Annotated in this window: 46 protein-coding genes and 2 pseudogenes; 13 read left to right on the forward strand and 35 right to left on the reverse strand. The window is 48.8% G+C overall.

Annotated features, from left to right (window positions below; all coding sequences use genetic code 11):
• The 4 genes from D9734_RS20710 to D9734_RS20725 form a co-directional block, all read right to left on the reverse strand.
• Positions 1-315 (reverse strand): DcrB-related protein (locus D9734_RS20710; RefSeq protein WP_130210177.1); only part of this gene is annotated, 315 nt, incomplete at its 3' end.
• A gap of 51 nt (positions 316-366) precedes the next feature.
• Entirely contained in the window at positions 367-2361 is a 1995-nt protein-coding gene (gene tssI, locus D9734_RS20715) for a type VI secretion system tip protein TssI/VgrG (protein WP_130210179.1), read from the reverse strand.
• A 210-nt stretch (positions 2362-2571) separates the two neighbouring features.
• Positions 2572-2928 (reverse strand): hypothetical protein, encoded by a 357-nt coding sequence (locus D9734_RS20720; protein WP_130210181.1) that lies wholly within the window; start codon positions 2926-2928, stop codon positions 2572-2574.
• Positions 2925-3455, reverse strand: coding sequence for a type IV secretion protein Rhs (locus D9734_RS20725; RefSeq protein WP_130210183.1), 531 nt, complete (start codon positions 3453-3455; stop codon positions 2925-2927). Before D9734_RS20725 ends, D9734_RS20720 begins: the two co-directional genes overlap by 4 nt.
• Before the next feature lie 974 nt (positions 3456-4429).
• On the opposite strand from D9734_RS20725, the gene ansP reads away from it, so the two are divergent.
• Positions 4430-5929 carry an L-asparagine permease gene (gene ansP / locus D9734_RS20735; protein ID WP_130210185.1) on the forward strand — a complete coding sequence of 500 codons (1500 nt, stop codon included), beginning with the start codon at positions 4430-4432 and terminating at the stop codon, positions 5927-5929.
• A gap of 80 nt (positions 5930-6009) precedes the next feature.
• On the opposite strand, the gene D9734_RS20740 is transcribed toward ansP, so the two are convergent.
• Entirely contained in the window at positions 6010-7071 is a 1062-nt protein-coding gene (locus D9734_RS20740; RefSeq protein WP_105268474.1) for a YncE family protein, read from the reverse strand.
• A gap of 240 nt (positions 7072-7311) precedes the next feature.
• Between D9734_RS20740 and pqqU the strand changes: the two genes are divergently transcribed.
• Positions 7312-9405 carry a TonB-dependent receptor PqqU gene (gene pqqU, locus D9734_RS20750; protein WP_130210189.1) on the forward strand — a complete coding sequence of 698 codons (2094 nt, stop codon included), beginning with the start codon at positions 7312-7314 and terminating at the stop codon, positions 9403-9405.
• Between the two features lie 142 nt (positions 9406-9547).
• On the opposite strand, the gene mcbR is transcribed toward pqqU, so the two are convergent.
• Together mcbR and curA are read right to left on the reverse strand one after the other, a co-directional pair.
• A complete protein-coding gene (mcbR, locus tag D9734_RS20755; protein ID WP_130210191.1) occupies positions 9548-10213 on the reverse strand; it encodes a colanic acid/biofilm transcriptional regulator McbR in 666 nt (221 codons plus the stop codon).
• Between the two features lie 198 nt (positions 10214-10411).
• The gene (gene curA, locus D9734_RS20760) at positions 10412-11449 is read right to left on the reverse strand and encodes an NADPH-dependent curcumin/dihydrocurcumin reductase (RefSeq protein ID WP_130210193.1); all 1038 of its coding nucleotides are present in this window, start codon (positions 11447-11449) and stop codon (positions 10412-10414) included.
• 180 nt (positions 11450-11629) lie between these two features.
• On the opposite strand from curA, the gene mddA reads away from it, so the two are divergent.
• Together mddA and D9734_RS20770 are read left to right on the forward strand one after the other, a co-directional pair.
• Complete coding sequence (mddA, locus tag D9734_RS20765; protein ID WP_130210195.1) at positions 11630-12148, forward strand: L-methionine sulfoximine/L-methionine sulfone acetyltransferase; 519 nt, start codon at positions 11630-11632, stop codon at positions 12146-12148.
• The gene (locus D9734_RS20770; protein ID WP_130210197.1) at positions 12145-12594 is read left to right on the forward strand and encodes a DMT family transporter; all 450 of its coding nucleotides are present in this window, start codon (positions 12145-12147) and stop codon (positions 12592-12594) included. The genes mddA and D9734_RS20770 overlap by 4 nt, the downstream gene beginning before the upstream one ends.
• On the opposite strand, the gene ydcY is transcribed toward D9734_RS20770, so the two are convergent.
• Both ydcY and D9734_RS20780 read right to left on the reverse strand, forming a co-directional pair.
• Positions 12595-12828: a DUF2526 family protein YdcY gene (gene ydcY / locus D9734_RS20775; protein WP_113649882.1), complete on the reverse strand. Its 234-nt coding sequence runs from the start codon at positions 12826-12828 to the stop codon at positions 12595-12597. It abuts the gene before it with no gap.
• A gap of 85 nt (positions 12829-12913) precedes the next feature.
• Positions 12914-13087, reverse strand: coding sequence for a GhoT/OrtT family toxin (locus D9734_RS20780; protein WP_130210199.1), 174 nt, complete (start codon positions 13085-13087; stop codon positions 12914-12916).
• 194 nt (positions 13088-13281) lie between these two features.
• On the opposite strand from D9734_RS20780, the gene yncL reads away from it, so the two are divergent.
• Positions 13282-13377, forward strand: a complete 96-nt coding sequence (gene yncL / locus D9734_RS20785; protein WP_074399477.1) for a stress response membrane protein YncL — start codon at positions 13282-13284, stop codon at positions 13375-13377.
• A 98-nt stretch (positions 13378-13475) separates the two neighbouring features.
• Here the strand turns inward: yncL and patD are convergent, their stop codons facing one another.
• From patD to hicA, 8 genes are all read right to left on the reverse strand, one after another.
• Entirely contained in the window at positions 13476-14900 is a 1425-nt protein-coding gene (patD, locus tag D9734_RS20790) for an aminobutyraldehyde dehydrogenase (RefSeq protein WP_130210201.1), read from the reverse strand.
• A gap of 21 nt (positions 14901-14921) precedes the next feature.
• A complete protein-coding gene (locus tag D9734_RS20795) occupies positions 14922-15716 on the reverse strand; it encodes an ABC transporter permease (protein WP_130210203.1) in 795 nt (264 codons plus the stop codon).
• Positions 15706-16647, reverse strand: a complete 942-nt coding sequence (locus tag D9734_RS20800; protein ID WP_001251315.1) for an ABC transporter permease — start codon at positions 16645-16647, stop codon at positions 15706-15708. The genes D9734_RS20795 and D9734_RS20800 overlap by 11 nt, the downstream gene beginning before the upstream one ends.
• Positions 16648-17661 (reverse strand): ABC transporter ATP-binding protein, encoded by a 1014-nt coding sequence (locus tag D9734_RS20805; protein WP_130210205.1) that lies wholly within the window; start codon positions 17659-17661, stop codon positions 16648-16650.
• A 17-nt stretch (positions 17662-17678) separates the two neighbouring features.
• Positions 17679-18824, reverse strand: coding sequence for a putative ABC transporter substrate-binding protein YdcS (ydcS, locus tag D9734_RS20810; protein WP_130210207.1), 1146 nt, complete (start codon positions 18822-18824; stop codon positions 17679-17681).
• 241 nt (positions 18825-19065) lie between these two features.
• Positions 19066-20475 carry a PLP-dependent aminotransferase family protein gene (locus tag D9734_RS20815; protein WP_130210209.1) on the reverse strand — a complete coding sequence of 470 codons (1410 nt, stop codon included), beginning with the start codon at positions 20473-20475 and terminating at the stop codon, positions 19066-19068.
• A gap of 79 nt (positions 20476-20554) precedes the next feature.
• Complete coding sequence (gene hicB / locus D9734_RS20820; RefSeq protein WP_130210249.1) at positions 20555-20971, reverse strand: type II toxin-antitoxin system antitoxin HicB; 417 nt, start codon at positions 20969-20971, stop codon at positions 20555-20557.
• Positions 20972-21014: 43 nt separating this feature from the next.
• Entirely contained in the window at positions 21015-21191 is a 177-nt protein-coding gene (gene hicA / locus D9734_RS20825; RefSeq protein ID WP_000813796.1) for a type II toxin-antitoxin system mRNA interferase toxin HicA, read from the reverse strand.
• 221 nt (positions 21192-21412) lie between these two features.
• On the opposite strand from hicA, the gene D9734_RS20830 reads away from it, so the two are divergent.
• Positions 21413-21643 carry a DUF2554 family protein gene (locus D9734_RS20830; protein ID WP_130210211.1) on the forward strand — a complete coding sequence of 77 codons (231 nt, stop codon included), beginning with the start codon at positions 21413-21415 and terminating at the stop codon, positions 21641-21643.
• A 92-nt stretch (positions 21644-21735) separates the two neighbouring features.
• Here D9734_RS20830 and rlhA read toward each other — a convergent pair whose 3' ends face one another.
• Together rlhA and D9734_RS20840 are read right to left on the reverse strand one after the other, a co-directional pair.
• Entirely contained in the window at positions 21736-23697 is a 1962-nt protein-coding gene (gene rlhA / locus D9734_RS20835; RefSeq protein ID WP_130210251.1) for a 23S rRNA 5-hydroxycytidine C2501 synthase, read from the reverse strand.
• 72 nt (positions 23698-23769) lie between these two features.
• Positions 23770-24306, reverse strand: coding sequence for an XRE family transcriptional regulator (locus D9734_RS20840; RefSeq protein ID WP_130210213.1), 537 nt, complete (start codon positions 24304-24306; stop codon positions 23770-23772).
• Between the two features lie 52 nt (positions 24307-24358).
• Here D9734_RS20840 and ydcO point away from each other — a divergent pair, with 52 nt between their 5' ends.
• A complete protein-coding gene (ydcO, locus tag D9734_RS20845) occupies positions 24359-25570 on the forward strand; it encodes a BenE family transporter YdcO (RefSeq protein ID WP_130210215.1) in 1212 nt (403 codons plus the stop codon).
• A gap of 34 nt (positions 25571-25604) precedes the next feature.
• Here the strand turns inward: ydcO and D9734_RS20850 are convergent, their stop codons facing one another.
• The 3 genes from D9734_RS20850 to tehA form a co-directional block, all read right to left on the reverse strand.
• Complete coding sequence (locus D9734_RS20850) at positions 25605-26273, reverse strand: DUF3313 domain-containing protein (RefSeq protein ID WP_064527441.1); 669 nt, start codon at positions 26271-26273, stop codon at positions 25605-25607.
• Positions 26274-26570: 297 nt separating this feature from the next.
• The gene (gene tehB / locus D9734_RS20855; RefSeq protein ID WP_130210217.1) at positions 26571-27164 is read right to left on the reverse strand and encodes a tellurite resistance methyltransferase TehB; all 594 of its coding nucleotides are present in this window, start codon (positions 27162-27164) and stop codon (positions 26571-26573) included.
• A complete protein-coding gene (gene tehA / locus D9734_RS20860; RefSeq protein WP_130210219.1) occupies positions 27161-28153 on the reverse strand; it encodes a dicarboxylate transporter/tellurite-resistance protein TehA in 993 nt (330 codons plus the stop codon). Before tehA ends, tehB begins: the two co-directional genes overlap by 4 nt.
• A gap of 123 nt (positions 28154-28276) precedes the next feature.
• On the opposite strand from tehA, the gene ydcK reads away from it, so the two are divergent.
• Positions 28277-29257 (forward strand): YdcK family protein, encoded by a 981-nt coding sequence (ydcK, locus tag D9734_RS20865; protein ID WP_130210221.1) that lies wholly within the window; start codon positions 28277-28279, stop codon positions 29255-29257.
• On the opposite strand, the gene rimL is transcribed toward ydcK, so the two are convergent.
• The 4 genes from rimL to D9734_RS20885 all read right to left on the reverse strand — a co-directional run bounded on the left by rimL (position 29249) and on the right by D9734_RS20885 (position 33440).
• The gene (gene rimL, locus D9734_RS20870; protein ID WP_130210223.1) at positions 29249-29788 is read right to left on the reverse strand and encodes a 50S ribosomal protein L7/L12-serine acetyltransferase; all 540 of its coding nucleotides are present in this window, start codon (positions 29786-29788) and stop codon (positions 29249-29251) included. The two genes, ydcK and rimL, sit on opposite strands and share 9 nt — an antisense overlap.
• Before the next feature lie 62 nt (positions 29789-29850).
• Positions 29851-30075 (reverse strand): YdcH family protein, encoded by a 225-nt coding sequence (locus D9734_RS20875; RefSeq protein WP_001296778.1) that lies wholly within the window; start codon positions 30073-30075, stop codon positions 29851-29853.
• 141 nt (positions 30076-30216) lie between these two features.
• A complete protein-coding gene (gene opgD / locus D9734_RS20880; RefSeq protein ID WP_130210225.1) occupies positions 30217-31872 on the reverse strand; it encodes a glucan biosynthesis protein OpgD in 1656 nt (551 codons plus the stop codon).
• Between the two features lie 224 nt (positions 31873-32096).
• Positions 32097-33440, reverse strand: a complete 1344-nt coding sequence (locus D9734_RS20885) for a VOC family protein (RefSeq protein ID WP_130210227.1) — start codon at positions 33438-33440, stop codon at positions 32097-32099.
• A gap of 216 nt (positions 33441-33656) precedes the next feature.
• On the opposite strand from D9734_RS20885, the gene D9734_RS20890 reads away from it, so the two are divergent.
• Positions 33657-34580, forward strand: a complete 924-nt coding sequence (locus tag D9734_RS20890; RefSeq protein ID WP_130210229.1) for a LysR substrate-binding domain-containing protein — start codon at positions 33657-33659, stop codon at positions 34578-34580.
• A 30-nt stretch (positions 34581-34610) separates the two neighbouring features.
• Here the strand turns inward: D9734_RS20890 and D9734_RS20895 are convergent, their stop codons facing one another.
• Positions 34611-36251, reverse strand: a complete 1641-nt coding sequence (locus D9734_RS20895; RefSeq protein WP_130210231.1) for a methyl-accepting chemotaxis protein — start codon at positions 36249-36251, stop codon at positions 34611-34613.
• Between the two features lie 398 nt (positions 36252-36649).
• Here D9734_RS20895 and D9734_RS20900 point away from each other — a divergent pair, with 398 nt between their 5' ends.
• A complete protein-coding gene (locus D9734_RS20900) occupies positions 36650-36799 on the forward strand; it encodes a type I toxin-antitoxin system Hok family toxin (RefSeq protein WP_064527420.1) in 150 nt (49 codons plus the stop codon).
• Positions 36800-36864: 65 nt separating this feature from the next.
• Here D9734_RS20900 and D9734_RS20905 read toward each other — a convergent pair whose 3' ends face one another.
• Positions 36865-37038 carry a hypothetical protein gene (locus tag D9734_RS20905; RefSeq protein WP_130210233.1) on the reverse strand — a complete coding sequence of 58 codons (174 nt, stop codon included), beginning with the start codon at positions 37036-37038 and terminating at the stop codon, positions 36865-36867.
• Between the two features lie 272 nt (positions 37039-37310).
• Positions 37311-37841, reverse strand: a complete 531-nt coding sequence (cybB, locus tag D9734_RS20910) for a cytochrome b561 (protein ID WP_130210235.1) — start codon at positions 37839-37841, stop codon at positions 37311-37313.
• 188 nt (positions 37842-38029) lie between these two features.
• Between cybB and gap the strand changes: the two genes are divergently transcribed.
• Complete coding sequence (gene gap / locus D9734_RS20915) at positions 38030-39031, forward strand: type I glyceraldehyde-3-phosphate dehydrogenase (RefSeq protein ID WP_130210237.1); 1002 nt, start codon at positions 38030-38032, stop codon at positions 39029-39031.
• A 40-nt stretch (positions 39032-39071) separates the two neighbouring features.
• On the opposite strand, the gene aldA is transcribed toward gap, so the two are convergent.
• The 3 genes from aldA to hrpA all read right to left on the reverse strand — a co-directional run bounded on the left by aldA (position 39072) and on the right by hrpA (position 45682).
• On the reverse strand, positions 39072-40511 hold the full coding sequence (gene aldA, locus D9734_RS20920; RefSeq protein WP_130210239.1) for an aldehyde dehydrogenase: 1440 nt from the start codon (positions 40509-40511) through the stop codon (positions 39072-39074).
• A 195-nt stretch (positions 40512-40706) separates the two neighbouring features.
• A complete protein-coding gene (ydcF, locus tag D9734_RS20925; protein ID WP_130210241.1) occupies positions 40707-41507 on the reverse strand; it encodes a DUF218 domain-containing protein YdcF in 801 nt (266 codons plus the stop codon).
• A gap of 272 nt (positions 41508-41779) precedes the next feature.
• The gene (gene hrpA / locus D9734_RS20930) at positions 41780-45682 is read right to left on the reverse strand and encodes an ATP-dependent RNA helicase HrpA (RefSeq protein ID WP_130210243.1); all 3903 of its coding nucleotides are present in this window, start codon (positions 45680-45682) and stop codon (positions 41780-41782) included.
• A gap of 200 nt (positions 45683-45882) precedes the next feature.
• Between hrpA and azoR the strand changes: the two genes are divergently transcribed.
• Positions 45883-46488 carry an FMN-dependent NADH-azoreductase gene (gene azoR / locus D9734_RS20935; protein ID WP_130210245.1) on the forward strand — a complete coding sequence of 202 codons (606 nt, stop codon included), beginning with the start codon at positions 45883-45885 and terminating at the stop codon, positions 46486-46488.
• Positions 46489-46529: 41 nt separating this feature from the next.
• On the opposite strand, the pseudogene D9734_RS23620 reads toward azoR, so the two are convergent.
• The 3 genes and pseudogenes from D9734_RS23620 to D9734_RS20945 all read right to left on the reverse strand — a co-directional run.
• Positions 46530-46610: pseudogene (locus D9734_RS23620) on the reverse strand (hypothetical protein); the annotation flags it as partial.
• Positions 46611-47471: a pyridoxine 4-dehydrogenase gene (gene pdxI / locus D9734_RS20940; RefSeq protein WP_130210247.1), complete on the reverse strand. Its 861-nt coding sequence runs from the start codon at positions 47469-47471 to the stop codon at positions 46611-46613.
• 220 nt (positions 47472-47691) lie between these two features.
• Positions 47692-51931 (reverse strand): annotated as a pseudogene (locus D9734_RS20945) (autotransporter outer membrane beta-barrel domain-containing protein).
• Between the two features lie 3 nt (positions 51932-51934).
• Between D9734_RS20945 and D9734_RS23625 the strand changes: the two are divergent.
• On the forward strand, positions 51935-52383 hold a 449-nt coding region (locus D9734_RS23625; protein WP_240780552.1), incomplete at its 3' end, for a hypothetical protein.

Consider the following 52383-nt stretch of genomic DNA (forward strand, 5'->3'; position numbering starts at 1 on the left):
AAATGCCACCTGACACTGGTACACATGCTCGTTACCCCGGAGAAACTGGCTCTGTATTTCCAGCCCTTCCTCTGCGTCATTAATCCCCACGCGGGTCACCTGCACGGGCGTGTAGCGCAGTTCTTTTACCTGCTTTTCCAGCTTTTTCATTTGCTGTTCAACCTGAGATGCTAATTCATCTCCTTCCTGCATCTGGCCCCGGCTGATAATGAGTGCTGCGTCGGGATCGCTGAGGCGCAGCATATTAATCGTACTGTCCTGAATAATATTTCCAGGAAAAGTTACAACAGTTTCATTGAGATAGTACTCCGTCATAATGGTATGAGTCCTTTTTAATTAATGAATTATTTATTGATGGGTTTTTATTTATTTTTTAGTCATGAAGGTGACATCTATTGCCGACTGAAGGGCTGTTTTCTCTAATGTTCCAGGCGGAGGTATATCTGCCGCTCTGTCATTCATATTTAAATCAAGCTGCCCTGATTGTGTATTTATTTTTCCATTCTCTGTTGCAGTAATATTAAAATTCTTACAGGTTATATTAAATATTCCGTCACTGGTCATTTGCAGGATAGTTTCTCCGCAGCTAAGAATAATGGAATCTCCCGCAGCAAGGCGTAGATTCTGCACTGTCTGAATCGTTTTATCCCCTCCGGCGAGAGAGATATCATCCGTCTGAACTGTAAGAGAACGCTTCTCACCAATAATCGCTGTTTCTGTTTTATCAATAACTTTAAGGCGATTATTGCCCACCCAATGGCTTTCATTATTATTTACTTCAATGCGTTGATCTTTCTCGGCATGCAACCAGACTTCTTCTCCGCCAGTTTTATCCTCAAAACGCAGGGCGTTAGCATTGGTTGGGCCGCCGCCAATGGTGTGGCTGTAAAACCCGCTTTGCGTCGCTGCGCCCGGTAGTCCCCACGGTGGCATGGTGTCCTGGTTGTATGTCCGCCCCACGATAATGGGTAAATCCGGATCACCATTTTTGAAATCCACCAGAACTTCCTGACCAATGCGCGGGATCTGAATGCCACCGAATCCTTTACCCGCCCACGGATAACTGACACGGACCCAGCAGGAACTGTTTTCATCATTCTTACCGTAACGATCCCAGCCAAACTGAACTTTCACCCTTCCATATTTATCTGTCCAGATTTCCTGTCCCGCCGGGCCGGTCACGATGGCGCTCTGTGGGCCTTTGGTGTGGGGTTTGCTCAGGGTTCGCTGCGGACGGTAAACTTCATTGGTGGGATGTAACTCAAAGCTGGTTGAGTAAGAGAAGTGCTGCTCCTGGCCGCTGTGTTGCGCATTGTCCTGTATAAATAGCGTGGTCTGTGCCAGCAGATATTCCCGGTTCACTTCGGCTGTCGGATAGTTTTCCAGGGTGAAGGTAAAACCTGTCATCAGGGTACGAATATTGCCGCTGCCCTGTACCCGACTACCGGGGCTACGCTGTTCTTCCATGCGGATGCGTGTCAGCATTTCACCTTCACTCTTTGTGAAGTAGTCTCCCGGCCATTCATAGTGCTCATATTCAGCAAGGCCGGTTTCACGCGGATTAGCCACGGTGCTCTTCAGCAGTGAACGCGGCTTCATAAAGTCGAAATCATTCAGCACCCACTGTCCGCTGCGCAGGCTTTCATTTGCTGTGATGGTATGGATAAACTCCTTGTCCAGTTTCAGCCCTTTCTGGTAATAACACACCAGCGGCGAATCTGCGCATGCCTTGTGGACATTAATGGCATCAGCCAGCACTAACGTGTGACTGTTCTCGCTGTGCTCAAACCACCAGTAGATACCCCATTCCTGCATCAGGCGCTGAATAAAATCGAAATCTGTTTCACCGTACTGCACCTGCCAGGCACGAGTCGGATAATTTTCCACCAGTCGTTTTTCGACTGGCCAGGGGTACTCATCCAGTACCTCATCCAGAATGTCCACCACGTTTTTATTCTGAAACGCTTTGTAGTCACTAGTGTGGGTCAGTATTTTTAACCACGGTTCGATCCGCAGTTCATACACCACCGAACGTCCTTGATGACCAGCCACGCGTGCCGCCGTCACCAGCCCGCTGATATAACGTTTTCCGCCGTCATCCAATTCGATATGGACGCACAGATCTTTGCCCACCATCGGTTTGAGCTGCAGGTTGGCTGCGGGGGAAACATAGCCCAGGTTCAGGATGTCAGGAGTTTTTAATTTAATAGAATAAGTAAATAGTTCCCCTACTGTTTCTGTACCCCCCAAGCTTGCAAACAGTAACATTCCATCAGAAACTGCACTGCCGCTCAAAGTCACGTTATGTGTACCCGATCCAATTAGTGCACCGGATGGATAATCTGTAGCTGTAAAACTCATAATTAATCCTTTTAACTAGAAATGGCCAAGTGCTAATAAGAAATCTTACAGAGAGTAAAATATGCAATATATTCGTAGTTGGCATAAAACATCTCAATACTTATGAATGCTACTGAAGATACTATCAACTATATATACCATAGTCATGTTAACCTGATGAAAATATTCACCTAAAGCACATTAATAAAATCAATGAAACTATTTAATTTGTTATTTAGTATGATTATCATCAAGTCTTAAAATACGCTCCCCTGACCTAATTATGCTAAAACCATAGTATTCTTTATCACTTCCGGAAGAGAGCATATATTTTCCGATATAAATAACATCTGGAGATAGCTTATTTATGTCAATGCATACGGGATCGAACTGACCAGTCACTCTTTTCAGTTTTATTGCATTGCCATATTTACCTTCATACAAAATATAATTTGAAATCATATTCCCATCGTCTGGTTTTGAACAAACCCGTCCGTCTTGTAAATATATATTACCGGGCAACAATGGGCGAACATAATCACCAACAGTGCATCCCGACAAAAAGAGCAACAAAAAGAATCTCTTCATATGACGCCCGCAGGAAATAAATTAAGTACCTTTTTGTATTTTTTCGATAAAGTGTCCACTGATTCAGTTGTATCACCTACATAGTTAACATTTGCCAAATCAGCTACCAGTCCATAGTTAATCAATAGCCAATAATCAGAAACTATAGATGCTTGTTGTTCCATGGAATAAGAAGAAATTGACTGTAAATTAAGATCGTAATGATAATTTGCCGCCCAGGAAAATAAACCACGTAACTTAACTGAATACCCTTTCTGATATTGCCAAACATGCATCATTTCATGGATAAACAAGTGAGAAGCACCTGCTACTGTTTCACGATCGCCAGGCATTGCTTGCGATGAAAAATCTGAACTATAAACAGCATCAGGATAATACATTTCCCCGTTTGGAGTCATCGCTGTTCTTTCCCCTTGACCTGGCAAATATTTTTCATTGTGGATCCATACCTTGTTATAATCAAGTGTATTCTCAAAAATCGATCTGGCTAATGTTAATTCACCAGATGTCATTCTCCTTAATGACATATCCTTCCTCCTGGAGATAATATTTTTCAGATAAAAAACAAACGCTCTTTTATTATTTATTAAATAGGGTTCTCTTTGATGTTCAACATTTCCACTTTGTGCAGTATTGATGGCATCATCTTCATAGACAATGAAATCAAAGCAAGTTCTCAACGATTTCCATTACGATTCCTTAACATTAGTTCTCAGCATCTTTATTTATCTATCTTCAATATCAATAGTTGATGTAAATGATTGCACGGATAACATAATTTTCATCAATTAATTAATATCTGTAAACGCTACCGCCCCACCCTGATATCTTAATCTGCACATAGCCATCTTAACGTTATGCCCCATACATTAGTAATGTAAATTAAGAATTCGGAATATATCAAATTCACTTCATAAATTAATATCGAGAATGATATACACATTAATTATATTGAAGTAATGTTTTAAGGGTTGTAATGTCCCTGGAACGGGACTAATTCAAGAAGTTTCTATTGGGCAATAGCGCGTTTATCACCCTATATCCCTCTTACATTTTTTGGCATTTTCTGTAACGTCGGTAACTGACATTTCTAATCAGCAATTGTATTGGTCTTTGGCGTATTACCCCTGAAACCAGTCATACGCTAGTCCTTCACTATTCAATGATAATCAGCGACGACCAACCACACCAGTGTCCACTGCAACCACTGGCGTTCAGAGCAACGAACGAGTGGTGAAAAAGTCGGCGACCGTCGAGTATCATCGAACCAAAAGTGGTTTTTCCGTCATAATTTCATCAGGTTGCGACTTTGTCGCTAGCCGCCATTATCCCCACACATTTATAGCGGGATTATTTTGCATCGTTACACGATAACGGGTAGGATTCTGCGCCGACAGTTATACCCATAAAGAATAATGGTGAATCTTGTCATCGCCAGGATGAATAAACATTGTTCATGGCAACTTATATGACTTTTTCATTAAAGCAATCAGGGAGAGCAATGAGTAAACACGACACCGACACTTCAGATCAACACGCCGCGAAACGCCGCTGGCTTAATGCCCACGAAGAGGGGTATCACAAAGCGATGGGCAATCGCCAGGTGCAGATGATCGCCATCGGCGGCGCGATTGGCACCGGTTTGTTTTTAGGTGCAGGAACCCGACTGCAAATGGCAGGTCCTGCGCTGGCACTGGTTTATTTAGTATGTGGCTTGTTTTCGTTTTTTATTCTGCGTGCATTGGGTGAGTTAGTATTACATCGCCCTTCCAGTGGCAGTTTTGTCTCTTATGCCCGAGAGTTTTTAGGAGAGAAAGCTGCTTACGTTGCTGGCTGGATGTACTTCATCAACTGGGCGATGACGGGGATTGTCGATATTACCGCCGTCGCTCTGTATATGCATTACTGGGGTGCGTTTGGCGGCGTGCCGCAGTGGGTCTTTGCGCTCGCTGCGCTGACCATCGTTGGCACCATGAATATGATCGGTGTGAAATGGTTTGCGGAGATGGAGTTCTGGTTTGCGCTTATTAAAGTGCTCGCCATTGTGACCTTTTTGGTCGTGGGTACAGTGTTCCTCGGTAGCGGTCAGCCGCTGGATGGCAACACCACTGGCTTTCATTTAATTACCGATAACGGCGGCTTCTTCCCCCACGGTTTGCTGCCTGCGCTGGTGTTGATTCAGGGCGTAGTGTTTGCTTTTGCCTCCATTGAAATGGTTGGTACAGCTGCCGGAGAATGTAAAGATCCGCAGACCATGGTGCCTAAAGCGATTAACAGTGTGATTTGGCGTATTGGTCTGTTTTACGTCGGCTCCGTGGTGTTGCTGGTTATGTTATTGCCGTGGAGCGCGTATCAGGCGGGGCAAAGTCCGTTCGTGACGTTTTTCTCTAAACTGGGTGTGCCGTACATCGGCAGCATTATGAACATTGTGGTGCTGACCGCTGCCCTCTCCAGCCTGAACTCAGGTCTGTACTGCACTGGACGTATTCTGCGCTCGATGGCGATGGGCGGTTCCGCACCGAGTTTTATGGCGAAAATGAGCCGTCAGCATGTGCCGTATGCCGGGATCCTGGCGACGCTGGTCGTTTATGTTGTTGGCGTATTCCTTAACTATCTGGTGCCGTCTCGCGTATTTGAGATTGTCCTGAACTTCGCGTCGCTGGGAATTATCGCCTCGTGGGCGTTTATCATCGTGTGCCAGATGCGCCTGCGTAAAGCGATTAAAGAAGGCAAAGCAGCGGACGTCAGTTTTAAACTGCCTGGCGCGCCCTTCACATCCTGGCTGACGCTACTGTTTTTGCTGTGCGTGCTGGTGCTGATGGCGTTCGATTACCCGAACGGGACTTACACCATCGCTGCGCTGCCGATTATCGGTATTCTGCTGGTTATAGGCTGGTTTGGTGTGCGCAAACGCGTTGCTGAAATTCACAGCACTGCGCCAGTCATCGAGGAAGATGAAGAAAAACAGGAAATTGTGTTTAAGCCTGAAACGACGAGTTAATTGCATAATTGCTCGGTTTAAAGCCGGATGCGGCGCTAGCGCCGCATCCGGCCTACGAAAGACAAACTCCCCTGTGTCGATTACAGCGCAATACGAATCACATCGTCCGGCTGGGTAGCTTCCTGCTGTTTAGTGGATTTTTGTTTAACACTGACATACAGCGTTTTGCCATCGGCAGACAGCGCCAGGCTATTCGGATGAGTCGGCGTATCGAACGTTTTCACCACCTTATAGCTTTTCGCATCAATCACACTAACTTTACCCGCCTGACGATGCGTCACGTAGGCTTCATTACGCGCTGGGTTAAACAGCACAGCCAGTGATTCCGGTGCCGCAACCTTCGCCAGAATATTGCCATTACGGGTATCGACCACTAACACTTCTGCCGCTTTTGAATCGGTGATAAATGCACGCTGATTGGCGGTATCAAGGCTGATGTTGATAAAGAAGTGCTCTTTGCCGTCATCCAGCAGCTTTTTACGGCTGAGGATTTTATTGTCGGCGGTGTCGATGGTAATCAATTCGCCGTCAGCGTTAGTGGTGTAAAGACGTTTGCCTTTACTATCCAGCGCTAAACCAGTGCTCATTTTACCGGTGTTCTGGATGGCGGTTTTCAGTTTGATATTCTCGCCATCAACGACCCAAATCACGCTCTCTTTGCCAATACCACTGATGTAAACCGTGTTCGTGGCATCGTCAGCTACCAGCTCACGCGGCTGCAACGGGCGCACCTCTTCCGTGCGCTTACGATCATCCAGCACCAGACGCCCTTTCACTTCGCCCGTTTTGGCATCTATCGCCGTGACCGCGCTGTTTACGGTGTTACCAAACCACAACGTCTGAGTCGTGTTATTGATGGTGGCACCAAACGGCTTGAGATCGTTATGGATCGCCTGAGTCACTTCCAGAGTGACCGGATCGAGACGATAAACCACGCCGCCTTTATCCAGTTTGCGGCTTTGCGAAGTAGCAAGCCACAGCGCGTTCTCCTGCTGGCTATAAGCCATTTCGTAGGCACCTTTACCTACCGCTTTACGCAGCATTTCTTCTGCGGCCTGCGTACTGAATGATGAAGCAACGAGCAATGAACCTAACAGTAATGAACCACGCAGGCGCGATGAAAACAGATGACGTAAATGCATGACGACTCCCTTTGATGAACCGATATTTTTGCTGCTTCACAATGCTTCGCTGAGCGTAATCATCGTTACGCTCTTGTTATAAATGGGAATGGTAATCATTATTTTCTCAAATGTGGAGTATTTCTTGTCGTTACGACTACAATTTTCTCAATTACTTAACGTATTGTGCCGTTTCGTTTTCCATAAATTTACAATTTTATTACCATGACGGCGTATTCCCATTCTTAACCTGGCTTTTTCATGAAGATTTTTTCCGTCCGACAGACCATTTTGCCCGCACTGATTGCCCTTTCTCCTTCCGCTTTTGCAACCAATGAACAAACCATGATTGTCAGTGCCGCGCCACAAGTGATTTCCGAGCTGGATACGCCAGCAGCCGTTAGCGCGGTGGATGGCGAGGAGATGCGCCTGGCAACACCGCGCATCAATTTGTCTGAATCACTGACCAGCGTGCCTGGTTTGCAGTTACAAAACCGGCAGAACTATGCGCAAGATTTACAGCTGTCGATTCGCGGATTTGGTTCCCGCTCCACTTACGGAATTCGCGGTATTCGCCTGTATGTGGACGGTATTCCCGCCACCATGCCCGACGGACAAGGGCAAACATCTAACATCGATTTAAGCAGTGTGCAAAATGTGGAAGTGCTGCGTGGCCCCTTCTCTGCCCTGTATGGCAACGCGTCTGGCGGGGTGATGAATGTCACTACTCAAACCGGGCAACAGCCGCCAACCATTGAAGCCAGTAGTTACTATGGCAGTTTTGGCAGCTGGCGCTATGGGCTGAAAGCAACGGGCGACGGCACACAGCCTGGCGATGTCGATTACACCGTCTCAACCACACGCTTTACGACCCACGGCTATCGTGACCATAGTGGTGCACAGAAAAATTTAGCCAATGCCAAACTGGGCGTACGCATTGATGACGCCAGCAAATTAAGCCTGATTTTCAACAGCGTGGATATCAAAGCAGATGATCCAGGTGGATTAACCGAAGCAGAATGGAAGGCGAATCCGCAACAAGCGCCACGCGCTGAACAGTACGACACGCGAAAAACCATCAAGCAAACTCAGGCTGGGCTGCGCTATGAGCGTAGCCTGAGTTCGCGGGATGATATGAGTGTGATGATGTATGCCGGAGAGCGAGAAACGACCCAGTATCAGTCAATCCCAATGACACCGCAACTTAACCCGTCGCATGCGGGCGGCGTGATTACTCTGCAACGCCATTACCAGGGGATAGACAGCCGCTGGACACACCGTGGTGAACTGGGCGTTCCGGTCACGTTCACTACCGGCCTGAACTACGAAAACATGAGTGAAAACCGCAAAGGCTACAATAATTTTCGCCTGAATAGCGGCGTGCCGGAGTACGGGCAAAAAGGTGAGTTGCGCCGCGACGAACGCAATCTGATGTGGAACGTCGATCCCTATTTGCAGACACAGTGGCAACTGAACGAAAAACTTTCGCTGGATGCTGGCGTGCGCTACAGCTCCGTATGGTTTGATTCCAACGATCATTACGTTACTCCGGGTAACGGCGATGATAGCGGTGATGCCAGTTATCACAAATGGCTACCAGCCGGATCGCTAAAATATGCAATGACCAATGCCTGGAATATCTATCTGGCAGCCGGGCGAGGTTTTGAAACGCCGACGATTAATGAACTGTCTTATCGCGCTGATGGGCAAAGCGGTATGAACTTTGGTTTAAAACCTTCCACCAACGATACAATTGAGATCGGCAGTAAAACGCGTATTGGTGATGGGTTGCTTAGTCTCGCATTGTTCCAGACCGACACCGATGATGAAATTGTTGTCGATAGCAGTAGCGGTGGACGCACCACGTATAAAAATGCCGGTAAAACGCGTCGTCAGGGCGCTGAACTGGCATGGGATCAACGTTTCGCGGGAGATTTTCGCGTAAAAGCGTCCTGGACCTGGCTTGATGCCACCTATCGCAGCAATGTTTGCAGTGAACAGGATTGTAACGGTAACCGGATGCCAGGGATCGCCCGTAATATGGGTTTTGCGTCGATAGGTTATGTACCGGAAGATGGCTGGTATGCAGGCACGGAAGCGCGTTACATGGGCGATATAATGGCAGATGATGAAAATACGGCCAAAGCGCCTTCTTATACTCTCGTCGGCTTATTCACCGGGTATAAATACAATTACCACAATCTAACTATGGATTTATTTGGTCGTGTCGATAATTTATTCGATAAAGAATATGTCGGATCGGTGATTGTTAATGAATCAAATGGTCGATATTACGAACCAGCTCCCGGGCGTAATTATGGTGTGGGCGTGAATATCGCATGGCGATTTGAATAACTATACTCTAAATAATTCGAGTTGCAGCGGCCCCGTAAGGGGTGAGGCCCATGGATGGGCCGAATAACCCGCAGACGCAGCACATGCAACTTGAAGTATGACGAGTATACATTGATGCCCGATATTTGCCGGGCGTTTTAATTTAACAACTGTATTGCTGGCACAACATAGCAACGTTTTTTTGCATAATTTCAGCAAGACAATGTCTGCATCCCTCTTTGTCTTTTGCTTTTAACGCGGCGAATAGTACATGATAGCTTTCAATACGCTCACGTAATTCTGCTGGATTAATCGCTTCATAAAGATAATGTAAACCAGGTCCCATCCTGACCCATAATTGCTCAATCATTTCACACAGAATGGGCATTTTTGAACGATGATAAATCGCTAAGCGAAATAGTTTGTTTGCATTAATGAGTTGTTCCATATCGCCGTTTTCTTGCGCCTGCTGTAATTTCTCGAGCAATTCCTGAAGTTCCGCTATGTCTTGCGAGGAAATGTTTTCAACAGCCAGGGCAACTGCCATTAATTCCAGTTCGTAGCGGATCCGATTGATTTCGTCTAATTGACTTTGCCTTACTTCCGGTACTGTAAATGCTTGTGCAGGTGCGACAGAGAGCGCATTAACCGAAACCAGGCGTAATAGTGCTTCACGCACGGGTGTAATACTCATGCCTAATTGCTCCGCCAGATTTTTAGTGATCAAGCGTGCGCCAGGTTTCAGTGCGCCAATACTAAGCTGATGTTTCAGGTCGTTCTCAACCTGCATAGTCAAACTGATATGCGATATTTTTTCCGTTCCAGGCATGTTATTTCCTTCAGGTGTATTCGTTCCAACTCTGCCGGTATAGCAGAAGTCGTTTACCTGGTGTATGAAGCTGAATAATCATTATCCTCTCATCTTTATTGTTATTAGCTATAGAACAGTGATGTGATTAGTTAATTAAAGCTGGAAATAAGATTTTTGCCTGGATTTTTGTGGCGGCTTTACGCCGCCGCCGTATCTTTAGTCATCACCCGCGACACAAATAACAACTTTGCCGAAGTTTTTGCCGCTCAGCAGGCCGATAAACGTCTGCGGTGCGTTCTCCAAACCGTTGGTAATTTGTTCACGATAGTGAATTTTACCCTCTTTCACCCATTGTCCCATCTCCTGCTGGAACTCATGGATTCGGTGGCCATAATCCTGACTGATAATAAAGCCTTGCAGGCGAATACGTTTTTTCAGCACCGTGGCCATCAACAACGGTAAACGGTCTGGCCCCGATGGCAACTCCGTCGCATTATAGCCGCTTACTAAGCCACAGACAGGAATACGCGCGGAGGTATTAAGCAACGGCAGCACGGCATCAAACACCTTCCCGCCAACGTTTTCATAATAGATATCAATCCCTTTCGGACACGCTTTCGCCAGCTGCCCGGCAAAATCATCCGCGTGGTGGTCAAGGCAAACATCGAAGCCCAGCACCTCGGTAGCATGGCGGCATTTTTCCGCGCCACCGGCCACTCCAACTACCCTACAACCTTTAAGTTTTCCGATTTGCCCCACCGTCGCACCCACTGGTCCTGTCGCTGCAGCAACCACCAACGTTTCGCCCTCTTTGGGCTGACCGATATCCAGCAGGCCCATATAAGCGGTAAAGCCGGGCATCCCCAGCACACCCAGTGACCACGAAGGATTTTGCGGATGATCGCCAAGTTTCACCAGTTCATCGCCACTGGATATGTCATAGTCCTGCCATCCACTGTAGCCAAGCACCCAGTCGCCAGGCTGGTAATCAGGATGATTCGACTCCACGACACGGCTCACCGTACCGCCGACCATCACCCCGCCAATATCAACGGGCGGTGAATAAGATGGCTCATCGCTCATTCGTCCACGCATATACGGGTCCAGTGACAAATAAACTGTGCGCAGTAACACCTGTCCTTCACCCGGTGTGGCGACATCATCTTCTTCAAGACGAAAATTCTCCGGAACCGGCGCGCCATGCGGACGCGAGGCCAGAACCCAACGGCGGTTACGCTGCTTTTGTTGCCCCATAATGCTCTCCTGTGCTTTTGGCATGAATCGATCAATGGTAGCAGGCACACGTGGTTATATTTGTCTGTATGCATCACATTCCTCCCACAACACGCAATAATTTCATTGTAGATTGCGTTGCTTCCGGCTGTTTTCGATAGTATTGATAACATCATCATCAATATTTAATCGAGGCCAGATATGTCCATCCGTTTTGCCTGCAAAGCCGATTGTGCTGCTATTGCGGAAATTTATAACCACGCCGTGTTGTATACGGCGGCTATCTGGAATGACCAAACTGTGGATGCAGATAACCGCATTGCCTGGTTTGAAGCGCGGACTTTAGCAGGTTATCCAGTGCTGGTGAGCGAGGAAAACGGCGTAGTGACGGGATATGCCTCGTTTGGCGACTGGCGTAGTTTCGATGGTTTTCGCCATACCGTGGAACATTCGGTTTATGTCCATCCCGATCATCAGGGCAAAGGTCTTGGGCGTAAATTGTTAAGCCGATTGATCGATGAAGCGCGGGATTGCGGGAAGCATGTCATGGTCGCCGGGATCGAATCGCAAAATCTGGCCTCGCTGCATCTCCACCAGTCTCTGGGATTTGTCGTCACCGCACAAATGCCGCAGGTAGGCACTAAATTTGGTCGTTGGCTGGATCTGACATTTATGCAGTTGCAACTCGACGAGCGCACTGAACCGGACGCGATTGGATGAATCAGTCGCTCACCCTTGCCTTTTTGATTGCCGCCGGAATTGGCCTGGTGGTGCAAAACACGCTGATGGTGCGCATCACCCAGACCTCCTCTACCATCCTCATCGCCATGTTGCCGAACTCACTGGTGGGGATTGTGCTATTCGTCTCCATTTTATGGTTTAAACAAGGGATGGCAGGGTTTGGCGAACTGGTTTCCAGCGTGCGTTGGTGGACACTGATTCCTGGCTTGCTGGGATCATTTTTTGTCTTTGCCAGTATCAGCGGATATCAGAATGTGGGGGCAGCTACGACCATTGCAGTACTGGTCGCCAGTCAGTTGATTGGAGGGCTGGTGCTGGATATTTTGCGTAGCCATGGCGTGCCATTACGGGCGTTGATCGGCCCAATTTGTGGCGCAATTTTACTTGTGGTTGGCGCCTGGCTGGTGGCCAGACGCTCGTTTTAATCACAGGATAGTGCCGCCTTTGGTTAACTGTTCGTGGCGAGCTTCCATATCTTCTTTATGCTTACGCCCGTGATGAGCGATTGCTGTACGCAAACGCTGCTGCTGAGTGTAACGTTCTTCCCGGCTTAACTCTGCGTCATCGCTCAGGGCGATTAATAATTCGTTCATATGGGCAATGACGCTCTCATCAATCGCTGCATCCACGCGTGCGATGACCTCTTCCAGATGCGACATACTTTCTCCTTAGCCACTTGTGAAAATTATCGATTCTCCCAAATGATATAAGTCTGCGTTGTGCCGTCAAGCTAGTGCTCAAGATTTAAAACAGCGAAAACAGCAGCGCCACTGGAAAACTCATCGGCCAGGTCACCGCCACCAGGAAGGCGCTCAGAAAACGAATGTGCTTCTTCTCGTGGGAAAGAAACCAGGTAGTAACAAACGCGATAGCTGCCATAACAGCATAAAAAACAAGCAGGTGTTGATAAAGAGACATGTACGGGCATCCAGCCGGAGGAATAAAACGCGCGCAAATATGCGTTATTTTTTGATGCACATCAAGTTTTTCAACCCGTTTGAGATATTTCCATAACCCGGGAGCTGCCCTTGTCCATCTTCAGAATGAGTATTATTGCAGATTTACTTAACCCGTACTATACACATAGGGGCTATGACAAAAGGTGGCAAAATATGAATGTTTCCAGTAGAACTGTAGTGCTTATAAATCTCTTTGCTGCTGTTGGATTGTTTGCTCTTATCTCTATGAGATTTGGTTGGTTTATTTGATGTAGCGATATTGCACGCAGTACACACTGTCAGAGAGATATCAACTCTCTGACAGTGCGTTAGATCTTCTCACACTCTCCCTGGCTACAATATTACCCTTAATGTTTAACCATTACGTGGCGGACAACGGTGTAATCCTCCAGCCCATAAAGTGACATATCCTTGCCATAACCTGAAAGTTTCTGACCACCGTGCGGCATTTCACTTACCAGCATGAAATGGGTATTGACCCATGTGCAGCCATATTGCAGACGTGCACTAACGCGATGCGCCCGCCCCACATCTTTCGTCCATACTGAAGAGGCTAAACCATACTGGCTATCATTTGCCCAGTTCACTACCTGTTCTTCATTATCGAAGACAGTCACGCTCACCACTGGACCAAATACCTCTCTTTGAACGATAGCATCTTCTTGCAACGCGCCTGCCAGCAGCGTCGGCATATAGTAATAACCGTTACCTTTTCGTTTCTCCCCGCCGGTGATCACTTTAATGTGTCCCGTCGCTTTCGCCTCTTCCACTGCTTTGCTGACGCGGTCGAGATGAGCCTGGGAACTCAACGGCCCCAGTTCCGTTGATTCGTCATCCGGCGCGCCCGATTTCAAGGTTGCGACAGCGGCGCCGAGTTTTTCCACCAGCGCATCGTAAATGCCTTTTTGCGCATAGATTCGACAAGCTGCGGTGCAATCCTGTCCAGCGTTGTAATAACCAAACGTGCGGACACCTTCAACCACAGCTCCAATATCAGCATCATCAAAAACAATGACCGGCGCTTTGCCGCCTAACTCCATGTGGGTGCGCTTAATGGATGGCGCGGTATGGCTGATGATGTGCTCACCGGTGGCGATAGACCCCGTCAGCGAAACCATGCGCACTTTTTGATGCCCGGTCAGCGGATCGCCCACGGTCTGGCCCCGGCCAAACAGTACGTTGATCACGCCCGGCGGGAAGATATCTTTCGCCAGCTCTGCCAGTTTTAGTGCGGTCAGCGGCGTGATTTCTGATGGCTTCAGTACCACGCAGTTCCCCGCCGCCAGTGCCGGAGCCAGTTTCCATGCAGCCATCATCAATGGGTAATTCCAGGGGGCAATAGAAGCCACAACGCCCAGCGGATCGCGGCGGATCATCGAAGTATGTCCCTCGAGATATTCTCCTGCCGCCAGACCATTCAGGCAGCGAGCAGCTCCGGCGAAAAAGCGAAAAACATCGACAATCGCAGGAATTTCATCATTGAACGCACTATGCAGAGGCTTGCCACAGTTACGAGACTCCAGTTCGGCAAAAACCTGACCATTTTCTTCAATAACATCAGCCAGTTTCAGCAGGCATTCTGCGCGCACCTTCGGCGTCGTTTGCCCCCATTCGGCAAATGCCGCATCTGCCGCGCGAACAGCAGCATCAACTTGCTCTGCCGATGCCTCGGCAATCTCCAGTAAAACGTCCCCCGTTGCCGGATTATAGACAGGCTGTTTTTCCCCTTCGCCGCTAACCAGTTCTCCGTTAATCAGTAACTTATGTTGCATAGCATATTCCTGTATCAGTGGTTATTGACCATTGTCGCCTTCGCGGGTTAGCCACCAGGCCCCCAGGATCGGCAAGGTTGTTACCAACATAACCAGCAGTGCCACCACGTTGGTTACCGGTACATCACGTGGTCGCCCAAGCTGATTGAGCAACCACAACGGTAACGTCCGTTCATGGCCTGCCGTAAAGGTCGTAACGATGATTTCATCGAACGACAAGGCAAACGCCAGCATCCCTCCTGCCAGTAGCGCCGAACTGAGATTCGGCAACACCACATAACGAAAGGTTTGCCAGCCATTAGCCCCAAGATCCATTGACGCCTCAACCAGACTCCACGAGGTGCGGCGAAAACGGGCAATGACATTGTTAAACACCACCACAACGCAAAAAGTCGCATGCCCGACCACGATGGTGAAAAATCCCGGCTCCAGATTGATGGTTTTAAACGCGGTTAATAACGCCAGACCAGTAACAATGCCTGGCAGCGCAATAGGCAGCAGCAGTAACAGAGAAATGGCGTTTTTGCCGAAAAAGTCTCGTCGCCACAGCGCGGCAGCTGCCAGCGTCCCTAACACCAGCGCAATTAATGTTGCCAGCGCCGCCACTTCAAGTGACAGTGTCACGGCATCAAGAATATCACTACGCTGTGCTGCCACGCTAAACCAGCGCAGTGTCAGACCTTGCGGGGGGAAGCTAAATGCTGCTTCTTCAGTATTAAAAGCATAGGCAGCAATAATAAGGATGGGAAAATGTAGGAAAACCACGCCGCCCCAGGCCGCCAGTTTGAGGAAAAACGGTGCGCGTTCAGAGTGCATCGAACGCTCCCAGACGTTTCACGAACGCCAGATAGAGTGCGATAAGGACTATCGGCACCAGAGTAAAAGCCGCAGCCATCGGCATATTGCCAATCGCTCCCTGCTGGGAGTAGACCATATTGCCGATAAAATACCCTGGCGGGCCAACCAGCTGTGGGACGATAAAATCACCCAGTGTGAGCGAAAAGGTAAAGATAGAGCCAGCCGCGATGCCTGGGATCGCCAGCGGCAGCACCACATAGCGAAAGGTTTGCCGTGGACGCGCGCCAAGATCAGCCGACGCCTGCAACAATGACGGCGGCAAACGCTCAAGCGCCGCCTGCACAGGCAGGATCATGAACGGCAACCAGATATAGAGAAACACCAGAAAGCGCCCTAGCCCAGAAGTTGACAGCGTATTACCGCCCACCGCTGGTAATGTAAGGAACGCTGTCAGCAGTGGTTCCAGCCCCAGATGTTGTAAAAACCACTGCGCCACACCGTCTTTAGCCAGCAATAAGGTCCAGGCATAGGCTTTAACAATGTAGCTTGCCCACATGGGCAACATCACCGCAATGTAAAAGAACGCTTTCATTTTGCCGCTGGTATAGCGCGCCATATACCACGCCATCGGAAAGGCCAGAATGGCACTGGCGATAGTGACTGCCACAGCCATTGTCAGTGTGCGGAGAATGATGTCGTAATTCGCCGGATTAAACAGCGCACGGATATTCGCCAGCGTCAGTTCCGGCGTTACCGACATGGTGAAATCGTCAAAGGTATAAAAGCCCTGCCACAACAACGTCAGCAGCGAGCCGAAATAGACAATACCAAACCACATTAGAGGGCCAAGTAGCAGCAAAAACAGCCCCAGCCCCGGATTACGCCAGAAGAAACCGGACACCTTACCCAGACCTGGACGTGAAGGTGATTGCAATACGTTCATCGCCATTCACCTCTCCTCAACCAGTGGCACCATCACCTCGCGCGACCAGGAAACCATCACCTGTTGACCAGCCGTGAGCGTGTTGGGTAAGTCTTCGCCCGTTACATTTGCCTGGCTAACCAGCAGTTTTTCACCGCTGTTCAGTTTCAGTTCAAAACGTGTGGCTGCCCCCTGATATTGCACCGCCTGAATCGTGCCATTGGCCTGCACTTCACCTGGTGTATTCAGGCGAATATGTTCCGGCCGCAGGGCAAAACTGCCCACCATGCCGCAAAGATTCTCGGCCATTAGCGGATCAAAAACGTTGGATGTCCCGACGAATCCCGCAACAAACGGCGTGCGCGGGCGCATATAGAGATCGCGCGGGGAATCGACCTGTTCAATGCGTCCATTATTGAAAACCGCCACACGATCGGACATCGATAACGCTTCGCCCTGATCGTGGGTAACGAAAATAAAAGTGATACCGAGCGACTGTTGCAGCTTTTTCAGCTCAAGCTGCATTTGTTCGCGCAATTTGAGATCCAGTGCGCCGAGCGGTTCATCCAGCAACAACACGCGCGGTTCGTTCACCAGTGCTCTGGCGATGGCGACTCGCTGGCGCTGACCACCAGAAAGCTGTGACGGTTTACGTTGCTGTACAAACCCCAACGCCACTTTCTCCAGCGCCTCTTGCGCCATTGCGTACCGCTGCTTTTTATCCACGCCTTTAACCATCAGCCCGTAGGCCACATTCTCGAGAATCGACATATGGGGAAACAGCGCGTAGTCCTGGAAGACGGTATTCACGTCCCGCTCCCACGGCGGTAGATTACTGGCCGGTTTGCCAAAGATAGCAATCGCCCCGCCGGAAAGCTGTTCGAAGCCAGCAATCAGGCGCAGGCAGGTGGTTTTGCCGGAACCGGACGGTCCCAGCATAGAGAAGAACTCACCATCTTTTATCGCAATACTGACGCCATCTACCGCGCGCACGTCGCCGTACAACCGCGAGACGTTGTCAAACTCCACTGCGTACGTCATAAAACACCCCAGCGAAGTTAGCGACCGCCCATAATGGCAATGTAATCCTGCGTCCAGCGACTGTAGGGAACAAACTTGCCCCCTTCGGCTATAGGCGTTTTCCAGAAGGCGATTTTATCGAAATAGTTAAAGCCGTTGGTTTCACAGCCTTTATCGCCCAGCAACGGACTGGCTTTGCAGCCTTCCGGTACTACCGGCAGCGAACCAAACCAGGCCGCTACATCGCCCTGCACCTTCGGCGTTAATGACCAGTTCATCCATTTGTAGGCACAAACCGGATGTTTCGCTTCGCTATGTAACATAGTGGTGTCAGCCCAACCGGTAACGCCCTCTTTCGGGAAGACGGTGGCGATCGGTTGGCCTTCGGCTTTCAATGCGTTGGCCTGATAGGGCCAGGCACTGGAAGCGACCACTCCCTCGTTTTTGAAATCGCTCATTTGCACGGTAGTGTCATGCCAGTAGCGATGGATCAAACTATGTTGATCTCGCAGCACTTTCAGTACCGCCTGATACTGTTGTTCAGTGAGTTGGTATGGATCGGAGATACCCAACTGCGGCTGAGTCGCTTTGACGAACAGCGCAGCATCCGCAATGTAGATAGGGCCGTCATAAGCCTGCACGCGGCCTTTATTACTCTGACCGTCCGGTAGATTCTGCTCAACAAAAACCACTTGCCAGCTATCTGGTGGTGTCGGGAAGGTTTTGGTGTTGTACATCAACAGGTTCGGACCCCATTGATATGGCGTGCCATAGACTTTTCCACCCACGTTGAACCAGTCGCCTTTAACCACGCGCGGATCGAGCATTTTCCAGTTGGGAATCAACGCAGTATTAATCGGCTGCACGCGTTTACCCATAATCAAACGCAGCGAGGCATCGCCGGACGCCGTGACCAGATCGTAACCTCCTTTGGTCATCAGGCTGACCATTTCATCGGAAGTCGCCGCAGTTTTCACATTGACCGCACAACCTGTTTCTTTTTCAAATTGCGTCACCCAGTCGTATTGTTTATCGGTTTGTCCGCGTTCGATGTATCCCGGCCAGGCGATAATATCCAGTCGTCCTTCCGGTTTATCCAAATTGGTAGGCTGTTCGGCGGCGTGGGCGGTCATTAATGTCATGGTAAGCGCACACAGGCTGCTGCGGGCAAATATCTTGCTCATAAAGTCTTACTCCTGTCGTAATTAATTGTTCAGCCGCCGTGCCGTAAAAATATCTCCTTGTTTAACCATAGACGGCGGCTTGCAGGCGCACCCTCGCCCCCGAGAAAATTTAATCAGGATGTGAGCTAACGCGCATTATGCCGTTTGAGAAGCTATCTTCTGGAGTATAGACAAGGGGTTAGGAAATATAGCTTCTATTAGAAATTCATATTACCCAACCTGAGAGAAATTAAATGGGGATCTATTTCAGGTATTCTTTAATAAGGTGACCTAATTGTTTAACCGCCTGTTCTTCGCGCTCCCCCCACTGCCATGCAGTATTAAAACGGAAAAAACGGGACCAACTTTCGCCAGTAGAAAACATTTTACCCGGCGCAATGCTGATGTGATGCGCCAATCCCTGAACACTTAATTCGCCCGCATCTAACGGTTCGGGAAGCTCCAGCCAGAGAAAATAACCGCTGTCATTATGATGAATTTTGACTTCCGCAGGCAGATAACGCAGCAGCGCCTGCCAGGCACGTTGTTTACGTTCCGCAAGCTGGCGACGTAGACGACGAAGATGGGCATCGTAACGACGAGTAGAAAGGTAATCCACCAGTGCAAGCTGCATTGGCGAACTTGTGGAAAGCGTGCTCATCAACTGCAATCGCTGGATTTTGCGTGCATGTATTCCGGCGGCGACCCAACCAATGCGAAAACCTGGCACCAGACATTTAGAAAATGATGAGCAAAGCAGTACACCATCGTGACGATCCCACGCTTTCGCGGGTAGCGGTTTTTCCCGACCAAAGTAAAGCTCACTGTAAACGTCATCTTCAATTAACATCACGTTGTACTGATTGAGCAACGCTACCAGCCGCGCTTTTTTCTGTGGCGTTAAGGTAAATCCGAGTGGATTCTGGCTATTAGTCATTAGCCAGCAGGCTTTGACCGGATACTCCTGTAACGCCAGTTCCAGCGCCTGAAGATCGATCCCTTCGTTAACATCCGTCGCCACCGATAACGCCTTCAGCCGTAACCGCTCCAGTGCCTGCAACGCGCCGTAGAAACAAGGATTCTCGACAATCACCCAATCGCCCGGTTCAGTGACCGCTTGCAAACTGAGGTTTAATGCCTCTAACGCCCCGGCGGTAATGACAATTTCATCAGGAGTAATAGTGATGCCCTGTAAGGCATAGCGACGAGCAATAGCCTGACGCAGTTCTGCATTCCCTGGTGGCAAGTTTTCAATCACGCTCATCGCCGTGGCGGTTTTGCTTACCTGCGCCAGCGAGCGGTTTAGTTGTTGGAGGGGGAAAAGTCGCGGGTCGGGAAAGGCCGAGGCAAACGGCACCACTGACGGATCGCGACTGGCCTGCAACATATCAAAAATATAGGTGTTAATATCGACCGTTTCATCACGCGTTACCGGAATAGCAGGTGCCTGCGGTGATTTCACCGTGCGCGGCGCAACGTAATAACCTGACTGCGGCCGCGCAATAATATACCCCTGACTTTCGAGCAACTGATAAGCATGACCGACAGTCATAAAGCTCATGCCAGAAATCGCAACCTGTTCACGTAGAGAAGGCAGGCGATCGCCGGGTTGCCAGATGCCTGACGCAATTTGCTCACGTAATAGTTCTGCGAGCTGCTGGTATTTTTTCATTAATTGGATCGTTATTATGTGCAGGTGATCCGGCAGTCTATATCAGTTGTTAAAAATGACAACTTTACGTTAACTGTAATTAAACCATTACCAGCGATAACTCTTTGCCCAGGGCTTTAGCCGCAAGCTGGACGGCGTCGATTTTTGTCGCATGATGCAAATCAAACAAGCGAGTGATCTCCTGCCTGGGTTTACCAATCCGCCTCGCCAGCTCTTGCTGGGTGATATCTGACTGCAAAAAAGCATTTAACAGCAATACCTTAGAAGCGACACTTAAAGGCACTTCAACAAAGTGATCGTTGTTATTTAATGGCGAAGGCAACGGGATTAGCTCGTTATCTTCAAAATAAAAATCAAATGCGGTGAGTAAGGCATCTTTTGCTGCTTCCATCGCTTCAGCAACAGTTTCTCCCTGCGTTAACGCTTCAGGGATATCTACAAAAGAAACCACATAACCGCCTTCCGGCGCAGGTGTAAGAGTGACGGGATAACGCATAATTTTGACTGTCTCTCGCATGTCATTAACCTTCTTATGGCGATTAATTTAAACCGAGTTGTTTCAGGATTGCTTTACGCAATGGTTCTTTGATCTCGTCACTGGGGTGACGCGGCATGACACTACGTCGCCCCTGAAACCTGAGTTTCAAATGGTTGCTGCCATTCGCCACATCTACGCCCTGAGATTCGAGCCAACGTCTGAACTCGCTTTGTTTCACATCGCCTCCCTGCCGCTGAGTATATCAACAAAGTAAACATTAATGTTTACCTCCTTTTTTAATTTGCTCGAAAATAGCACTAATTCGCCGCAACGGTGAAAAGCAGTGCCAAATCAGGAAGGCAGGTTCCAGAAATTCTTTGCGCTAATTTGCAAAACAGAATAATAACTTAAAGAAACTATCGGCATCATAGCGGCAAAGTGTAATAAACGGGTGGCGGGATGTTTACGAAAGCGTTATCGGTAGTCTTATTAACGTGTGCGCTGTTCTCTGGTCAGCTGATGGCAGGACACAAAGGGCATGAATTTTTGTGGGTAAAGAATGTGGATCATCAACTGCGTCATGAGGCGGACAGCGATGAATTGCGTGCTGCAGCGGAAGAGTCGGCGGAAGGTTTGCGCGAGCATTATTACTGGCAAAAATCACGCAAACCAGAAACGGGACAACCTTGAGTCGTTTGTTGCCGGATGCGGCATGAACGCCTTATCCGGCAACAATATCATGCAGATTCAATGAGTTGTGAATACCCCTGAAAGCTTGCGTTTTATCCTTTCCGCTTCGGCAATGTTTTCAGCAGATCATCCGGGCTTACAGATGCGACAACGCTTCCCGGTAACGGCATTTTCAGAATATGATTTTTGATTTTACCGATGACGTGCATCTCACACGGGCGGCAATCAAACTTCAGCGTTAGTACTTCATCACCGTTAACCAGTTGCATCGGCGTTGCCTTCCAGCTTTTAATATTACCTTTCGCCTGTTTCGGACACAGATTGAAGGCAAAGCGCAGGCAGTGTTTGGTGATCATCACCGGGACTTCGCCCTTCTCTTCATGCGCTTCATACGCCGCATCAATCAGTTGTACGCCATAGCGATGATAGAACTCGCGTGCTTTATGGTTGTAGACGTTAGCAAGGAAGCTCAAATGCGTTTGCGGATAAACCGGCGCAGGTTCAGCAACCGGTTTACGACTGCCGCGCTGGTAGCTGGCAAGACGTGCAGCATCCAGCATTTCGACGGCTTCACGGCGGAACTGATTTAACAGACTGTTTGGCACAAACAGCGCCCCCGGCAAATTAATTTGCACATCGCGGGCGTAATAGATGGTTTGCCCCAGTTTTGCCAGGCCATCTTTCAGGTTATTCAGCGCTTTTTCGGCGTTATTCGCTTCGTCGAACTGCCCATCCAGGGTATGAGTGATGCTAACGCCCTCTTCGCTGGTTAACGTCAGAATGAGTTGTTCTTGCCAGCCACCCAGTTCAATGTCTACCGCGATCCGACGCTCGCTGGAGGTTTTCGTCAGTGCCTGTTGCCAGTTATGGTCAAGGTTACGGTTAAGCGGATGATGTGGGCGAATTTTATGCAAATCTGCTGGCATTTCATTTGGCCAGACGCGGTAGTGATTTTCTCCGGTTTTCTCTACCGTATTGGCACGAAAGCCAACCACTTCACGTTTAATCATTACGTTCAGGCCATCGCCATTTGCCAGTGGCTCGGTGACGGCAACATCGAGATGATCTTTCGCCACTTTCAATACTTCACCCACCGGCAGGCCGATAAATTTCGGCGAATCGAACGCGCCAATGTCACCTTTACGCGCGTTAACAAAGTAGTCTGTGCTACCACGATGGAAGGTTTTTTCTGTCGAAGGCACAAAGAAATGTTCAGTACGACCTGATGAAGCACGAGCCAGATCGCCGCGCTCTTCAATAATGGCATCCAGCATCTGGCGATAATGGGCGGTGATATTCTTCACGTAGCTCATATCTTTGTAACGGCCTTCAATCTTGAAGGAGCGTACGCCCGCATCGATCAACGCGCCGAGGTTGGCAGTCTGATCGTTATCTTTCATCGACAGCAGATGTTTTTCATAGGAAACCACTCGCCCCTGATCGTCTTTCAATGTGTATGGCAAACGGCACGCCTGCGAGCAATCGCCACGGTTGGCGCTACGTCCCGTTTGTGCATGAGAAATGTAGCACTGACCGGAATATGCCACACACAATGCGCCATGAATAAAGAACTCAATAGTCGCGTCCGTGGCCTGATGAATCGCACGAATCTGCTCCAGGTTAAGTTCACGCGCCAGCACAATCTGGGTAAAGCCAACGTCAGAGAGGAACTTCGCTTTCTCTACAGTACGAATATCGCACTGCGTACTTGCGTGCAGTTCAATCGGCGGAATATCAAGTTCCAGAATTCCCATGTCCTGAACAATCAGCGCATCTACGCCTGTCTGGTAAAGATCGGTAATCAGTCGTTGCGCCGGTTCCAGTTCGTCGTCATGCAAAATGGTGTTAAGCGTGACGAAAATTTTTGCGCCATAACGGTGGGCAAATGGCACCAGTTCGGCGATATCTTTCAGACTATTACTGGCGTTATGACGGGCACCAAAACCAGGGCCGCCGATATAAACAGCATCGGCACCGTGCAAAATAGCTTCGCGGGCAATGGCGGCATCGCGTGCCGGGCTTAACAGTTCAAGACGATGAGAAGATACGGTCACTTTCTTATCCAGTAGCTGAAAAAAGGCGGTTATTTTAGCCACAAGCGCGACGTTGCGAAATAGTTTTCCTGTTCAACTACGCGGGTAATGGATAATGGAATGAAAATGCACGGTTTGCTCGCCACGGTTGCAATAGGCATGGGCAACATCTGCGGCAAAGCGTTCACCTTCTCCACTTTTAAGGCTTCGCCACTCACCACCAACGCACAGGTCAAGCTGCCCACCAATGACGACAACATGCTCGATAACACCCTTTTCGTGCGGCGTCGATTCGCTTATTGCACCAGGGGCCATCATGATCGAGAAATGTTCAAAACAGAGTTGCGGATCATAAGGAAATAAAGAAGTGATCACCATTGCCTGCTGTTGTGGATCATAAACGGATGGCGTAGCGGTCTGCGGTGGCGAAATAAACGTCGAAAACGGCACGTTCATTCCGGTAGCTATTTTCCATAATGTTGCGACCGTCGGGCTGGATTCATTACGTTCAATCTGCCCTAACATCGCTTTTGAAACGCCCGTCGCTTCAGCCAGCCGCGAAAGACTCCAGCCTCGCTGCTGACGAAGATGTTTAAGCGTAGTGGATAAAAAGCGAGCGAGATTTTCCATGCGACTCCTCCTGCAAAACGGGAGTTTATCACTTGTGCGTTATAACGGACAAATGCTACGGTGCCTGTACGCTATAACGCACGAGGTAACTATGCGTCTGTTTTCCATTCCTCCTCCCACACTGCTTGCAGGGTTTCTGGCGGTATTGATTGGTTATGCCAGCTCTGCGGCAATAATATGGCAAGCGGCGATTGTCGCTGGAGCCACCACAGAGCAAATTTCCGGCTGGATGACGGCGCTGGGGCTGGCCATGGGAGTCAGTACGCTGGCTCTGACGTTGTGGTATCGCGTGCCTGTTCTTACCGCATGGTCAACGCCCGGTGCTGCGTTGCTGGTCACCGGGTTACAGGGACTAACGCTAAACCAGGCCATCGGCGTTTTTATTGTCACGAATGCGCTAATTGTTCTCTGTGGTGTGACAGGATTATTCGCCCGTCTGATGCGTATTATTCCGCACTCGCTGGCAGCGGCAATGCTGGCCGGAATTTTGTTACGCTTTGGTTTACAGGCGTTTGCCAGTCTGGATGGTCAGTTTATGTTATGCGGTAGTATGTTGCTGGCGTGGCTGGCGACAAAGGTTTTTGCGCCGCGTTATGCGGTAATTGCGGCGATGATTGTTGGGATCGTGGTCGTTATCGCACAAGGTGACGTTGTCACAAAAGATATCGTTTTCAAACCAGTTCTCCCCGCTTATCTCGCCCCTGAATTTTCGTTTGCTCACAGTTTGAGCGTTGCACTCCCCCTTTTTCTGGTGACGATGGCATCGCAAAATGCGCCAGGGATTGCGGCGATGAAAGCCGCCGGGTATTCGGCTCCGGTTTCGCCGTTGATTGTGTTTACTGGATTACTGGCGCTTCTGTTTTCTCCTTTCGGCGTTTATTCCGTAGGTATTGCGGCTATCACTGCGGCTATTTGCCAGAGCCCGGAGGCGCACCCGGACAAAGATCAGCGTTGGCTGGCTGCCGCTGCGGCTGGCGTCTTTTATTTACTGGCGGGTCTGTTTGGCAGTGCCATTACCGGGATGATGGCTGCCCTGCCTGTAAGTTGGATCCAGATGCTGGCTGGTCTGGCGCTGTTAAGTACCATCGGAGGCAGTTTGTATCAGGCTTTGCATAATGAGCGTGAGCGCGACGCTGCTGTGGTGGCTTTTCTGGTAACGGCAAGTGGGCTGACGCTGGTAGGTATTGGCTCGGCGTTTTGGGGATTAATTGCCGGTGGTATCTGTTATGTAGTATTGAATTTGATCGCTGACAGAAGCCGATAATCAGAAGCGCCATCTTGCGATGGCGCGACTGGCATTACTTTTTGTTAACGTCAAACATGGTCGCGTCGGTCGCCATGTCATCAATAACTTGCTTAATATTTTCGAAAGCCATTGGTGTGCTTTCGTTGTTCAGGTCCTTACCTTCGCCCTGACGAACCACTTTGATAACTGGTTTGTTGGTAGCCGCATCAATCAGCTCACCTTCAAAGTACAGGCGGGTATCCATGGTACGGTGACCCGTCGCCATTTGCGTCCCTGCTACCACTAATGCGACAGGAACAACTTCATAGAACTGTAACCCTTCTTTGCTGGTATCTACACCAGTAATAGCACCACGGAAAATCAGACTACGAGGCCCAGCGGTAGTAACCAGTGGTTTACGCTGTGAGATGGCTTCTTTCATTTCAGTATTGGTATAGCTCAAAATTCTATCCAGAACTTTTTGCCCTACCTGGGTAGAAGGTTTAGGCACCGGATAATAGGTGATTGGGTTCCAGACGATGCTGTCATATTTACTTTGATCAAAATTTGGATCAACCCAGCGTAATACCGGTTTGCCCGTTGCTGAAGTTGTTTCTTGAAGGTTGGAGTAATTGTTTAAAAAACCAGAATATTTATCTGGCTGGGTGATTTTAGAGGCACAACCTGACAGAGCCAACAAGCCGCATAAAGCCGCAACTTTCGCAATTGATGTGGTACGCATGAATAGTTTCCTGAGATGATTATATTACTTTTTAAGTTATAGCAAAAAGTACCGCTTCGTGTTGTGGCAAAAAAAGTGTTGGTGAAAATAAATTTTCCAGCCCCTTTTCTGACAATATAGTCAATGACGAAAAGGGGGCAGAGTCAATCATCAGTTGTTAAATTTCAGGCAGTTAAGCCGATAAAAAACTTCAACCACTGTGATATATTTCACATCACCTCGATAAAAAATATGCTTACCGAAAAAAAACAGTTAAACATCTCACGTGGGCATTTTCATGCGCCTTGCCCTGTTAGCTTATTTTTTACGTGCCAGCATCGTGGCGAAACGTAGTTTAATGCGATTGCCGTTAGCGTCGGTGCGGTGGAGTTCACCCACGTCTTCATTGTATTTCAGCATCTCCCAGCCTTCGTAATATTGACGTAACTCCCCTTCTTTAAAGGCAAAGGGGAACCCGACGGTACATGGAAAATCAGCTGTGTCCATTGCTGCCACAATCAAGTTATAACCACCGGGTTTGGTGCAACGCTGCATATTGGCAATCAATCCAGGAATGGTTTTCGCCTCCAGGAACATCAGCACCACGGTAGAAAGAATAAAATCGTATTGTCCATCAAACGTCAGGTTATTTAGATCAACAACCTGGGTGCGCAAATTTTCCAGTTTTTCAATGGATTTGATGCGCTCGACGTTGGCAATGCTCATGGCATTTTTATCCCATGCGTCGACATCATAACCATTGGCTGCCAGGTAAAGGCTGTTACGGCCATTACCACAGCCCAGATCCAGCGTTTTACCCGGCTTAACCACTTTCACCGCTTCCAGAACTTCAGAGTGTGTGCGGGTTAATTCATATTTATCAGTGAAGTAGTTTTCATCACGAATAATCATTCTTTGTCCTCAGCTTTCATTAAAACGGCGCGCTCGGTTCTGATTAACAATTTTCCCTGCATCAGAAGCGCGAAAGTACGGATGAGCAGTAATGCGATTATAAAATTGGTAAAAATAAATAGCGGCACAGCCAGGGTATGGAAAAAGCCATTGTCGTTACCGCTTCCTAAATGCAAACCGGTGGTTGCCAGTGCAGATACGCCGAACGAGAAACTCCAGAATGAGGCATTAAACGGCTGGGAGAGATACCACGGCATCAGGCGTAACATAAAAAGAAGTTGCAGTAGACCGTAACCGAAAAGCATTTTCGCCAGCGTATCGCCCTCGCCACCGTTGACGCTCAACCAGGCGCTACATGCCACCAGCGCCGGTGCAAGCTGAATACCCAACGATGTACGCAGTGCCGTGGGCAATTCTCCCGAGCTACGCAGACGCTGAAGGATCACCGGCTCAAGACTTAACCAGGAGAAAACGCCAGCCCCTAAAAATACCAGACCAGCATCGGTGTAGCCCAATGCTCCACAGGCCATTGCACTGATGAAGTTGTTGGCAACAGTCGGTAAATAAAGTCCGGGTGTCGTAGCTTCCTCAGGATGGGAACCGCGCCATAAACCGGCTGTTTGCCAGGCGGCATAAGCCAGTTGAATCACAACACCAATACTGAACAGGCCCACCGCCAGCGGACGAAACCAGGGAACAAAACCAATTGCCACCAGCATCGTTGTTGCCGGAAACAAACTCACAAAACTGCTCATCACTGGATGACGCACTTCCGCCAGCACGCTATGCGGAAAGCGTATGAGTCGGGTAATAAATGCGCTAGTCAGTAATCCCCAAATGATCATTGCCAGAATCACCAGCCCATCGCCCAACCAGTGACTGACCTGCCAAACCTGGCTGGCATAACGCCAGGCAAATCCCATCCCTATCGTCCCCAACACAATGCCAAAGTAACCTGCCGGTAAATTGAGCACTTTATCGCTCTGCATCTTCTTACTCATTTTGTTTAATTTATAAAGTATATTTGAAATGCATTTTATGGAAATTTGCTAAACATAGCCAGAGTCACAGAATTTGCTACGGTTATAGTAGGTCACCTGCGGGAAAACGCTATGCGCAAATATCGTCTTAGTGAAGAACAACGAGCTTTTAGTTATCAGGAAGATAGCGATAAAAAGAGTGTTTTATTGCGGCAGATTATTGCCATCGCTGATTTTAATGACGTAATAGCCGGAACGCCTGGCGGCTGGATTGATAATGAAACCGTATTGGCCCAGGATGGAAATTGTTGGATCTATGACCAGAATGCCATCGCGTTTGCCGGAACGGTGATATCCGGTAATACACGCATCACCGGAAGCAGCGAGCTATGGGGCGATGTTTGCGCGAAGGATAACGTCTGGATCGATAATAGCAAAATCAGTCAGGGCGCTCTGATAAGTGACAACGTCACAATCCATGATTCATTAATATGCGGAAATTGCAGGATTTCTGGTCATGTCTGCATTGATCAGAACTCAATGGTTGTCGCTGCGCAAGGTTTAACGCCCGACCACCATCTTCTGTTGCAAATTTATGATCGCGCAAGAGTCAGCGCCTCGCGCATTGTTCATCAGGCGCAAATATATGGTGATGCCATTGTGAAATTTGCGTTCATTGAGCATCGCGCCGAAGTTTTTGATTTTGCACGTATTGAAGGTAATGAAGAGAACAACGTCTGGCTGTGTGACTGCGCGAAAGTCTACGGACATGCACGTGTGATCGCCGGAACAGAAGAAGATGCCATTCCCACGCTTCATTACAGTTCGCAGGTAGCGGAACATGCCTCGGTAGAAGGCAATTGTGTGTTAAAACATCATGTTCTGGTGGGTGGTCATGCACTCGTACGTGGTGGTCCGGTTTTGCTCGACAATCACGTCACCATACAGGGGAACAGCCGCATTACAGGTGCGGTGATGATTGAAAACCATGTGGAGTTAACCGACCACGCCGTCGTTGCAGCCTTTGATGGCGACACGGTTCATGTCCGTGGTCCAAAAGTTATTAACGGCGAGGAGCGCATTACGCGAACGCCGCTGCCAGGGTTATTGTGAATCGATAATACGCGCGTATAAGTTCACATCATCAAAGGCATCATTCAGGAACTCAGCCTGTTTAAGGCAACCTTCAAGGATAAAACCATTGCGCAAAGCTACCTGGTTGCTTTGCGGATTGTCCACCCGACATTTGATCACGAAGCGTCTGAGTTCACCAGACTGAGCGTAATGATGCATCAATGCCTGCAGCGCCTGAGAAATGATCCCCTGCCCCTGATGAGATTCGTCCATCCAGTAGCCGATTTCCGCGGTTTTATTCAGTGGTTCAATACGATTAAACGAGATAACGCCGATAAGTTCATCTTCTTTGAAAATCATGAACATTTTGGCATATCCACGCTGATGCAACATCACATTACCCTGCACCGTTTTTCGCGTGTCCTCTTCACTTTGAACAAACTGCGGCCAGTTTAGCGACTGCTGTAACCAGGTTTTATTTTTACAGATTAACTGATAAAGAGGTGTGACATGACTTTCTGCAACAGCATGTAATTCAAGTGATTCGCTTACTTTTATCGTTTCAGTCATCTTATCTCCAGTCAATCCATGCAGTTGTTAAAAAAGCCGCCTGGCAGGCGGCTTAAGAAAGTTTACACCTCTTTGACGCTCTCCTGTTGCAGGATTTTGAGCATCTCATCTTTCAACTGGAGCTTCTGTTTTTTCATGCGGACCACTTCCGCATTGTATCCTCGACCGTCGGAACCTTCCTTTCTGGCAATTTCATGATCAAGTTTATTGTGTTTATCGAACAAGGACATAAAGCGAGGATTTTCGTTTTTCAGACGGGATATTAAATCTCGGTATTCTGGAAACATACGCACTCCCTGTTAGTGGCTGACAAAGTGTATATGAAATACACATCATCAGATTACTCAGATAGTTTGGGGAAAAATGCGAGCGGGATCGTGTTTTACCAGACGGCACCTTCCGTCAGAAGGTGCCGAAAAAAATGACGATCAATTCATCACGCGATCGTCAACGTATTTGCGCTTATCCGGAGCTGGTGGGAAATACTGATACAGCCATGTTTCACTGATGGCATCGCCCTGGCAGCGGAGATACATCCGCATATCAACCGGATCAGTAGAGTCCGAAGTCGGATACCAGTCAAATTGAATACGGTAACCATCAATCGGTTCAATGTAGAGAATTTCGATTTGCTTCGCTTCACCGCTGGAGAGCGTAATAACAGGTTCAATCCCCTTAGGCGCAGCCGCTTTCAGGTCACCACCAACAAAATCGACGGCAAAACGACGCGCCCATTTTTCTGGATAATGCTCACCCGGCGCCCAACCTTCCGGAAAACCTCCCATGCCGGTGCGCGTCGCCATAACACGTGCCAATGGACATTGAACAGGGGGATGTGCGCTCCAGTACAGACGATACTGGAATGCAAACTCGTCCCCTGCTTTTACTGCTTTTTCTGGCTGCCAGAAGCAGACAATGTTATCCAGCGTTTCACCCGTTGTTGGGATTTCCATCAGACCAATGGTGCCTTTGCCCCATTTATTACGAGGCTCTACCCACAAACTTGGTCGTTTGTTGTACCAGCCCATGATGTCTTGATAATGGGAGAAATCACGATCCAGTTGCAATAAACCAAAACCTTTCGGGTTATTGTCGGTGTAGGCATTGAACTGCAATTTCTGCGGATTATTTAGCGGCCGGCAGATCCACTCGCCATTGCCCCGCCACATGGAAAGACGGTCGGAATCATGGATTTGCGGATGAATAGTATCGCACATACGACGTTCGTTAGTGCCGCAACTAAACATACTGGTCATCGGCGCAATACCCAATTGCTTGATCTCTTTACGCGCATACAGATGGTTTTCAACATCCATAATCACCTGACTCTTTTCACACTGGATGGTGAACTTGTAGGCACCGGTAATGCTGGGGCTATCGAGTAAGGCATAAACGGTAAAGGTGGTTGCGCCTGGTTTTACGGTATCAAACCAGAAAGCGGTAAAATCGGGGAACTCTTCTTTGCTGTCGGTATAAGTATCAATTGCCAAACCACGGGCCGATAAACCGTATTGATACGTGTCATCAACGGCACGGAAATAGCTTGCACCGAGGAACGATACCACATCGCGGCGAGCCAGTTCCGGCGCTTTAAATACGCGGAAGCCTGCAAAGCCGAGATCGCTTTGCCCTTCCAGTTGTTTGGTATCTACGCCCGCATCATTGTATTTGAACAATTCTGGACGAAAGTGAATTTCACGTGCCAGATGCGTTGCAGGATCAACCGAGAACATGCGTACGCGGCGGCGGAAACCCATCCCCATATGAAAGAACTGGGCATCAAGCTGGCGGTTCTCGACGTTATGCCACAGTGATTGTTCGGCGTCGTATTGAATGCTGTTATAAGCCTGCGGGGTCATAGTCGCCAACGTGTTGGGTAACGGACGCGGCTCGCCACCCCACGGCTTTTGCGCTAAATCATGCGCCATCGACTGTAAAACCGAAAAGTCAAAACGCTGAGTTTGCCCATCGGCAATATCAGAATCTGCCGCGAACGCAGCCTGAGAAAAAAGAGAAGCAATACCGCTGGTACCGCACACGGCGGCCATAGCCATTGAACCTTTAATAAATCGTCTACGATCCATACCTGACAGTGAGTCCTTCTGGTGTTGTGAATGGTCCCGCGCTGGTCGTTTTCAGCGGCAAGAAAGTGCTTATTAATGACCGCTCACTCTAGACAATATTTATTAATAATCCAATTGTTGAGCATGGAGAATCTGCACAAATCGGCAATTTTTTTATGTCGATGGGAAGAGCCTGATTCATTTGTAAAATCAGGCAAATTTTTGCAAAGCAGGATGGCCCGATTTTAAAGCAATCCACAGCGGCGTTTACTGCGTTCTTCCGCTTCCTTGTATAACTGAAATTCATCAAAAACCTGGCAGCCCAGCGCCTGCTCGAATGCCTCACGACTGGCATTACCATGACTGCGCGTCTGCGTTTCGTTACCGAGATTGGACTGGAAGATCCCCGCCGCACTCACCGGCAAAAAATCCTCATACGTAATAGGTTGTGCGACAACCCAGCCACGTTCAATCAAAGGTTGCGGATCGTCCCCAGGATGTATCGCCTGACGATGCGCTTCACCCGATGGTGTCAGTCGATAACGGAACCATGCCAGCCCTTGCTGGCGCATCAAAAATTCGCTGTCCGGGAAAGCGCGAAAGGTTTCCTGCAAATGCAGTTGATGAGTGAGATTATCCTGTCCAGTTCCGGCATTACGCAGAAGTTCATCATACAGTCGCCGCCCTTTCGGCGTTAACGCCACTCCGCGCTGCTCTATCTCACCAAATCGCGCGGTATGCCTCCCCTGCTGTTGCCCCACAAACAGAACCGTTTCTTCCAGTGCCTTAAAGCTGGTTTGACGCAATAAAATCGGCACCTCGCGGCGCGGCGGCCCTTCGATGAGAATTTTTGGTTCGATACCGCGTTCGGGCATCATCGACTGCACCCGATCAATGTCCAGCGTGCGTGGCGTCAGGTGATTGATATGACAGCCTGGAAAACAGACTACATCAGCGATCAGTCGATGCTCGTTATGCAACGCGTGATAGGTTTCTTCATCTACCGTTGCTGACTGATGCCAACGAAACGTCTCCAGGGCTTCTCGCACAAACTCCCGCGCTTGCGCTTCGCTAAAACCGCCCTCCCGATCATATTCATCTAACAGTTGCCGACAACGTGGGGTAAAGATATCGCGCTGGCGTAAAATCTCCGCCGCCTTTTGGCGCAATGTTTTGTTTTCGATAAGCTCAAGGCGGAGCAATGAGGTAAAAACTCGGAAAGGATTACGCGCAAGCGAGGCATCATCGATGGGCCGAAATGCCGTAGAATGTACCGGCACGCCAGCCTGCGAGAGATCGTAATAACTCACCGGATACATTCCCATAATGGCGAATATCAGCCTTAATGTGGCAAGTTCCTGCGCGGTTCCTACACGTATCGCCCCATGACGTTCAACGTTAAGCCTCGCCAGTTCATCCGCATTAACCATTTTTTCATGCAGTTGGGGATTATTTTCCAGCACAGCCAGATTCACGTCAGCGACCAGTTCCAGCAACGTACCGTACTGTGGAACTTCTTGTTGATACATGGCTGACATTGCCTGCGAAAACTGTTCCCGAATCTCATCCGCTGTGATGCTGTTCGCCATAATGCCTACCCCCAGTGGTCAATTATCTCGAGTGTAGGTAACCGCATTCACTCTGGTGGGAAGAATTTACAAACTGTGATCTCGCCTCGAAATCATCAATATTATCGATTTCGATGTAACATAATTACTTTAAATGTTAATAATATTTTGCAATCAAGTTATCATAATCAAACAACATCACTTGTCAGCGGCACCGCTTCGTTTTTAACATCGCTTATGGAAAAAAATAGTCTGTTTAGTCAGCGCATCCGTTTGCGCCACCTTCATACATTCGTAGCTGTCGCACAACAAGGAACTTTGGGGCGCGCGGCTGAAACCCTTAATCTGAGTCAACCGGCACTCTCTAAGACATTGAATGAGCTGGAGCAATTGACGGGTGCTCGCCTGTTCGACCGAGGACGTCAAGGCGCGCAGCTCACCTTACCTGGCGAGCAATTTTTAACTCACGCAGTCAGAGTTCTTGACGCCATTAACACCGCTGGACAGTCACTTAATCGTAAAGAAGGCCTTAACAATGATGTCGTCAGAGTGGGCGCGCTACCTACCGCGGCACTAGGGATATTACCTTCGGTTATAGGTCAGTTTCATCAGCAACAAAAAGAAACCACACTGCAAGTTGCCACCATGAGTAACACGATGATCCTGGCGGGATTAAAAACAGGGGAAATCGATATTGGTGTTGGTCGGATGTCAGATCCTGAACTGATGACCGGACTTAATTACGAGCTGCTGTTTCTCGAATCACTTAAGTTAGTTGTTAGGCCTAATCACCCCCTGCTTCAGGAGAACGTAACGTTAAGTCGGGTACTGGAATGGCCTGTTGTCGTATCACCAGAAGGCACCGCGCCACGGCAGCATTCTGAGGCATTAGTAAAAAGCCAGGGATGTAAAATTCCTTCAGGTTGCATTGAAACGTTGTCTGCATCGCTTTCACGTCAGCTTACGGTTGAATACGACTACGTGTGGTTTGTTCCTTCTGGCGCGGTAAAAGACGACCTGCGTCATGCCACGCTGGTGGCCCTGCCTGTTCCGGGGCATGGAGCAGGCGAACCTATTGGAATACTGACCCGCGTAGATGCAACACTCTCTTCCGGTTGTCAGTTGATGATTAACGCCATTCGAAAATCAATGCCGTTCTGAAATGTAAGGGATCTTACGATCCCTTTTTTATCACACCGTTGCCAAACTCACTGAACTCCCTGTTCCTTGTTGAGCCGCCTGAACTGGTTGTTTCTTCAGACGGAACACATCCACGGCTTCAGTTAACCGCGCCGCCTGTTCTTCAAGAGATACCGCCGCAGCTGAAGCCTCTTCCACCAGAGAAGCGTTCTGTTGCGTCACTTTATCCATTTCAGAAATCGCCTGGCTAACTTGTGTGATACCTCTGCTTTGTTCATCTGAGGCGGCAGCTATTTCTTGCATGATATGTGTGACGCTCGCCACGGCATCAACAATAGCGCTCATGGTTTTCCCTGCTGTTGCCACCTCATCGGCCCCCTGGCCAATCAACCTGACGGACTCACTGATCAAGCCTTCAATCTCTTTCGCCGCCTGGGCGCTGCGGCTTGCAAGTGTACGCACTTCGCTGGCGACAACGGCAAATCCCCGCCCTTGCTCACCGGCTCGTGCGGCCTCAACGGCGGCATTGAGCGCCAGGATATTGGTCTGGAAGGCAATACTGTTGATAACAGCCGTGATTTCAGAAATTTTCTTCGAGCTACTGGAGATATTACCCATTGTCCGCACTACACCGGCAACTGTTTGTCCGCCATCACCGGCTTTACTTGAGGCCTCTTGCGCCAGTTTGCTGGCATGATATGCGTTATCAGAATTTTGTTTCACTGTTGCGGTGAGTTGCTCCATGCTGGCGGCGGTTTGTTCAATTGCCGCCGCTTGTTCTTCGGTGCGTGAGGAAAGGTCAGCATTACCGGCAGAAATCTCACTGGTGCCACGATAGATCTCTTCAGCCCCCTGACGCACCGTTCCCACCGTCAGCGCCAGCGAATGCTGCATTTGCTGTAGATGGCGACTTAAGCGGCCAATTTCACTGCGGCCAGTGGGTTCGTCAACCAGAGTCAGATCGCCACTGGCAATTTTTTCAATCCGTTGGGCAGCATGTTGCAGTGGACGAATGACAATCCGGCGTAACACCATAAAGGTTATCAGCGTCATTACCAGCGCAAGTATAAATGCGCCAATCATAAACATCCCTCCCAGACGAGTACGCTGATGCGCCTGTTCCGCTAGCTGGTTAGCTCTGGCGCTACGTATCTCAATGGCTTTGCTTAACTGCTGGTTATAGGCATTATCAAGCGTTCTGATCTGCTCACTTTCATGATTGATAATGGCTTCAAACATGCCATTTTTGGCATATTTCAACATGGGTTGCAGGCCGGAAATATAAGCCAGGAAACGCTGATTTAATTCTCCGTCCAGCGCATCGTCAGCGGGAGTTTTCACCAGGCGAGTACGGTAAACGTTATAGCCTTGTTGCGATTGCTTTATTTGCAATTCCGCTTGCGCAATATTTCGTTTCATCTCTTCCATTTCAGCGATACGACTTGCTGCCCCGGCCTGAATCATATTGATCCGGGCTGAACGCAATAAATCAGAGCTGTTTGCTAAACCCGTGCGTATCTGGATCTCGTCGCTGACGTCGCGCTGATCGCGGTCTGCCTGCCAGAGAAAATACCCCGACAGGGATGAACTCAAGGCAAACAGAAACAGGATGCCGCCAAGAATGCAGGCAAATAATGGAACCAGCCTGATGTGATGTAAAAAGCCTAAGCGGTGTGAGGATGTTGTATTCATGACCGTTGTCTCTCTTCCTGGTTACTCCCGATAGAGAGTCATCGGCAATCGATGGTAATTGCTTACTGGCAAAAACCTGTTTATATCACATTTTTACAACAATTTTTGTGATGAGAGATTATTACCATCGGAATGAGGAGACTTACGAGTAGTTATACCTTGTAAGGCGTATTACGAAAAATTCTGGAAAATGCCACGCAATTTCGTGAAGTGATTATTTCGCTGGTAAGGGTAATTACATAGGATGTTTGCGGGCGCCTGAGACTTTCTGTTTTCAGGCTTACCGGGAATCAGAAAGACGAAGGCCCCGACCGATATTTCTATCAACCGAGGCCAACGAATGAACCTAGCAATTCAGATGTTAGCCTCTTACCTGCCATCCGGCAAGGAGAAAGGCTATGAAGCGCAACCCCCTGGTGGTGTGTCTGCTCATTATCTGTATCACGATTCTGGCATTCACACTCCTGACCCGACAAACGCTCTACGAACTGCGATTCCGGGACGGTGATAAGGAGGTGGCGGCTCTCATGGCCTGCCAGTCCAGGTAAGGGCCTGCGCGGGGAGCATTCCCCGCGCATCTGGTTGGCGAGTTCATTTTCTCATGGCGCCCCTTTTAGTTAGTGCATGTTTTTTTCGATGCGCTGATAGAACCATCATTACAGACAAATTTGCCGCCAGCTGTACAGTGAGAGATCCCCCCTTTCGCACCAGAACAGGGTTTGCGCCCGGCATCAACATAAAAAGACATCAGTAATCCCATCAGTAAAATAAAGAGCAACTTTTTCATACAACCTCCATGGCTTGCCGAATCTTATGTTCGGTATAAAAGTTATACGCTGTGCGGTCTTTATTTCACTTAGGGAGATCAAAGATTGGAGAAATTGAATTTCAATCTTAACAGTATATATATTGATTAAATATCAACCCGTTGAACATATAAACTCGGATTATGGTTTTATTTGTCATACAAATAAATATAATAGGCGCTTCCGATGTAGGCCCGTATTCTTCGCCTGTACCACGGGTCTGGTTTAGTACAGGCGCTTTCTTCTAATACCTTCAGGAGCGCTTACGCGGCATCATGCGCAAAAGCGTGTTGTCTTTCCATAAATAGTGGTGTGCCAGAGCAGCAGCCGCATGAAGCCCGATAACGTAATATCCCAGATTGGCCAACGTTTCATGCCACCACTTTAATCTATCCACCAGGTCAAAATTGGCCTCTGACGCGTAAGGCATTGTCAGACCAAACGCAAACCACGGATTACCCCGGTTATACATCATCACCAAACCAATCACTGGCAATACAATAAACAGGAGATAGATCACCAAATGTCCCAAATGAGCGAGTCCCGTCATCATGGGCCTGGGTTTCGGTACAATGGGCGGCGTTGGGTATTTCAATCTGAGTAACAGACGAACCACCATCAGCACGAGAATTGAGATGCCACATGAAACGTGGATCATGTTGATCACCGGACGATCGCTACGCGGGAAAAATCCACGAAACTCCATCGCACAATAGGCTGCAATAACCAGCAAAAAGACCAGCCAGTGAATGCCAATTTGTAACCTTGAATATCTAATTCCCATAACATTTCCTGCTTTAACACAATTTGCCGTTAACATAACGAGCTTTTCTTAAAATTTCATTAAATATTGTTCACCCGTTTTCAGTACGTTACGTTTCATGGCAAAAAGGTAGATTGCCCATCCTGTCATCCTGGTCTAAGCCTGGAAAGGACTAATTTTTACCCACAAGTTCTTGACTGGAGAAAACCATGAGCAAAGTTGGCATTAACGGTTTTGGTCGTATCGGCCGACTGGTATTACGTCGGCTACTTGAGATTAAAAGTAACATTGACGTTGTCGCCATTAATGATCTTACGTCTCCGAAAATTCTCGCCTACCTACTAAAGCACGATTCAAACTACGGTCCTTTCCCCTGGAGCGTCGATTTCACAGAGGATTCACTTATTGTTGATGGAAAAAGTATTGCGGTTTACGCCGAAAAAGACGCGAAAAATATCCCCTGGAAAGTAAAAGGTGCTGAAATTGTCATTGAATGTACCGGTTTTTATACTTCCGCAGAAAAATCCCAGGCGCATCTGGACGCTGGAGCGAAAAAGGTGTTGATTTCCGCACCGGCAGGAGAAATGAAAACCATCGTTTATAACGTCAATGATGGCACTCTGGATGGCAACGACACCATTATTTCTGTGGCGTCATGCACAACCAACTGTCTTGCGCCGATGGCCAAAGCATTGCATGACAGTTTTGGGATAGAAGTTGGCACAATGACAACGATCCATGCCTATACCGGCACCCAGTCTCTGGTGGATGGTCCGCGTGGTAAAGATTTACGTGCATCGCGGGCAGCGGCGGAAAATATCATCCCCCACACTACCGGTGCGGCAAAAGCCATTGGTCTGGTGATCCCGGAACTTAGCGGCAAACTTAAAGGCCATGCGCAACGCGTGCCAGTGAAAACAGGTTCAGTGACCGAGCTGGTGTCTATCCTTGGGAAAAAAGTGACTGCTGAAGAGGTGAATAACGCACTTAAAAAAGCAACGACCAATAACGAGTCATTTGGTTATACCGACGAAGAGATTGTCTCTTCCGATATCATTGGCAGCCATTTTGGTTCGGTGTTTGATGCGACCCAAACGGAAATCACCGCAGTGGGCGATTTACAACTGGTGAAGACCGTCGCCTGGTACGATAACGAGTATGGTTTTGTCACTCAACTCATTCGTACTCTGGAAAAATTCGCCAAACTCTGACCAGCACTGGCGGAGGAAAAACCTCCGCCTCTTTCATATCTTACGACTGCAAATAGACCACCTGAGTCTGTAGATACTCATGCAAACCATGTTTGCCATCTGCGCCGCCAATACCCGACTTACGCCATCCAGCATGGAAACCTTGCATAGCTTCGAAGTTTTCTCGGTTGATGTAGGTTTCGCCAAACTTGAGTCCTTTGATGGCTTTCATCGCCACGTTAAGATTCTCGGTATATATCGATGACGTCAGGCCATAATCGCTGTCGTTGGCCATGGAGATAGCCTGTTCCAGCGTGTCAAAAGCGACTACCGGCAGCACTGGCCCAAAGGTTTCTTCGTGCATAATGGACATTTCCTGGCGGACATCCAAAAGCAACGTTGGCGGATAATAATAACCTTTCCCTTCTACAGCCTTACCACCCAACGCGATTCTCGCGCCCTCTTCTACTGCCCGCGCTACCTTTTGTTCCACCCTTTCCAGAGCTGCAGCGTTAATCAGCGGCCCCATCGCAATGTCGTTACGTTCGGCGGGGTTACCAAATTGAACCGCCTGCATTGCCTCGCCCAGTCGATTAACAAAGCGATCGTAAACACCTTTCTGCACATAGACACGTTCCGCACAGTTACACACCTGCCCGGTATTTATCACGCGTGAATCAACAATGGCTTTGACGGCCAATTCAAGATCGGCGTCATCCATCACGATAGCAGGGGCTTTGCCCCCCAGCTCCAGACACACTTTGGTGATATTTTTCGCCGCGGTCGCCATGATTTTTTCTCCGGCAGCGACGCTGCCTGTCATGCTGACCATAGCTACTTTTGGATTACCCGCCAACTCCTGACCTACCGTTTCACCGCGTCCTAACACAAGGTTAAACACGCCGCGTGGTAGGCCAATTTCGTCGACGATTTTAGCAAATGCGATCGCATTGTTTGGCGTAAATTCGCTCGGTTTGATGACGATGGTATTGCCTGTGAGAAGAGCTGGCGCCATTTTGCGAGCGATCAGGAAAAACGGGAAGTTCCACGGTAGGATACCGGTCGTTACGCCCAACGCACGTTTAAACAGCAGGATGTTTTCCCCAGGACGATCACTTTGAATAATCTCGCCCTCGTAGCGACGAGCCCATTCTGCCATGTAATCGATATAGTCAGCAGTAAAAGCGACTTCGACTTCGGCCAGCTGTTGAATTTTGCCACCTTCCTCGACGATCAATGAGCTAATTTCACTGGCCCGTTCGCGGATCCCCGCAGAGATTTTCCGTAACCAGTTCGCTCGTTCAATCGCGGGTAATGCTTCCCATTCTGGCTGCGCTCGCTCTGCCGCATCGATTGCTTTGCGAGCATCTTCAGCCTGGCCATCAGGAATGCGGGAAATCACTGCCTCTGTTGCGGGGTTAACCACATCAATCCATGCGTCGCCGCGCCAGGTGATAAACTGTCCATCGATATACATAGGATGTTGAACGGGTACAGACATGGGCTACTCCTGCGATTGATATGTTTATATTTTGTAACTCACGCGTTAATTAACATCAATCACAGTAGAGAAGGCATCGTGGATGTGCAATTTTGTGAAAGGCTTCATAAAAAGAGATACGACGGGAATAAAGAGAGGAAGAAAAAGATCAGATTATTACCCGTTTGCAATCATTTGTTCACAAACGGGCAATTATTAGCGCAGTGAGCGACTCTCCATTGCCTCAATAAGCACAGCGTCATACTGTAATAGCTGCCATGCCTGCATAACTTCTGACGGAAAATCGACGTGAACGATAAAATCGCGTCCGCGCGGTCCATAGCCATCGCTGTCATCGCGCAAGCGTGGCAGCTCGCCAGTAAGTAGAGACAAATATCGCTCAACTGGCCATAATCCTGTCAGCGGATTAGCAAACGTCACGCTGCCTGCATCATTTCCCAACTGTGGTACGAATCCCGGATAACTTAGCCAGCGAGGCGCATCAGGATTATCTCCGGTAATACGACGGAACGTCGCCATGGTTCGGCGTTGCATAGTGGGATCCTGGACGACAATCGTGGTATGGACTCGCTCTGCTAACTGATTCAATAATGCGATACTGAAACGGGCATTTTCTCCACAGTTAGTTGACTGGTCTTCAATCCAGATTTTTTCCTGCGGAATGTGCCAGAACTGATGAGCGATATCCGCCAGGATGGTAGCTTCTGCCCTGCCAGTGGTGCTGATAGTGTTGTAGTGCGGATGCTGTGCGATGGCGCTATACAAAAAAGTTGTCGAGTGACCTATACCACCACTAATCAGTAAAGGAATTTGCTGATCTCTTGCAATCTTACAAGCGGCATCGATAGTGGGAATGACAGCATTGCCTGCAAGTATCACGCAATCGGCCTGATACGGAGCTTCACCGGAGAAATCATCCTGCGCCAGCCATCGACCGATAACGTTTATAGCATCAATGGTTGACGCTGAAAGCGTCGGAAACGGGTTAATATTCATGGTCCCTCCTTATCGTTCCCTTAAGAATACTGCGTGAGATAATAATGAGAAGCGGAGCACTCTGAAAGGAGGAAGCCGTATTTCCTTAACCACCTCTCCGCAAGCCTGACATATCTTTTACGGAAAAGCTGTAGATAAACATTATTCATCTTGCAGCAGAGAATTGTATTTTTCTGAATTCCCCAATTTTTGCCTTTACCGTTTTTAGAATTAATAAAAAACCCGGCGCTAAATGCTTACCGGGTTTTAGATTTATCAGGCAAATAGCAGGGTTAACCGCTAATCTGCTCCATCGCCTGCAAAATACGCTTATCTGAAATCGGATAAGGTGTCCCCAACTGTTGAGCGAAGTAACTAACGCGCAGCTCTTCTATCATCCAGCGGATCTCTTTCACGTCTTCATCCTCACGACGTGCAGGCGGCAGTTTGTTGATCCATTGCTGCCACGCCTGCTGGACGTTTTCGACTTTCAGCATCTGCACACGGTCGCGATGTGGATCAATCGCCAGTTTTTCCAGTCGTTTTTCAATCGCCCGCAAATATCGCAGCGTGTCGCCCAGCCGTTTGAAGCCGTTACCAGTAACAAAACCGCGATAAACCAGCCCGCCCATCTGTGCTTTGATATCCGACAGTCCCAGCGCCATCGTCATATCCACCCGACCTTTCAGGCGTTTGTTGATATTGAACACTGCAGTGAGGATTTGCTCGACCTGCTTCGCAATATCCACCACCGTGTCGTTCAGTTCAGCGCGGACTTTTTCATGCAGTGCAGCAAAGCCTTCTTCCGTCCAGACCGGTCCACCATTGGCGTCGATCAGTTGATCCACACCGCAGGAGATACAGTCGTCAATCAGCTCCAGCACTTTACCATACGGGTTAAAGTACAGCCCCAGCTTAGCTTTGTTTGGTAACTTCTCATGCAAATACTTGATCGGCGATGGAATATTCAGCAGCAGTAGACGGCGAAGACCGTTCCACATTGCCTGCTTTTGCTCCAGCGGGTTATCAAACAGTTTGATCGCCACACTGTCGCGCTCATCCACCAGCGCCGGCCACGCCTTCACTTTGTAGTTGCCACGCTTCTGCTCATAGCTTTCCGGCAATTGACCAAAACTCCAGATATGCAGACCGCTCTGCTCAATACCGTCATCCGCCACCGCAGACAGCGTTTCCTGCACTTTGCCTTTCAGGGCATCTTTCAGATCTTGTAATGAGCGCCCTTCTTTTAGCTTCTTGTTTTTGTCATCCACCACGCGGAAGGTGATTTTCAGGTGATCGGGTACCTGATCCCAGTGCCAGTCTTCGCGGTCAACGGTGACGCCAGTCATCCGTCGCAGTTCGCGCTCAAGGCTGTCGAGCAACGGTAACTCCAGCGGTGTGACGCGGCCTAAAAACGCTTCGGCATAGTTTGGCGCGGGCACAAAATTACGGCGTACCGGTTTCGGCAACGATTTAATCAGAGCAATCACCAGTTCGCGGCGCAGACCGGGGATCTGCCACTCAAACCCACTCTCCTCAACCTGGTTAAGTAACGGCAGCGGAATATGTACGGTCACACCGTCAGCATCTGCGCCGGGCTCAAACTGATAGCTCAAACGCAGTTTGAGATTGCCCTGATGCCAGAAGTTCGGGTAATCCAGCTTGCTGATTTTTTCTGCCCCTTCTTTGATCAACATGCTCTTTTCAAAGTTGAGCAAATCAGGCGTTTCGCGGCTGACTTTTTTCCACCAGCTGTCGAAGTGGCGTGCAGAGATCACATCATGGCTGATGCGCTGGTCGTAGAACTCAAACAACGTTTCGTCATCGACCAGAATATCGCGGCGACGTGATTTGTGTTCCAGTTCTTCCACTTCAGCCCGCAGTTTCAGGTTTTCGCGGAAGAATGCGTGACGCGTCTGCCAGTCACCTTCCACCAGCGCGTGGCGAATAAAGAGTTCACGACATAACGCCGGATCGATCTGGCTGTAGTTGACCTTACGCGCGGCAACAATCGGCAAACCATAAACGGTGACTTTTTCCGTTGCCATCACCGCGCCCTGCGCCCGTTCCCAGTGCGGTTCACTGTAGGTGCGTTTAATCAAATGCTGAGCGACGGGTTCCACCCATTCCGGATCGATGCGTGCCGCAATGCGCCCCCACAGGCGGCTGGTTTCTACCAGTTCCGCCACCATCACCCATTTCGGCGGCTTTTTGAATAAACCGGAACCGGGGAAAATGGAAAAACGCGCGTTACGTGCGCCGGTATATTCTTGTTTATCGGCATCTTTCATGCCGATATGGGAAAGCAAACCGGTCAGTAAGGCGATGTGAATTTCGCGATACTCCGCCGGTTCGCTGTTCACCGGAATGCCGAGTTCTTTAACTACCTGGCGCAACTGGGTATAGATATCCTGCCATTCGCGCACGCGCAGATAGTTGAGATAATCGGTACGACACAGACGACGGAAGGCGTTTGAAGAAAGCGCCTTTTGCTGCTCGCCAAGATAATTCCACAGATTTACAAACGCGAGGAAATCGGATTCTTTGTCGTGGAAGCGACGATGTTTTTCGTCCGATGCCTGCTGTTTATCCATTGGTCGTTCGCGCGGATCCTGAATGGAGAGCGCAGACGTGATAATCATCGCCTCACGCACGCAGCCATGTTTCTGCGCTTCCAGCACCATACGCGCCAGACGTGGGTCGACCGGCAGCTGCGAGAGCTGGCGACCGAGCGGCGTTAGTTTATAGGCGCTGGCCTGTTCATCAGTGGTGATCGCGCCCAGCTCTTCGAGCAGACGCACACCATCCTGAATATTGCGTTTATCTGGCGCTTCAACAAACGGGAACGCGGCGATATCGCCCAGCCCCAGCGCGGTCATCTGCAAAATAACCGATGCCAGGTTAGTACGCAGAATCTCCGGATCGGTAAACTCCGGGCGCGAGAGGAAATCGTCTTCCGAATAGAGACGAATACAGATCCCTTCTGACACACGTCCGCAGCGGCCTTTACGCTGATTAGCTGAAGCCTGCGAAATTGGCTCAATCGGCAAACGCTGCACTTTAGTGCGATAGCTGTAACGGCTGATACGCGCCGTACCTGGGTCGATAACGTACTTTATACCCGGTACGGTCAGCGAGGTTTCTGCAACGTTGGTCGCCAGCACAATGCGCCGTCCGCTGTGCGACTGGAAGACGCGGTTCTGTTCGCTGTTCGAAAGCCGCGCATAAAGCGGCAAGATTTCGGTATGGCGTAAGTTCAGCTTGTTCAGCGCATCGGCGGTATCGCGAATTTCTCGCTCGCCGCTCATAAAGATCAGAATGTCGCCAGGGCTTTCCTGGCTCAGTTCATCTACGGCATCGAAAATAGCCTGCAACTGGTCGCGCTCGGTGTCATCGGCTTCTTCAACAATCGGGCGATAGCGCACTTCCACCGGATAGGTCCGACCGGAGACTTCAATAATCGGCGCATTATTAAAGTGGCGCGAAAAGCGTTCCGGGTCGATAGTCGCGGAAGTGATAATGATTTTTAGGTCAGGACGCCGCGGCAGCAACTCTTTCAAATAGCCGAGCAGAAAATCAATGTTCAGGCTACGTTCGTGCGCTTCGTCGATGATGATGGTGTCGTACTGCATCAACAGGCGATCTTGCTGGATTTCCGCCAGCAAGATACCGTCGGTCATCAGCTTGACCATCGTGTTATCACTTACGTGATCGCTGAAACGCACTTTGTAACCGATGCAACCGCCCGGCTCCGTTTTCAGCTCTTCCGCAATACGGTTCGCCACCGTTCTTGCCGCCAGGCGACGCGGCTGGGTATGGCCGATCAGCCCTTTAATCCCGCGCCCCAGCTCCATACAGATTTTCGGTAGCTGAGTCGTTTTACCAGAACCCGTTTCCCCGGCGACGATCACCACCTGGTGATCACGAATTGCTTCGAGAATGTCCTGTTTTTTCTGACTAACCGGTAAATTGTCCGGATAAGTAATTTCCGGTCGTGCCGCTTCACGCAGCAGGACTTTCCCTGCCGCATGGTCAATCTCTTTCGCCATCTCCTGGAAAATGGCCTGTTGTGCATCAGGATTTTTAACCTTCTTCACGCCGTGCAGACGGCGAGAAAAACGCAGTCTGTCACGCAGCATCAGCGAATCCAGCCGTTGCTGTAAGGCGTTAAAGGTCAATTTTTGTTGTTCTGTCATAACGTTAGAGGGCAGCGTCGTGCCTGATTAATTTTCTTTTAAATGATAGATATAGAGTACCACATCGCAGCTTTTTATGTGTTGTTCAATAAATTCGAACATAGACTTCGATATATTGCGCTATCTCTGTGGCAGGATTGTGAATAAAGTGTCAACAAGCAACGGGGCATCGCCCATTCAAACATCTATAAGGAAACACCATGAGCAAGGTATTAGTTCTTAAATCCAGCATCCTGGCAGGGTACTCTCAGTCTAATCAGTTGTCCGATTATTTTGTTGAACAGTGGCGTGAAAAGCATTCCGCTGATGAAATCACTGTTCGTGACCTGGCTGCAAATCCGATTCCGGTCCTGGATGGTGAACTGGTTGGCGCTCTGCGTCCGAGCGATGCGCCGCTGACTCCGCGTCAGCAGGAGGCTTTAGCGCTTTCCGATGAGCTAATTGCCGAGCTGAAAGCCCACGACGTTATCGTTATTGCGGCACCGATGTACAACTTCAACATCTCGACTCAGTTGAAAAACTATTTTGACCTGGTTGCACGTGCAGGCGTTACTTTCCGCTATACCGAGAACGGTCCGGAAGGTCTGGTAACGGGTAAAAATGCCGTTGTTATTACCAGCCGCGGCGGTATCCATAAAGATGGACCAACTGACCTGGTGACGCCGTATCTGTCCACGTTCCTGGGCTTTATCGGCATTACTGATGTGAAATTTGTTTTCGCCGAAGGGATTGCCTACGGTCCGGAAATGGCAGCAAAAGCACAGTCTGACGCGAAAGCAGCCATTGACAGCATTGTTGCTGCATAACCGGATACGATCTTGATGTGGACTGTAGTTCAGTCCACATCTCAATCCGCTAACCTATTTTCCCACAATCTCAGCATCGCTTTGTGCTCTTCCTTCAGCACAATCTGCGAGCGTCTGACTCGTTATTCTCGCGAAATACTATCCAACGTAGACAACACTTCCTCAGAAAGATGCAATTTTTCAGCAGCCATATTCTCCCGTAAATGCGCGACGGAAGACGTCCCAGGGATAAGCAAAATATTCGGTGAACGCTGTAACAGCCATGCCAGCGCCACCTGCATCGGTGTCGCATTAAGGTTTGCTGCCACTTCCGAAAGCGTGGAGGATTGCAGCGGCGTGAAACCACCGAGCGGAAAGAACGGTACGTATGCAATGCCATCGCGGGCCAAAGCATCAATCATTGCGTCATCAGCACGGTGCGCGATGTTGTATTCGTTCTGTACACAGACGATTTCGGCAATCTTACGCGCCTCTGCAACCTGCGTCGGTGTGACGTTACTCAGACCAATATGTTTTACCAGCCCTTGTTGTTGCATCTCCGCCAGCACGGTCAGGCTGGCTTCAATCGATCCTTCCGCTGGGCCATGACCATCGCCAAACATAACGCGCAGGTTAACCACATCCAGTAAGTCCAGGCCGAGATTACGTAGATTATCGTGCACCGCTTTTTGCAGCTCTGCCGGAGAAAAAGCGGGCAACCAGGAAGCATCCTCACCACGCCGCGCGCCAATTTTAGTGACAATTGTCAGGTCGTCAGAGTAAGGATAAAGCGCTTCACGGATAATCTGATTGGTGACATGCGGACCATAAAAATCACTGGTGTCAATGTGATTGACGCCCAATGCCAGTGCCTCACGCAGCACGGTTATAGCAACGTGGCGATCTTTCGGAGGGCCGAAAACGCCAGGCCCAGCCAGTTGCATTGCACCGTAACCAAGACGATTAACGGATTTTGTACCGAGAGTAAATGTGTTGCTGCTCATAACACCCTGCCCTGTAATAAAACGGAATACGAAAAATCAGTATAGAAATGAAAAACGAAAAAAAATGCGAAGACGTAAACAAGATTGCCGGATGTACTGCACATACCGGCGCAGGGAAAAGCAGCAAACCGTTGGCTGGATAAGACATGCCAGGCGTCGCATCTGGCAATAAAAAACCGCAACCTGAATCAGCGTTGCGGTTTTCTTCACGACCTAATCATTAGAACGTTTTCTTAAAGTTCAGCATTACGCCTTTATCGCTGATGCTATCCTCTTTCCAGTGGTAAGCATCTAGATTCAGCGAACTTTCTTTACTGCTGTACTTCACGCCAACGCTTGCAAGATTATTAATACCGCCGCCTTTCTGACCGTCATCAACATTAAAGTGCTGACTGCCTGCGCCGGCAAGGCTTGCAGTACGCTGGCTCTTCGCATAACTCAGGTTTGGCCCACCTTCCAGTGTCGCGTTCGCGCTCCAGCCGTCTTTGCCTGCGTAGTCCAGTTTCAACCCGACGATACTGTCTAATGCCGTTTCGCTGCCGCTGTTCATACTCAGGTTAAAGTCTCCGGCATTTCGCTCCTGATAGCCACCTTCCAGTGTGTGACGCAGTTTTACACCCGCATATGGTGTGAGCTTCAGCCCCTCGCTCGGCTCGAAGGTCTTCGCTCCTTCGCTACGGAACTCAAGGTACTGCTGTTTCACATCGGTATCTGCCGTTTTGCTCGTGTTGCTAAATGCAATTGAACGACTGCTGTCGAGGTTATGCACGTCATAACGCAATGCGTTATTCCAGCTCATGCCATTCTCGAAGGACATCTGATGTTTCAGGCCAAAGAACTGGCTGTAGCCGCCAGTCACCCCGTTATCACCCGCTTTCTGTGCACCATCGCCATCGAGACGAGCGATCCCGTACTCCAGACTCATCGTCTGGCTTTCACTCAGGTCAATGGTTTTACGCAATGCCAGCATGTCGTACTCGGTGTTGTTGCCCAACTCGGCACGCGGATCGCCTTTTGCGACTACATTGAACGCCAGACCGTTACCCACCTTCGGTGCCGCATCCGCCAGCATACTGAAGCGATTACTTAACACGCGCGCTTCACGGAACACTGTCGTGGCCTGGCTGCCGCTGATTTGCTTAAGTGCGCTATTCAATTCTGCCGTAGTACCAACGTTAAGGCTGGTGTACAGCTCGTTGTTGGTATAACTCGCATCCAGCGCTTTCGCGACGTCATTCACCGAAGCATCAGTTGCCACCTCGGTGTAGGCGTTTTTACTCATGGTGACGTCAACGTTGCCATTGACATCGGTGCTGCCTTTAGCGTTCCAGACAACTGAGGAGGAAGTAATATTCTCCACGCCGCTGATATTTTCACCTTTGAAAACATCATCAATCACTACGCTGGTATCAGCAGTACCGGCACTGAAGCCGGTATTGACCGTGACGTTGTCACTTATGGCCAGATTATTGGCTCTCAACGTGCCGGAACTTCCGTCACTGTTGGTACCAATGGTGTAATTGGTGAGTTTTTGCTGGGTAACTGACTCAACAGGCGCAGCAGGTACATTGCCTTGTCCTGGTGTCGCAGAAGCATTCGGTACGGTGATATCAGTAGTACCATCATGATCATTTCTCGTCCCTGTTGTATTTGGTGCATAAATATCGCAACCAATATTACACAGCAGGTTGATAATACCGTTATTGACGATCGCTTTAGTGGAACCACCAAACGCCCATGAATTATCTGCGTAAAGATTAATAACGCCGTCTTTAGTGTTATTAATCGTCGTTGCAGAACCATTACCTTTAATGCCAATCAGGCCTTCACCGTTGCTTCCATCAGCTTTGCCCTGTTCAGTACCCACGTTAATCGTGCCACTGTTCAGTACCCACGTTAATCGTGCCACTGTTCACCAACTGGATTGTGTAACTGGTAGCTCCTCCACTAATGGCAACTGCACCATCACCCTGAATATTGATTGTTCCGGCATTTGCGAAATTATATCCACGGCCTAAATCAATCAATGGCGCAGTTGGATTAATACCATTAATAACGCCAGTTTCCGTATTCCAGATCCACTTACCATTACTATTTGAACCGGTATTAGCGGTTTTAATCGCGCTGTAACCATTAGTCGCGGTAATAGTACCGCGGTTAACCTGGGCAAGTGAATCACCAGTACGAGTCACATTAACGATAGCATTTTCCCCTCCCGCAATAGCATTGCCGCTATTTGTGAGCGTCGAATCTGCTTCATTATAAAGCAAGAAACTACCGTTTATTAAAGAGCTACCATCAGCAGTTACTGTCATATCACCAGTGTTAACAATATTTTGTTTATAACTAGTTCCATTAATAACACCGCTGAAAATACCTTCATTATAGAAGTTTATTCCACCATTCAACGTTAACAGATCGGTTGTGATACTTCCCGAAGCACGGTTATAAATACTGGTACTAGCATTGATGGTGTCGGACTCCAGCACTCCTTTATTTTCCAATCCTTTTATGATATCCAACTTACCATTAACCGTCAGACTGGCATTTTCTTCATTGTACAACCAGTTTGATGCTTTTAAATCACCATTCAACGTTTCATTACCATTATTAACTAATGGCGCAGTAATGATAAATCCATCCTTAGTGGATGTCTTGGTAACTGATTCACCACTCTTGCTCAGCTCTCTTAATAGATCTTTGTTTTCTGTTGTAGCCCCCATATGTGGATCAGCTTCATCCATAGGAACACCAAACAGATTAATAGCACCATAATTAAGGATTGTACCTGTGCCATCGTTATAAAACGCCTGACCGGTATCAACATTAATATTAATAATACCTGTCTGGTCGTTGATAGCAGTACCATAGTTATAAACAGCCATCCCTACCAGGGTGTTTGCTGCCAAGTTTGCATCATAATGACTATTTTTCTCAAGATTAATCGTCCCCTGGTTTATGACGATATTGCTCGCACCATAAGCAGCCATCCCTGCACCGGCGTTATAGACAGTGATGACCCCGCCTTGCTGGTTGGTTGCAACTGCGTTTTCTTTTGGGCTACTACCTGTATCGGTACCCACAGCCATACCTACGCCAAAATCTCTGGCGTCAGCGGAGCCAATGTTATTATTCAACGTAGTTGTGTCGTTTACATCAACCCACAACGAATCCAGACTGATTTTCCCCGCATTATCTGCAGTGGAATTATCAATGGCCAGCATACCGATCGTGCCGCGTCCATACAAATCAATAATTCCGTCTACAGTATTGACCACTGAGCCATTGATGAACGACTCCATCCCTGTAGTGCCAGATGCTCTATTATAGAACGCAGCTGGGGTTGTACTTCCAAGGTCAGAATAGATATTCATCACACTCTGTTGCTGCATTATTTTTGCGGTAATTGTCCCATTATTTGTTGCATTACCATCTTGTGTCGCAAAGAATCCAGCACCAGCAGTTTGTACTTGCCCATAAAAATATTGTTCCAATGTAATGGAACCATTGTTAATACCGGTAGAGTCAGCATCTGATACTGTTGCAAATCCAATGTTTCTTAGTGCTATGTCACCATTATTTATTGCACTCGCTCCTGAATTAACACCTATGAGTCTTGATTCTGGCGTGTTGTAATGATCATAAGAAGTAATATCCCCCATACTTAGTGTGGCACCAACATCGACCTCAAGTATGGCTTTATTATTTAACTGAATAATACTTTCATAACCTAATGGAAAATCACCACTTATTGTTGAATCCCCTTTAAGATGAACAGTGGATTGACCATCAACACTAATGACCTGAACATCGCCATATCCCTTGCGCTGCGCAGCTATAGCAGAACCATCGGTTAATTGATTAGCCTCACCTACCAGATGAATGCCACTATTTAAATTAATTGTATTGTCATCACCTGTCACTACCAAACCAGAGATATTCTCCTGACTACCATCATATTTTAAATATGACTGGGTAGTCGTTTCACTATCGGCAACAACTGTCAATTTACCATCGACATTTGTATTGTTATTATTGCCTTTAATACTAATGCCAGTAGAAGTATCGTAAAATTTTTCAGCACCATTATCCGCTAACTGATCTTTATCAACCTTGATGTTGCCAGTGATATCAACGTTATTACCATCACCATTAACATTAACCCCAGTGGCCGACTGCCCGGTTACATTCAGATCGGTCGTAGCCAACGTTAATTTGTTGTCGTCACCATTGAGCACAAGCCCCGTGGAGAAATCACCAATCTGCATATCGCCAGCCACTGAGACATCCCCATTATTAGTAGTGATGCTAAACCCGGTAGCTGAATTCGTAACATCAACCTTGCCGGTATTCGAAAAGGTCGCGTTCTCACCTTCGATCTGAATACCGATCGAACCCTCATCTGTAACGGTTATGGTGCCCTTGTTATTCACCGTCGCACTGTCACCGGTGATATCCATTCCATGTGCCCCGCCACTTACATTCAGATCACCGTTCTGATTGACTGTCGCATTATTTCCAGCGATTTCTGTGCCGGTGGAGTCCTTGCCGTCAATGGTGGTTTTGCCGTTGTTGTTGGCGGTAGCATCGTCACCGTTAATCTGTGTGCCGGTGCCGCCGTTGCTGATGGTGCTGTCGCCTTCGTTATTAACAACCGCCTGGTCGCCGTCGATCTGAATGCCGATGGACTCCGGATCGGTGACGGTCATGGTGCCGTTATTGCCGTTGATTTCCGTGCCAGTTGCATCGTTGCCATCAACGGTGGTTTTGCCGCCGTTATTCGCCGTGGCGTCGTCACCGTTAATTTGCGTGCCGGTGCCGCCGTTGCTGATGGTGCTGTCACCTTCGTTATTAACAACCCCCAGCAAGCCGGCGATCTGAAAGCAGATAGACTACGGATCGGTGAGAGTCA

It is taken from the genome of Escherichia sp. E14S1, from assembly GCF_004211995.1.
Lineage (GTDB): Bacteria > Pseudomonadota > Gammaproteobacteria > Enterobacterales > Enterobacteriaceae > Escherichia.

Coding starts and splice junctions, on each gene's coding strand:
- ydcY (WP_113649882.1), bottom strand. CDS start 12,828: ATGTCGCATCTGGAAGAGGTCATCGCACGCGTGGATGCAGCGATTGAT.
- cybB (WP_130210235.1), bottom strand. CDS start 37,841: ATGGGAATTAGATATTCAAGGTTACAAATTGGCATTCACTGGCTGGTC.
- mcbR (WP_130210191.1), bottom strand. CDS start 10,213: ATGCCTGGAACGGAAAAAATATCGCATATCAGTTTGACTATGCAGGTT.
- D9734_RS20805 (WP_130210205.1), bottom strand. CDS start 17,661: ATGACGTACGCAGTGGAGTTTGACAACGTCTCGCGGTTGTACGGCGAC.
- D9734_RS20725 (WP_130210183.1), bottom strand. CDS start 3,455: ATGTCATTAAGGAGAATGACATCTGGTGAATTAACATTAGCCAGATCG.
- ydcF (WP_130210241.1), bottom strand. CDS start 41,507: ATGAATATTAACCCGTTTCCGACGCTTTCAGCGTCAACCATTGATGCT.
- D9734_RS20800 (WP_001251315.1), bottom strand. CDS start 16,647: ATGGCGATGAACGTATTGCAATCACCTTCACGTCCAGGTCTGGGTAAG.
- ansP (WP_130210185.1), top strand. CDS start 4,430: ATGAGTAAACACGACACCGACACTTCAGATCAACACGCCGCGAAACGC.
- opgD (WP_130210225.1), bottom strand. CDS start 31,872: ATGGATCGTAGACGATTTATTAAAGGTTCAATGGCTATGGCCGCCGTG.
- ydcK (WP_130210221.1), top strand. CDS start 28,277: ATGCGCAAATATCGTCTTAGTGAAGAACAACGAGCTTTTAGTTATCAG.
- D9734_RS20875 (WP_001296778.1), bottom strand. CDS start 30,075: ATGTTTCCAGAATACCGAGATTTAATATCCCGTCTGAAAAACGAAAAT.
- D9734_RS20840 (WP_130210213.1), bottom strand. CDS start 24,306: ATGGAAAATCTCGCTCGCTTTTTATCCACTACGCTTAAACATCTTCGT.
- D9734_RS20815 (WP_130210209.1), bottom strand. CDS start 20,475: ATGAAAAAATACCAGCAGCTCGCAGAACTATTACGTGAGCAAATTGCG.
- aldA (WP_130210239.1), bottom strand. CDS start 40,511: ATGTCTGTACCCGTTCAACATCCTATGTATATCGATGGACAGTTTATC.
- D9734_RS20740 (WP_105268474.1), bottom strand. CDS start 7,071: ATGCATTTACGTCATCTGTTTTCATCGCGCCTGCGTGGTTCATTACTG.
- hrpA (WP_130210243.1), bottom strand. CDS start 45,682: ATGACAGAACAACAAAAATTGACCTTTAACGCCTTACAGCAACGGCTG.
- D9734_RS20900 (WP_064527420.1), top strand. CDS start 36,650: ATGAAGCGCAACCCCCTGGTGGTGTGTCTGCTCATTATCTGTATCACG.
- tehB (WP_130210217.1), bottom strand. CDS start 27,164: ATGATTATTCGTGATGAAAACTACTTCACTGATAAATATGAATTAACC.
- pqqU (WP_130210189.1), top strand. CDS start 7,312: ATGAAGATTTTTTCCGTCCGACAGACCATTTTGCCCGCACTGATTGCC.
- D9734_RS20905 (WP_130210233.1), bottom strand. CDS start 37,038: ATGAAAAAGTTGCTCTTTATTTTACTGATGGGATTACTGATGTCTTTT.
- azoR (WP_130210245.1), top strand. CDS start 45,883: ATGAGCAAGGTATTAGTTCTTAAATCCAGCATCCTGGCAGGGTACTCT.
- yncL (WP_074399477.1), top strand. CDS start 13,282: ATGAATGTTTCCAGTAGAACTGTAGTGCTTATAAATCTCTTTGCTGCT.
- gap (WP_130210237.1), top strand. CDS start 38,030: ATGAGCAAAGTTGGCATTAACGGTTTTGGTCGTATCGGCCGACTGGTA.
- tssI (WP_130210179.1), bottom strand. CDS start 2,361: ATGAGTTTTACAGCTACAGATTATCCATCCGGTGCACTAATTGGATCG.
- D9734_RS20895 (WP_130210231.1), bottom strand. CDS start 36,251: ATGAATACAACATCCTCACACCGCTTAGGCTTTTTACATCACATCAGG.
- ydcS (WP_130210207.1), bottom strand. CDS start 18,824: ATGAGCAAGATATTTGCCCGCAGCAGCCTGTGTGCGCTTACCATGACA.
- D9734_RS20885 (WP_130210227.1), bottom strand. CDS start 33,440: ATGGCGAACAGCATCACAGCGGATGAGATTCGGGAACAGTTTTCGCAG.
- D9734_RS20890 (WP_130210229.1), top strand. CDS start 33,657: ATGGAAAAAAATAGTCTGTTTAGTCAGCGCATCCGTTTGCGCCACCTT.
- rimL (WP_130210223.1), bottom strand. CDS start 29,788: ATGACTGAAACGATAAAAGTAAGCGAATCACTTGAATTACATGCTGTT.
- D9734_RS20780 (WP_130210199.1), bottom strand. CDS start 13,087: ATGTCTCTTTATCAACACCTGCTTGTTTTTTATGCTGTTATGGCAGCT.
- D9734_RS20720 (WP_130210181.1), bottom strand. CDS start 2,928: ATGAAGAGATTCTTTTTGTTGCTCTTTTTGTCGGGATGCACTGTTGGT.
- D9734_RS20770 (WP_130210197.1), top strand. CDS start 12,145: ATGAATCAGTCGCTCACCCTTGCCTTTTTGATTGCCGCCGGAATTGGC.
- patD (WP_130210201.1), bottom strand. CDS start 14,900: ATGCAACATAAGTTACTGATTAACGGAGAACTGGTTAGCGGCGAAGGG.
- hicB (WP_130210249.1), bottom strand. CDS start 20,971: ATGCGTTATCCCGTCACTCTTACACCTGCGCCGGAAGGCGGTTATGTG.
- pdxI (WP_130210247.1), bottom strand. CDS start 47,471: ATGAGCAGCAACACATTTACTCTCGGTACAAAATCCGTTAATCGTCTT.
- tehA (WP_130210219.1), bottom strand. CDS start 28,153: ATGCAGAGCGATAAAGTGCTCAATTTACCGGCAGGTTACTTTGGCATT.
- curA (WP_130210193.1), bottom strand. CDS start 11,449: ATGGGGCAACAAAAGCAGCGTAACCGCCGTTGGGTTCTGGCCTCGCGT.
- ydcO (WP_130210215.1), top strand. CDS start 24,359: ATGCTACGGTGCCTGTACGCTATAACGCACGAGGTAACTATGCGTCTG.
- mddA (WP_130210195.1), top strand. CDS start 11,630: ATGTCCATCCGTTTTGCCTGCAAAGCCGATTGTGCTGCTATTGCGGAA.
- D9734_RS20830 (WP_130210211.1), top strand. CDS start 21,413: ATGTTTACGAAAGCGTTATCGGTAGTCTTATTAACGTGTGCGCTGTTC.
- D9734_RS20850 (WP_064527441.1), bottom strand. CDS start 26,273: ATGCGTACCACATCAATTGCGAAAGTTGCGGCTTTATGCGGCTTGTTG.
- D9734_RS20795 (WP_130210203.1), bottom strand. CDS start 15,716: ATGCACTCTGAACGCGCACCGTTTTTCCTCAAACTGGCGGCCTGGGGC.